At 69.4% G+C, this 50,096-nt stretch carries 44 protein-coding genes and 4 pseudogenes; 29 read left to right on the forward strand and 19 right to left on the reverse strand.

What is annotated here, in order from left to right; translation table 11 throughout:
• Positions 1-157: 157 nt before the first annotated feature.
• The 3 genes from AC07CM_RS00005 to AC07CM_RS00015 are packed head-to-tail and all read right to left on the reverse strand — an operon-like array spanning position 158 to position 5,969.
• Positions 158-3,082, reverse strand: a complete 2,925-nt coding sequence (locus AC07CM_RS00005) for a hypothetical protein (protein ID WP_478874005.1) — start codon at positions 3,080-3,082, stop codon at positions 158-160.
• 2 nt (positions 3,083-3,084) lie between these two features.
• A complete protein-coding gene (locus AC07CM_RS00010) occupies positions 3,085-4,932 on the reverse strand; it encodes an HSP90 family protein (protein WP_478874006.1) in 1,848 nt (615 codons plus the stop codon).
• A 50-nt stretch (positions 4,933-4,982) separates the two neighbouring features.
• A complete protein-coding gene (locus AC07CM_RS00015; protein WP_478874007.1) occupies positions 4,983-5,969 on the reverse strand; it encodes a hypothetical protein in 987 nt (328 codons plus the stop codon).
• A 340-nt stretch (positions 5,970-6,309) separates the two neighbouring features.
• On the opposite strand from AC07CM_RS00015, the gene AC07CM_RS00020 reads away from it, so the two are divergent.
• The 16 genes and pseudogenes from AC07CM_RS00020 (at position 6,310) to AC07CM_RS00095 (ending at position 18,313) form a co-directional block, all read left to right on the forward strand.
• On the forward strand, positions 6,310-7,518 hold the full coding sequence (locus tag AC07CM_RS00020; RefSeq protein ID WP_478874441.1) for a L,D-transpeptidase: 1,209 nt from the start codon (positions 6,310-6,312) through the stop codon (positions 7,516-7,518).
• A gap of 242 nt (positions 7,519-7,760) precedes the next feature.
• Positions 7,761-8,597, forward strand: a pseudogene (locus tag AC07CM_RS00025) (RNA repair domain-containing protein); the annotation flags it as partial.
• A 523-nt stretch (positions 8,598-9,120) separates the two neighbouring features.
• Positions 9,121-10,698 carry a sensor histidine kinase gene (locus AC07CM_RS00030; RefSeq protein WP_478874008.1) on the forward strand — a complete coding sequence of 526 codons (1,578 nt, stop codon included), beginning with the start codon at positions 9,121-9,123 and terminating at the stop codon, positions 10,696-10,698.
• A gap of 38 nt (positions 10,699-10,736) precedes the next feature.
• A complete protein-coding gene (locus AC07CM_RS00035; protein ID WP_478874009.1) occupies positions 10,737-11,165 on the forward strand; it encodes a roadblock/LC7 domain-containing protein in 429 nt (142 codons plus the stop codon).
• Positions 11,166-11,168: 3 nt separating this feature from the next.
• Positions 11,169-11,555 carry a DUF742 domain-containing protein gene (locus AC07CM_RS00040; RefSeq protein ID WP_478874010.1) on the forward strand — a complete coding sequence of 129 codons (387 nt, stop codon included), beginning with the start codon at positions 11,169-11,171 and terminating at the stop codon, positions 11,553-11,555.
• Entirely contained in the window at positions 11,533-12,156 is a 624-nt protein-coding gene (locus AC07CM_RS00045; protein WP_478874011.1) for a GTP-binding protein, read from the forward strand. The genes AC07CM_RS00040 and AC07CM_RS00045 overlap by 23 nt, the downstream gene beginning before the upstream one ends.
• Positions 12,119-12,733, forward strand: a complete 615-nt coding sequence (locus AC07CM_RS00050; protein WP_478874012.1) for a GAF domain-containing protein — start codon at positions 12,119-12,121, stop codon at positions 12,731-12,733. The genes AC07CM_RS00045 and AC07CM_RS00050 overlap by 38 nt, the downstream gene beginning before the upstream one ends.
• A 499-nt stretch (positions 12,734-13,232) precedes the next feature.
• Positions 13,233-13,442, forward strand: coding sequence for a hypothetical protein (locus AC07CM_RS00055; protein WP_301487753.1), 210 nt, complete (start codon positions 13,233-13,235; stop codon positions 13,440-13,442).
• Positions 13,426-13,941 (forward strand): DUF6879 family protein, encoded by a 516-nt coding sequence (locus AC07CM_RS00060; RefSeq protein WP_478874013.1) that lies wholly within the window; start codon positions 13,426-13,428, stop codon positions 13,939-13,941. Before AC07CM_RS00055 ends, AC07CM_RS00060 begins: the two co-directional genes overlap by 17 nt.
• Positions 13,938-14,772: pseudogene (locus AC07CM_RS00065) on the forward strand (helix-turn-helix domain-containing protein). The gene AC07CM_RS00060 and the pseudogene AC07CM_RS00065 overlap by 4 nt, the downstream one beginning before the upstream one ends.
• 220 nt (positions 14,773-14,992) lie before the next feature.
• Complete coding sequence (locus AC07CM_RS00070) at positions 14,993-15,163, forward strand: hypothetical protein (RefSeq protein WP_478874014.1); 171 nt, start codon at positions 14,993-14,995, stop codon at positions 15,161-15,163.
• Between the two features lie 74 nt (positions 15,164-15,237).
• Positions 15,238-15,375: a hypothetical protein gene (locus tag AC07CM_RS00075; protein WP_411952198.1), complete on the forward strand. Its 138-nt coding sequence runs from the start codon at positions 15,238-15,240 to the stop codon at positions 15,373-15,375.
• Positions 15,376-15,389: 14 nt separating this feature from the next.
• On the forward strand, positions 15,390-16,577 hold the full coding sequence (locus AC07CM_RS00080; protein ID WP_478874015.1) for a cupin domain-containing protein: 1,188 nt from the start codon (positions 15,390-15,392) through the stop codon (positions 16,575-16,577).
• Positions 16,574-17,050 (forward strand): aldo/keto reductase, encoded by a 477-nt coding sequence (locus AC07CM_RS00085; RefSeq protein ID WP_478874016.1) that lies wholly within the window; start codon positions 16,574-16,576, stop codon positions 17,048-17,050. The genes AC07CM_RS00080 and AC07CM_RS00085 overlap by 4 nt, the downstream gene beginning before the upstream one ends.
• A 26-nt stretch (positions 17,051-17,076) precedes the next feature.
• Positions 17,077-17,478 carry an aldo-keto reductase family protein gene (locus AC07CM_RS00090; protein ID WP_478874017.1) on the forward strand — a complete coding sequence of 134 codons (402 nt, stop codon included), beginning with the start codon at positions 17,077-17,079 and terminating at the stop codon, positions 17,476-17,478.
• Positions 17,459-18,313, forward strand: a complete 855-nt coding sequence (locus AC07CM_RS00095) for a hypothetical protein (protein WP_478874018.1) — start codon at positions 17,459-17,461, stop codon at positions 18,311-18,313. Before AC07CM_RS00090 ends, AC07CM_RS00095 begins: the two co-directional genes overlap by 20 nt.
• A gap of 1,687 nt (positions 18,314-20,000) precedes the next feature.
• Here AC07CM_RS00095 and AC07CM_RS00100 read toward each other — a convergent pair.
• Genes AC07CM_RS00100 through AC07CM_RS00120 form a run of 5 tightly spaced genes read right to left on the reverse strand, consistent with a single transcriptional unit; the run spans position 20,001 to position 25,618 of the window.
• Positions 20,001-20,201, reverse strand: a complete 201-nt coding sequence (locus AC07CM_RS00100; RefSeq protein ID WP_478874019.1) for a hypothetical protein — start codon at positions 20,199-20,201, stop codon at positions 20,001-20,003.
• Between the two features lie 42 nt (positions 20,202-20,243).
• The gene (locus AC07CM_RS00105; protein WP_478874020.1) at positions 20,244-20,474 is read right to left on the reverse strand and encodes a hypothetical protein; all 231 of its coding nucleotides are present in this window, start codon (positions 20,472-20,474) and stop codon (positions 20,244-20,246) included.
• Complete coding sequence (locus AC07CM_RS00110) at positions 20,468-20,959, reverse strand: hypothetical protein (RefSeq protein WP_478874021.1); 492 nt, start codon at positions 20,957-20,959, stop codon at positions 20,468-20,470. The genes AC07CM_RS00105 and AC07CM_RS00110 overlap by 7 nt, the downstream gene beginning before the upstream one ends.
• A complete protein-coding gene (locus AC07CM_RS00115) occupies positions 20,956-25,269 on the reverse strand; it encodes a DUF6531 domain-containing protein (RefSeq protein ID WP_478874022.1) in 4,314 nt (1,437 codons plus the stop codon). Before AC07CM_RS00115 ends, AC07CM_RS00110 begins: the two co-directional genes overlap by 4 nt.
• Positions 25,253-25,618: a hypothetical protein gene (locus AC07CM_RS00120; protein WP_400136658.1), complete on the reverse strand. Its 366-nt coding sequence runs from the start codon at positions 25,616-25,618 to the stop codon at positions 25,253-25,255. Before AC07CM_RS00120 ends, AC07CM_RS00115 begins: the two co-directional genes overlap by 17 nt.
• A 95-nt stretch (positions 25,619-25,713) precedes the next feature.
• On the opposite strand from AC07CM_RS00120, the pseudogene AC07CM_RS00125 reads away from it, so the two are divergent.
• The 3 genes and pseudogenes from AC07CM_RS00125 to AC07CM_RS00135 all read left to right on the forward strand — a co-directional run.
• A pseudogene (locus AC07CM_RS00125) lies at positions 25,714-26,324 on the forward strand (IS110 family transposase); the annotation flags it as partial.
• A gap of 91 nt (positions 26,325-26,415) precedes the next feature.
• Entirely contained in the window at positions 26,416-26,634 is a 219-nt protein-coding gene (locus tag AC07CM_RS00130; RefSeq protein ID WP_478874023.1) for a hypothetical protein, read from the forward strand.
• Between the two features lie 425 nt (positions 26,635-27,059).
• Complete coding sequence (locus AC07CM_RS00135; RefSeq protein WP_478874024.1) at positions 27,060-27,683, forward strand: IS5 family transposase; 624 nt, start codon at positions 27,060-27,062, stop codon at positions 27,681-27,683.
• Here the strand turns inward: AC07CM_RS00135 and AC07CM_RS00140 are convergent.
• A complete protein-coding gene (locus AC07CM_RS00140) occupies positions 27,643-28,092 on the reverse strand; it encodes a MarR family winged helix-turn-helix transcriptional regulator (RefSeq protein ID WP_360984929.1) in 450 nt (149 codons plus the stop codon). The two genes, AC07CM_RS00135 and AC07CM_RS00140, sit on opposite strands and share 41 nt — an antisense overlap.
• Before the next feature lie 56 nt (positions 28,093-28,148).
• Here AC07CM_RS00140 and AC07CM_RS00145 point away from each other — a divergent pair, with 56 nt between their 5' ends.
• Together AC07CM_RS00145 and AC07CM_RS00150 are read left to right on the forward strand one after the other, a co-directional pair.
• The gene (locus AC07CM_RS00145) at positions 28,149-28,934 is read left to right on the forward strand and encodes an SDR family NAD(P)-dependent oxidoreductase (RefSeq protein WP_478874025.1); all 786 of its coding nucleotides are present in this window, start codon (positions 28,149-28,151) and stop codon (positions 28,932-28,934) included.
• A 223-nt stretch (positions 28,935-29,157) separates the two neighbouring features.
• Positions 29,158-29,676: a transposase gene (locus tag AC07CM_RS00150; RefSeq protein ID WP_478874026.1), complete on the forward strand. Its 519-nt coding sequence runs from the start codon at positions 29,158-29,160 to the stop codon at positions 29,674-29,676.
• On the opposite strand, the gene AC07CM_RS00155 is transcribed toward AC07CM_RS00150, so the two are convergent.
• Complete coding sequence (locus AC07CM_RS00155; RefSeq protein WP_478874027.1) at positions 29,606-29,848, reverse strand: hypothetical protein; 243 nt, start codon at positions 29,846-29,848, stop codon at positions 29,606-29,608. The two genes, AC07CM_RS00150 and AC07CM_RS00155, sit on opposite strands and share 71 nt — an antisense overlap.
• Positions 29,848-30,456, reverse strand: a complete 609-nt coding sequence (locus tag AC07CM_RS00160) for a hypothetical protein (RefSeq protein WP_360984941.1) — start codon at positions 30,454-30,456, stop codon at positions 29,848-29,850. The genes AC07CM_RS00155 and AC07CM_RS00160 overlap by 1 nt, the downstream gene beginning before the upstream one ends.
• Before the next feature lie 275 nt (positions 30,457-30,731).
• On the opposite strand from AC07CM_RS00160, the pseudogene AC07CM_RS00165 reads away from it, so the two are divergent.
• The 3 genes and pseudogenes from AC07CM_RS00165 to AC07CM_RS00175 form a co-directional block, all read left to right on the forward strand.
• A pseudogene (locus AC07CM_RS00165) lies at positions 30,732-31,034 on the forward strand (transposase); the annotation flags it as partial.
• Positions 31,035-31,053: 19 nt separating this feature from the next.
• Complete coding sequence (locus tag AC07CM_RS00170) at positions 31,054-31,455, forward strand: IS3 family transposase (RefSeq protein WP_478874028.1); 402 nt, start codon at positions 31,054-31,056, stop codon at positions 31,453-31,455.
• A complete protein-coding gene (locus AC07CM_RS00175) occupies positions 31,452-31,799 on the forward strand; it encodes a DDE-type integrase/transposase/recombinase (protein WP_360984947.1) in 348 nt (115 codons plus the stop codon). Before AC07CM_RS00170 ends, AC07CM_RS00175 begins: the two co-directional genes overlap by 4 nt.
• Here AC07CM_RS00175 and AC07CM_RS00180 read toward each other — a convergent pair.
• Entirely contained in the window at positions 31,739-32,419 is a 681-nt protein-coding gene (locus tag AC07CM_RS00180; RefSeq protein ID WP_478874029.1) for a hypothetical protein, read from the reverse strand. The two genes, AC07CM_RS00175 and AC07CM_RS00180, sit on opposite strands and share 61 nt — an antisense overlap.
• Positions 32,420-32,562: 143 nt before the next feature.
• Between AC07CM_RS00180 and AC07CM_RS00185 the strand changes: the two genes are divergently transcribed.
• Both AC07CM_RS00185 and AC07CM_RS00190 read left to right on the forward strand, forming a co-directional pair.
• A complete protein-coding gene (locus AC07CM_RS00185) occupies positions 32,563-32,856 on the forward strand; it encodes a hypothetical protein (protein WP_360984953.1) in 294 nt (97 codons plus the stop codon).
• A gap of 63 nt (positions 32,857-32,919) precedes the next feature.
• The gene (locus AC07CM_RS00190; RefSeq protein ID WP_478874030.1) at positions 32,920-33,570 is read left to right on the forward strand and encodes a hypothetical protein; all 651 of its coding nucleotides are present in this window, start codon (positions 32,920-32,922) and stop codon (positions 33,568-33,570) included.
• Between the two features lie 142 nt (positions 33,571-33,712).
• Here the strand turns inward: AC07CM_RS00190 and AC07CM_RS00195 are convergent, their stop codons facing one another.
• From AC07CM_RS00195 to AC07CM_RS00205, 3 genes are all read right to left on the reverse strand, one after another.
• Positions 33,713-38,104 carry an FtsK/SpoIIIE domain-containing protein gene (locus AC07CM_RS00195; RefSeq protein ID WP_478874031.1) on the reverse strand — a complete coding sequence of 1,464 codons (4,392 nt, stop codon included), beginning with the start codon at positions 38,102-38,104 and terminating at the stop codon, positions 33,713-33,715.
• A 70-nt stretch (positions 38,105-38,174) separates the two neighbouring features.
• The gene (locus AC07CM_RS00200; RefSeq protein ID WP_360984962.1) at positions 38,175-38,468 is read right to left on the reverse strand and encodes a WXG100 family type VII secretion target; all 294 of its coding nucleotides are present in this window, start codon (positions 38,466-38,468) and stop codon (positions 38,175-38,177) included.
• An 81-nt stretch (positions 38,469-38,549) separates the two neighbouring features.
• Positions 38,550-40,394, reverse strand: coding sequence for a putative T7SS-secreted protein (locus tag AC07CM_RS00205; protein WP_478874032.1), 1,845 nt, complete (start codon positions 40,392-40,394; stop codon positions 38,550-38,552).
• A 152-nt stretch (positions 40,395-40,546) separates the two neighbouring features.
• Between AC07CM_RS00205 and AC07CM_RS00210 the strand changes: the two genes are divergently transcribed.
• The gene (locus AC07CM_RS00210; protein ID WP_478874033.1) at positions 40,547-41,974 is read left to right on the forward strand and encodes a hypothetical protein; all 1,428 of its coding nucleotides are present in this window, start codon (positions 40,547-40,549) and stop codon (positions 41,972-41,974) included.
• Here AC07CM_RS00210 and AC07CM_RS00215 read toward each other — a convergent pair.
• The 4 genes from AC07CM_RS00215 to AC07CM_RS00230 form a co-directional block, all read right to left on the reverse strand.
• The gene (locus AC07CM_RS00215) at positions 41,958-42,500 is read right to left on the reverse strand and encodes a sigma-70 family RNA polymerase sigma factor (RefSeq protein WP_478874034.1); all 543 of its coding nucleotides are present in this window, start codon (positions 42,498-42,500) and stop codon (positions 41,958-41,960) included. The genes AC07CM_RS00210 and AC07CM_RS00215 overlap by 17 nt on opposite strands.
• A 106-nt stretch (positions 42,501-42,606) precedes the next feature.
• Positions 42,607-45,528 carry an AfsR/SARP family transcriptional regulator gene (locus tag AC07CM_RS00220; protein ID WP_478874035.1) on the reverse strand — a complete coding sequence of 974 codons (2,922 nt, stop codon included), beginning with the start codon at positions 45,526-45,528 and terminating at the stop codon, positions 42,607-42,609.
• 238 nt (positions 45,529-45,766) lie between these two features.
• Complete coding sequence (locus AC07CM_RS00225) at positions 45,767-46,732, reverse strand: alpha/beta hydrolase (RefSeq protein WP_478874036.1); 966 nt, start codon at positions 46,730-46,732, stop codon at positions 45,767-45,769.
• Positions 46,729-47,598, reverse strand: coding sequence for an NAD(P)-dependent oxidoreductase (locus tag AC07CM_RS00230; RefSeq protein ID WP_478874037.1), 870 nt, complete (start codon positions 47,596-47,598; stop codon positions 46,729-46,731). Before AC07CM_RS00230 ends, AC07CM_RS00225 begins: the two co-directional genes overlap by 4 nt.
• A 646-nt stretch (positions 47,599-48,244) precedes the next feature.
• On the opposite strand from AC07CM_RS00230, the gene AC07CM_RS00235 reads away from it, so the two are divergent.
• Both AC07CM_RS00235 and AC07CM_RS00240 read left to right on the forward strand, forming a co-directional pair.
• The gene (locus tag AC07CM_RS00235; RefSeq protein WP_478874038.1) at positions 48,245-48,841 is read left to right on the forward strand and encodes a TetR/AcrR family transcriptional regulator; all 597 of its coding nucleotides are present in this window, start codon (positions 48,245-48,247) and stop codon (positions 48,839-48,841) included.
• Between the two features lie 61 nt (positions 48,842-48,902).
• Positions 48,903-49,955, forward strand: a complete 1,053-nt coding sequence (locus tag AC07CM_RS00240) for an SDR family oxidoreductase (protein WP_478874039.1) — start codon at positions 48,903-48,905, stop codon at positions 49,953-49,955.
• The last annotated feature ends 141 nt before the right edge of the window (positions 49,956-50,096 follow it).

A 50,096-nucleotide genomic window follows, 5' to 3' on the forward strand; every position in this document is an offset into this window, starting at 1 on the left:
GCGGTAGTACAGCTCCCGGCCGTCCTTGCGCGCCTCGCGGGCGGCTTCCTCCCAGTCGGCGAGGAGTTCACCGAGTTCCTTGCGCACGGCGTCGGGGGGGGGGGGGGGGGGGGGGGGGGGGGCACCCCCCCCCCCCCCCCCCCCCCCCCCCGCCGCATCACCCCTCCTCGCGCAGCCGTGCCGCCAGGGCGGTCAGCGACTCGGTCGCCTCGGTGTGACCCAGGGCGGTGAGGCGGGAGACCGCGGCGTCGAGGCGGGCGAGGGCCGGGGCGGGGCGTTCCAGGTAGATGCCCTCCACGGCACCCGCGAGACGGACGCACTCGGCCCACTCGCCGGCGTCGTCCTCGTCGGGCCCGGGTTCGCCGAGCAGGGTGAGTGCCTCGTCCAGGGCGGCCAGGGCGGTCTCGTGCTCGCCGGCGTAGGCGTTGACCCGCCCGTGTTCGTAGGCCAGGGCGCTGTCCAGAGAGCGGCCGCGGGCCTCGTACCCCGCGGCGCGGGCCTCGTCGGCGATCCTGCCCGCGTCGGCGAGGAAGGCGAGGGCGTCGGCCAGGCCCTCGGATCCCTGCTGCTGCGCCTGGAGGCGGGCGAGTTCGCGCAGGCAGCTGCTGAGCTGCTCGTAGCGCGGTGCCCGGGCGTGGGCGGCGAGGGCCTGGTCCGCGGCCTCGCGGGCCTGGCCGAACTCGCCGGACTCGCCGAGGAGCACGGCGGTCTCCGCGGCGATCATGGCGTGGCTCCCGGGATCGTCGTCCCAGCCGGCCGACTCGGCCGCGAGGGCGACGAACTCCGCCGTGGCGACCTTGAGGTCCTCCCCCGCGTGCAGCGCGCGGCCGCGGGTCAGGCGCAGCTGGGCGACGAGCCGGTCGTCCAGCTCTCCGGCGGCGACGTCCGGTTCCGCCAGCAGGGAGTCGAGCAGCGCGATGCAGTCCTCGACGCGGCCCAGGTCGAGGCTGAGCTGGGCCGCGTTGCTGTAGGTGCAGAACGCGTCCGTCCGGCTGCCGCGACGCAGTTCGAGCTCCGCGGAGCGCGTCAGGTGCCGCAGTGCCTCGTCGGGGCGGCCCAGGTGCATGCAGGCCTGGGCCAGATCACCGTGAAGGCGGGCGGTGTCGACCGCGTCGGACGGCCAGTCGGCGGCCAGTCGCAGGCTCTCGGTCAGGTCCGTGTGCGCGGCCTGCGCGTCCTGGAGGCCGAGCTGGAGCCGGCCGCGCAGTCCGAGCGTGCGGGGCAGGTGCCAGGCGGGGCCGTGTGCCTTCAGCCGGTCGAGAAGGGCGTCGATCCCGCTGATCGCCGCGGGCAGGTCGCCGGAGACGGCGTACGTGCTGCTCCGCAGCAGCAGGGCGCCGGAGACCTGTCCGGCGATGTCGTGCCGGGTGGCGAAGTCGAGCAGCAGGTCCACCTCGGCGAAGACCGGCGCGACGTGCTCCTCGTTCCTCGACGTCTGCAGCCGCAGGCCGAGCGCGGTCGCCCGCAGCCGCAGCAGACGGGCCTCCTGGTACGGGGCGAGGCCGGGCGTCTCCTCGTGCAGCCGGACGAGGGCCGCGTGCGCGGCGGTCAGCGCGGCGGCCTTCGCCTCGGGTCCGTCGGCACGCTCCGCGGGGATCTCGGCCGCGGGGAGCACGGCGCAGGCGCGGGCGAGCGCCGCGTGACCCGGCGCTCCGGCCTCGTCGTACAGGTGTGCGGCCTCCTCGTGGAGGGCGGCGGCCCGGTCGAACTCGTCCTTCTCGCCCGCCCGGCTCGCCTCGTCGGCCAGCAGGTCCGCGCGCAGCCGTACGAGCGGTCCCACGGCGGGGTCGTCGGGGTGGACGTGGTCGGGGGCGGCGACGAGCGTGCGCAGCCGAGCCCAGCAGGCCGCCGCGTCCGGGTGCCCCTGCTCGTCCAGCGTCCGGGCCCGGACGACGAGTTCGGGCAGCGGCTCGGGGACGGCGGCGGCCGTGCGGGCGGCCGGCGCGACGACCGGGGCCACATCGTCGAGGCCGCGGGTGCGCAGGGTCAGTTCCAGCGCGTCCAGGAGGGGAGCACGGTCGAGGCGGGCCCTGCGGCGGTCGCTGTGGGCCGTGGTTCCGTTGCGGGCGTCGAAGCGGGCGGCGAGGTCGTCGGCGCGGCCACGCACCTCGGCGCGCAGGCCGGCCACCGTCCAAGTGCGGCCCGCGTATCCGGCGGCGGGCAGTTCGCCGTGGCCGAGGAGCTCGACGCGCTGCAGGAGGACCTCCACGCCGGTGAGGAAGCCGAGCAGGTCCAGCGGCGAGTCGACCTCCTCGAACAGGCTCCGGTTCTCGGCGAGCAGTTCCAGGCCGCGTGCCTCGTTGCCGGTCAGCGCGCAGAACTCCAGGTGCCGGCCGACCTCCGGGGACATCGAGGGGTTGCGGCGGCAGGCGCGGTGGCCGGAGAGGTGCAGTGCGCGGGCCCGGTCGGTGCGGCCGGTGCGCAGCAGGGGAAGCAGCGCGTAGGAGACGGAGCGGGCGGGCTCCTCCTGGCAGGATTCCTTCCCGTCCAGGACGGGCTCCCAGGTGCGCAGCGCCCGCTCGTCGTCGCCGGCCGCGAGGTGGTACAGGGCGCGCTCGCAGATCTCGCAGGCCTCGCAGTCGCTGAGCCTGGTGCGGGTACGGCCCGCCCACAGCTCGTAGGCGAGGGAGGTGTCCTCGCCGACGTGGGCGGCGAGCTGGTACGCCTGCCCGTAGTAGGGCTGGAGGCCGAGGTCGGCCTTCTCGTACCGGTCGCGCATCTCCGTCAGCCACTGGCGCAGGCTGGCCAGCGGAATCTCGGGCAGCGCGCGCAGGGCGTTGGCCACCCACTTGAACCGCCAGAACAGCGTGTGGCGCAGGCGCTCGTCGAAGACGTCGGGCTGCTCGTCGAAGAGGGTGAGCAGGCGGGCGAAGACGACGGGCGACTTGCGGGGTTCGGAGCCGTACGTGTACGCCTCCTGCAGTTCCAGTAGGGCGCGGACGAGCGGAACGGCCTCCGCGAACTGCTCGGCGGCGTCGACCAGTTCCTCGGCCGTGACGGTGCGGATTCGGCCGTAGGGGCGCCGGTCGTTCTCCTGGAGCGCCCGGTACAGCTCGTCGGTGGTCTGGGGTGCGGTCGGCATCGTCAGCTGTCCTTGCGCAGGGCGTGGGCGAGAAGGTCGAGGAAGGAGCGGTTGATGAGGCTCGATTCGGCGGGCCTGAGCGGGCGCCGAGACAGCATCGCGGCCTGCCCGTAGAGGGCTTCGGCGCTGGTGCGGGCCAGTTCGGGCTCGTCGATGCCGACCGCGGTACGGACCAGCGGATTGAGCTGGTTGAGGATCAGCTGGGCCCGCGGAGCCTCCTGGCGCAGGTGGCCGAGGATGTCGCCCCACACGCCGCCCTGCTGTTCGCGGGCGAGCTGGGAGCGGGTGCGCTCGTGCCGGGCCTCTCGGCTGTCGAGGAGGAGGGCGGGGGCGGAGGCGGGCTGGAAGGTGCGCAGCGCGACGTCGCAGTCGAAGACGGCGAGGGCGTCGCGGGCCAGGGCGAGGTAGGCCGCGGCGGCCAGTTCCGTCTCCCGGTCGACGGGGTCGAGGTGGGCGGTGAGCGTTGCCGGGTCGAGGTCGGCGACGCTGACCTCCGGCCTGATCTCCGGCAACCGGTGGACCAGTTCACGGTCGTAGGTGTAGCCGCCGTTGACGACGCCGAGCCCGGCGGCCGAGGCGATCGCCGCGACCTGCCGGAACTCCTCCACGCTGGATGTCACGAGCACGGTGCGGTGGGTGCGCGCGAACTCGTCCAGCGTGGCGTGTCCGTCGGTGGTCTCGAACGGCAGCCACGGCAGCAGCATCCGCAGGATCTCGTCGTCGTGCACCGCCAGCGACTTCACGGCCAGGTGGTGGACCTGGAGGAAGCGGGCGAGCAGGTCCGGGTCGCCGGCGGCGGTCCGGGCGATCCACGCGCGCAGCCGCTCGGCGAGGGCGTCACGGACCGCGGCTAGGGTGTCGTCCTCGTACAGGGACTCGCGGGACGCCGTCGGGCGCAGGCTCTCGGCGTCGACGACGCAGCGGACGAAGAACGCCCACTCGGGCAGGATCTCCTCGGCCTGCTCGGACAGCAGCATGCCCTTGACGTGCACGCGGTGACCGTGGCGACGCCCGGCCGGCACCGCCTCGGGGAGCACGCACGCGATGCCCTTGAGGCCGACGGCCGGAAGGTCCAGCTCGACGGTGTCCAGCGGCGTGAACCCGAAGACCTCCTCGCCGTACGCGGCCAGCGCGCGGGAGCGTGCGCCCGGCGTGGGGTACGTACGCGCCCAGGGTGCGGGCTCGGGATTGACGAACACGCCCGGGCCGCCCGTGCCGTCGTCGAAGGTCACCGGGTGGCGCAGCAGGGAGCCGAAGTGCCGGGCCAGCGCGTGCACCTGGGTGGGCCGGGTCCATTCGCCCGCGTCGGCGCGCGGCGTCAGCGTGACGGTGGTTCCGGGCCGGGGGCGGGCGGCGGCGGGCAGGGTGCGGACGGTGTAGCTGCCGTCGCCGCGTCCCCGCCACTCCACGGCGGCGGCGTCGGGGGTGCGAGCGGAACGGCTCACGACGTGGATCTCGTCCGCGACCAGGAAGCAGGAGAGCAGGCCGATGCCGAACTGGCCGATGAAGTCGGCGCGTTGCTCGGCGATCTGCTGGGCACGCTTGCTGCTGCGGCCGATCGTGGCGAGGAAGGTGTGCACGTCGTCCTCGGTGAGACCGACACCGTCGTCCTCGACGCGTACCACCGAGCCGTCGGCGTACAGGCGGACACCGAACGCGTCGGCGGGGGCGCCCGGTTCGAGACCGTGCCGCGCGGTCAGCGCGTCCACCGCGTTCTGGAGGAGTTCGCGCAGGTAGACGCGGGGGCTGGAGTAGAGGTGGTGGGAGAGGAGATCGACGAGGCCGCGCAGATCCACCTGGAAGGTGCGGTCGGCGCCGGCCGGGCTCGAAGGAGTGTCGGGCAGAGTCATCGGGCAGTCCGGGGTGAGGTGAGCGACGAGTGGCTGGTGGGGCGGCGGGTTCAGGCGTTGCGCCGGGCGCGGGCGTACATCGTTTCCGGCTGCGCCATGTAGCTCCATGGCGACGGGGTGTAGGCACCCTGGAGCTCACGGAAGACGCGCGGCATCGCGATGCGCTCGGAGGCCAGCGACAAGGCCATGGCGAAGATGTTGAAGTCCTCCTGCCAGCCCGGGCGACGCACGTGGGCGGGGTGGAGGATGCTGCGCTCGGCCGCCTCCAGCAACTCGTCCTGGATCTCGGGGGCTCTCAGGCAGTTCATTCGGTCGGACTCGACCCAGTCCTCGATGTGCGCCGTGGCGATCACGCAGCCGAGGCGATGCCCGTCGGGCGCCCCGGCGAACGCCTCACGTGCGAACGCCAGGGCCTCGCCCTGCTCGCCGCCCCAACGGGGCTGCAGCTGCGACACCCACTCGATGTGGGTCTCCAGGTCCAGCGGGTCACGACGCAGGGCGGCGTCGAGCCGGGTCTCGTTGACGGTGGGGCCCAGCGACATGCCGCGGCCGGAGGTGAGCAGGCGGCGCCAGGGCGTGACCCATTCCGGCCGCAACTCGGCGGCCTCCAGCAGCTGCTCCTCGGCGATGTGGAGCCGTTCATGGAAGACCCGCCACTGTTCCTGCGTGACATGCACGGCATCCGCGCGGGTGCGCGCCTCCCAGCCCCAGGTGACGTGCCGCGCCCCGGATATCAGCAGGGCCGTCGCCCGGTGCTCCTTGTCCTCCTCGACGGCCCGGCCGATCCAGTCCTGCACACCGTCCAGGTCGGCCAGCTCACCGAGGACCTGATGGTCGCGGCCGAGGTCGAAGGGGGCCAGCGCAGCCTTGACCGCCTCCCAGTCACCGGCGCCGGCCGCCTCCACCAGCGCGAGTACCCGCGCGTCACCGAGCGCGCGCAGCGTGTACATCCCGTTCTTCTGCCGGCGCGGGACGGGAAGGGCGTACGGATCCGCCGCCGGTCTCCCCGCACCCCTGCCGAACAGCCTGTCGAACATGCCGCGCCCTCCCCAGGTTCCGCGTGATCTTCGGTGCAGCATAGGCGGCCCCACCGACAGCGCTTCCACAGGGTTTCCACCAGCGCTTCACGGGTTCGGAGCCGCCCCCGCACCCCCTACGGGCCCAGCCGACCATGCGCCGTCCGGCCGTCGAGCGGAGCCTCGGCGCCGCTCTCACCGCGCGTGGAATTCGCCACAATGTGTCCCTTAAAGAGGACGAATGCGTAAAAGTAGTTCTTTGCAGCCGGTTGCGCTCCCCCGACGACCGGCTCCGGGGATTCAACGACCAGCGGCATGGGAGAAGCGTTTGATCACGGCACGTAAGCGACGCACCGGGCTGATGACCACGGCCGGCGTACTCGGCGGCGTACTCGCACTCACGGCCCTCGGCGGCACCAGCAACGCCGCGACCGGCGGCAACGACACCGCGAACCAGCCGAAACCGCAGGCGCAGGGAGATCAGGCGGGCGCCCAGGACGCCTCCGACGCCCGAATAGGGATCACTCCCGGGCCGGGTGCCTACAGCGTCGGGGTCAACGACCCCGTCAAGGTCACCGTCGGCAACGGCAAGCTCACCAAGGTGACCATGACCGCCGTCGCGACCGGTACCGAGGTTCCGGGCAGCCTGTCCGCGGACGGCACGTCCTGGACGGCGACCGGCCGGCTGGAGCGGGCCACCAAGTACCTGGTCGCCGCGGAGGCCGAGGACGCCAAGGGCCGCTCCGTCACCTCGAACGCCACGATCACCACGGTCTCACCGGCCAACGACTTCCTCGGGCACCTCTCCCCCGAGGACGGCTCGACCGTCGGCGTGGGCATGCCGGTGACGGTCAACTTCTACAAGGCGATCAGCAACAAGGCCGCCGTGGAGTCGGCGATCCAGGTCAGCTCCAGCAGCGGCCAGCGGGTCGTCGGTCACTGGTTCAACGACCACCGCCTGGACTTCCGCCCCGAGAACTACTGGAAGCCCGGCTCCACCGTCACCGTCACGCTCAGCCGCTACGGCGTCCAGAAGACGGTCACGTTCAAGATCGGCCGGAGCCAGATCAGCACCGTCGACGCCAGGACGAAGCAGCTGACCGTCGTGCGGGACGGCAAGACGATCAAGACCATCCCGATCTCGTCCGGCAGCCCCGAGCACCCGACGTACAACGGCCGGATGGTGATCTCCGAGAAGTTCCGGCAGGTCCACATGAACGGTGCGAGCGTCGGCCTCACGGAGAAGGACGGCAAGCCCTCGTACGACATCAAGGCCGTACCGCACGCCATGCGCCTGACCGACTCGGGCACGTTCATCCACGGCAACTACTGGGGTGCCGACTCGGTCTTCGGCAAGGTCAACACCAGCCACGGCTGCGTGGGCCTGAAGGACGTCAGGGGCGGCGGCGACAGCAGCCGGCCCGCCGCGTGGTTCTTCGACCACTCGATGATCGGTGACGTCGTGATCGTCAAGAACTCCGAGGACAAGACCGCGTTGGCCCCTGGCAACGGCCTCAGCGACTGGAACATGCCGTGGAGCGAGTGGGTCGCGGGCAGCGCGACCGGCTGACGCCACACCTCCGACGCACACGAACCTGAATCCCTTCCGCAGGCGGCGGCCGACACCATGTCGGCCGCCGCCTGCGGCGTCGGAGCGCAAGAGCCCCTGCGAGGCCCTCGACGAGCTCCCCGGGACACACCAACTTCCTCACGCATCGCGCCCCATACCTAACAGTGAGTGAGGAAGAGCCGTCGAGGACAGGGCGGGCGGCACCCTGGAGGAGGAGGTGTGACGGCAGGAGAGGAGGCGTGATGCGAACCAGCGACGAGATCTATCACCAGGTCCGCTGGGACCCGCGGTTCGACCCGGCCCGGTTCGTGCTGGGGATCAGCGAGCGCGGGGGTGCCTTCCAGCGCATCCCCCTGACGTCGTTCGTGCCCGGCGGCGACATCCCGTGGCACCGGGTGGTGTTCATCGAGGCGGACGGCTGGGTGGTCTGGGACCGGGCCACGGGCGTGGACCGCATCGACGCCTCGGGCGCCGGCCGGGTGCGGGACCCACAAGCGGAACCGAGTTCCGACACGCGCTTCGGCGGGGGCGACCCCGTCGGCGTCCTCGGCGTCTCCCCGACGGCCCGCACGGCGGTGGCCTGGATCCCGCCGGCGGAGCTGTGGCCGCCGATCCAGGACATCCGCCAGGACTACGATCCGCAGATCCACCGCTGGCCGCCGCACGTCAATGTGCTCTTCGGCTTCGTGCCGGAGTCCGCATTCGAGCGGGCCGCCCCGCTGCTCGCCGCGGCGACGGGCGAGACGCCGGTCTTCACCGCCCGGCTGGAGGGGGTGCGCACCTTCCGGCACAGGGCGTACTCCACCGTGTGGCTCGACCCGACAGCAGCCGGAGAGGGCCCGTGGGCCGAACTGCACCGCGTCCTGCAGGAGCGGTTCCCCCGCTGTCGTGGGCCCAACGAGGACTTCACCCCGCATCTGTCCCTGGGCCGGACCCGGGATCCGCGGCGAGTCAGCGCCGACTGCGCCGCCCGGCTCGACGCCATGACGGCGACAGTCTGGGAGCTCGTCCTGCTCTCACGCAGGGGCGAGGGGCCGATGCGGCCACGGGCCACGGTCGCCCTGCGCACGGGCGAGGTCCGCCGGCTGCCCGCACCCGGCCTCGAAGCGCCTGGCCCGGAGGACACGGCATGGCTCTCCGAGATCACCGACAGGTGAGGCCGTGGTCAGGTCGGGCAAAGCGCCGCCGGGGATTCAGGTCGCACGGGCGCGGTGTTCGAGCCGCCACCGACGAGCATGCGGTGCTCGCGGATCCACCTCACCAGTGCGGGCTCGCCGCGCAGTTGGCCTGTCCCTGAGCAGCGGAGCGCCGGGCGCGCACCGCCTCAACACGGACGGGACCGGCTCCGGTCGGTTCGCCGCTCGACGGAATTCCTGGTCGAGGCATGGCGATTGCGCACCAGCCCGCTGGTGACGGCCGCGGGCGCGATGCCGTCCCCCGTGCTGGTGGCCCTGTCCCCACTCGCGGGACCGGGACGGGCGCTTCGGAATGAATGCAAAGGACAACGGTTCGATCTCTGTACGCGCCAGGGGCTGACACCGGGGTCCTGGTGCGCGATAACGTGCGCGCTCGGCCCGATCATCGCACCGTCCAGGGACTGTCATGCCTGATCCTTCCATGCCGCCGGACGACCGGCCGGCGTCGTCCGTGACCTCCCGTGTGACGGCCGAGTCGCGTGCCGGGTCCTTGAGGCGGCGTCTGGTGCTGTCGTCCGTGCTGCCGCCGGGCGTGGTCGCCGTGGCCGGTGCGGTGGCCGCCGCGCTGGTCCGCGACGGCCATCTGGACCGGGCGGACCAGGGCGCGGTGTTCGGCGGAGTGGCGCTCATCAGCACCGTGGCGGCCGGGATCGCGGGCATACGGGCTTCGGCGGAGGCACGAGCAGTCACCAAGCACTGGGCGGAGCTGTCCCGCTCAGCCGACCGAAACCGTGCCGAGCTGGCCGAGCTGACCCGTGCCACAGCCGAGGGCAGGGCGGAACTGGAGTCGCTGTGCCGTCGGTTGCGGGCCGGGGAGCGGCCTGTGCGGCGCCGGCCGGAACTGCCGCCGCAGACCGGCCCGGACGAACTCTCCCGCCTCGGCTTCGAGATCGCTGTGGCCCGGCACGAGGCGGAGGCAGCCCTGCTGGAGACCGCCGCTTCCGCGGTCGGTGCGGAACACAACTCCCGGCTGGAGCAGTTCGAGGTGTTCGCCAATCTGGCGCGCCGCCTGGAGTCCCTGGTGCACCGCGAGATCGGCCTGCTGGACGACCTGGAGAACGAGGTCGAGGACCCCGACCTGCTCAAGGGGCTGTTCCGGGTGGACCATCTGTCCACCCGGATCCGCCGGTACGCCGAGAACCTGGCCGTGCTCGGCGGCGCGAACACCCACCGCCAGTGGACCCGCCCCGTCGGCCTGACCGACGTGCTGCGTTCCGCAGTCGCCGAGATCGACCAGTACGCCCGGGTCAAGCTGGTCCCGCCCGTCGACGGAACGGTCAGCGGCCACGCCGTGGTCGACGTCGTCCATCTGCTGGCCGAGCTGCTGGAGAACGCGACGGTCTTCTCACCGCCCCAGACCACCGTGCACGTGCGGGTGGAGCCCGTCGCCGCGGGGGTGGCGATCGAGGTCGAGGACCGGGGCCTGGGCATGTCCCCGGCCGAGCGCAGCCAGATGAACACCGTTTTGAGCGCACCCGGCAAGGTCGCCCTCGGCGAACTGCTGCAGGACGGCCGGATCGGCCTGTACGTGGTCTCCGTCCTGGCTCAGCGGCACGACATCGCCGTGCAGTTGCTGAGCAACGTCTACGGCGGCACTCAGGCCGTCATGGTGCTGCCCGAGGCACTGCTCGGCCCGCAGCCGACAGCTCCCGCGCCGGCGCACCACACCGTCCCGACCCCCGACGCGGAGCCGCAGGACCCGGTGGAGCCCGAGGCGGCGGACCCCCGGGCGACGGAGACGACCGCCGTTGCGGATCCGCACGTGTCCGATTCCGGACCCGAGCCCGCCCCTGTCCCCTCCGACGGCGAGGACGACCGTCCGCGGCTGCCTCAGCGCCGCCGCCAGGACCACGCCGCCGAAACCGCCGAACTGCCGCACCCGGTCCGCGGCACCGGTGCTTCGGAGGACATCGCACACGACCCGGGCCTGATGGCCGCGTTCCAGACCGGACTACGCAGGGCCGAGGAAGCGGAGACGCCCTGATGGCCGATGCCGCCCTGAAGGCCCGGGGTCCGTGCAGCATGCCGTTTCCTTCTGTCGAAGAGGAGTACACGATCGTGGCGAGCGAAGACCTTTCCTGGCTGTTGACGGGTCTGGTGAACCGGGTGCCGCACACCCGAAGCGCCTTGTTGCTGTCCTCGGACGGGCTGGTGAAGGCGGCGGAGGGGCTCGACAAGGACGCCGCGGACCAGTTGGCCGCGCTCGCCAGTGGGCTGTACTCGTTGGCGCGCAGCGCGGGCCGGCACTTCGACGACGGCGGTGACGTGCGACAGATCGTGACGGAGCTCAGCACCTCGCTGCTGTTCGTCTCGTCCGCCGGGCACGGCGCGGTACTGGCGGTGCTGGCCGGACGCGACGCGGACGCGGCGGTACTGGGCTACGAGATGGGGATGATGGTGAAGAGCGTGCGCCCGCACCTGGCCACACCGCCCCGGCACCCGGTGGGGTGACCGATGACGCCGGTCCTCCCAGACGGACCGCAGCTCGACGAGGCGGCCGGGCGGCTGGTCCGTCCCTACACCGTGAGCGACGGCCGGACCAGGGCCACGTCGCACTTCACGCTGGTGACCACGGTGCGGGCCACTGGCGCCCAGACGCAGGGCGCTTTCGGCCTGGAACACGCGCAGGTGCTGGCGCTGTGCGAACAGCCGGTGAGCGTTGCCGAGGTCGCGGCCCGGATGCAGGTGCCCGCCGCCGTGGTCAAGGTACTGCTGTCCGATCTGGCCGAGGGAGGCGCGGTGGTCGCAGGTGATGCACCCCCGGCGCCCACGGGCCACTCCGCACGACCTGATCGAGACCTCCTGGAAGCGGTACGCGATGGCCTCCTCAAACGACTGTGACCCGCTGCCCGCCGAAGTCCTGCCGGTGGGAGTCAAGGTGCTGATCGCCGGCGGGTTCGGCGTGGGAAAGACCACCTTCGTCAACGCGCTCAGCGAGATCGAGCCGCTGAGCACCGAGGAGATGCTGACCGCCGTCAGCGCGGCCACGGACCGGCTGGACGGAGTGGAGAACAAGGCCACCACCACGGTGGCCCTGGACTTCGGCCGGATCACGCTCAGTCCGTCACATGTCCTGTACCTGTTCGGCACGCCCGGGCAGGAGCGCTTCTGGTTCATGTGGGACGAACTCTCCGAGGGAGCGCTCGGGGCGGTGGTTCTCGCCGACACCCGCAGGCTGGAGCACTCCTTCGCGGCGGTGGACTTCTTCGAGCGGCGCGGCATCCCCTTCGTCGTCGCCGTCAACGAGTTCGACGGGGCTCACCGCTACCGCGGGGAGGAGGTGCGGACCGCGCTCGACCTCAGGCAGGAGGTGCCGGTGGTGCTGTGCGACGCCCGCGTCCAGAACTCGGGCATACGCGTGCTGCTCGATCTGATTCAGCATCTGATCACGACAAGGAGTTCCCATGGCAGCGACACCGACCAACCCACCGTCCGGGCCTGAGTCCGGGATCGCCCTGCGCCATCTGCTCCTCCCGCCGGAGGATCCACAGGTGCGGGCCCGGTCCGAGCGGCTGCGCGAGCTGGGTATCCGTGCTCGCCCGGATGCCGAACTCGACGCCTTCGCGCGAGAGCTGGCCCAACGTACCGGCGGCTGCTACGCCGGGGTCAACTTCTTCCTCGACGCCGACCGCCAGTACTTCGCGGGGTTGTACAGCGCCGCGCAGGACACCACGGCCCACGTGGGGCCGCCGTTGCTGGAGGACCCGGTGCCCGGCCGCGTCATGCCCCGCGACATCGACATGGGCATCTGCCCGCACGTGGTCAAGCGCCGCCGGGCGCTGGTGCTTGAGGACATCCGGGACTTCCCGCGGTTCGCCGGCAACCCGGTCGTCGACGCGATCGGCGTCCACTCCTACCTGGGCGCACCGCTGATAGACAGCACCGGCGTGGTGCTGGGCACGATCTGCGTGGTCGACCAGGACCCACAGCCGTGGGGGCGCCAGGGGCTGGAGACCATCAAGGCCATGGCTGCCGAACTGGTCGAGCGGCTGGAGGAGTCGGCGCACCGCCGCACCTGACCGGCACCGCCGGACCCGGGCGCGGCCGTCCTGCACCCGGCAGCGGCTTGGCCACTCATGCAAAAAGCCTGGTCAGAGCACTGACCAGGCTTTGTGAAGAAGTGTCCGAGGGGGGACTTGAACTCTCCTCTCGGGCACCAGCCCACAACTGCTCTGACCTGGGGAAACGCCCGTCGATAGGCTCCATGTCGGCGGGCGTTTCTCCTGTTCTTTCCTGCTGTTTCAGGCCCTCTCAGGCCCCTGTTGGTCATGCGTTGGTCACGTGACCAACCCTCCTCGGAGGCTTCCGCCCCTGGTCAAGCTTCCCGGACGTCCCCACGGGGCTACGACGCCCAGTCTGCACGGCGTATGTGACCACGTACCGGGGGTGGGCTGGGACGGTCGGGACCTGTTTATGCAAGGACACGCATAGTCGCTTTCACGCATAGACGCGTAGCGTCACCCCCTCTACCGTCGTTGGACGGGCGGCCCAAACGGGGCCAGAGCAAGGGGGTTTGACATGTCCGAACGTTCGGCACTCACCCGGCTCACGGGCAACGGCAACGGCGAGTGCGGAGAGAAGGACTGCCCGAACGTGTACCGCACGGCGACCGGATCGTTCGTGGTGCAGGGCGACGTGTCCGACGCCTTCACCCCGCCCGCTGGTGAAGGGCTTGTGGAAATCCCGGAGGCGGTTCTCAGGGAGGCAATCCGTGCACTTGGATGGTGACGCGTGGAATGACTGCTTCGATTCCATGGAGCGTGAGGCGTGGCGGCTGGAAACACTTCCCGTCTACACCATGCCCCAGGAAGCGGAGAAGCTGAAGCGCTTCCTCGCCGGGGAGAATTCTCCGGACGATTACACGTCGGCCTGGATGGATGAGGTCCGGCAGTGGGCCTCGGAAGGAAAGGGCGTCGGCAGGGTACACATCGTGACCCGCCCGCTCTCCGACTACCTTCGGTTCGAGTTCGAGTACTACTACCGGCACCACGTGAAGGCGGGCGAGGACATCCGCATTCTCGACCTCACCGACCGGGAGAACCCCGGACTGCCGGACCAGGATTTCTGGATGTTCGATGAGTCCAAAGTGGTCCTGATGAACTACCGGGGAGACGGGACGCAGATAAACCGGGAACTGTACGAGGGCGACCCGGAGCCGTACCGGCAATGGAAACGGATTGCCGTTGCCGAATCCGTGCCGTTCCTGGAGTACGTGAGCAGCGGGTGACGTTCGATCCTGAACAGCTTGGGCAGCCGAAACAGGAACTTGCTGCCCTGCTGAAAGAACTACGCAAGCGAGCCGGCCTCACTGGGGACCGGCTCGCTCGGCGTTGCAACATGTCCCAATCGAAGATCAGTCGGATCGAGAATGGGAAAGCTCAGCCGAGTCTGCTGGATCTGGAAAGATTCCTCCGGGCCGTCGTGGCTCCGCCCGAGGTCATCGAGGAGGTCATCGCCCTTGCGAGGCTGGCCAACACCGAATGGCAAGACCTGCGTTCGCTGAGGCGTAGGGGCCTGGAGAAAAAGCAGACTGAACTTGCAGCCCTTGAATCCTCGTCTTCGGAGTTCCGCTTCTTCCTGCTCTCGATGATTACAGGGCTGCTGTCTACCCCTGAGTACATCCGGGCCAGCCTTGCCCATTCCCCGGCCGATGTCGCTAAGACGATCGCGAGGAAGCTGGAGAGGCAGGAGGTTCTTTACGACACGAAGAAGCGATTTACCTTCATCCTGACTGAGCAGGCTATTAGATGGCCGCTCCTGCCTCCGGCCGCGATGGCGATGCAGATTGACCGGCTGGCCTCACTGACCCACCTTACGAACGTGAAGTTCGGCGTCATCCCAATTGCGGGATACAAGCCCATAGCCCCGATGGACACCTTTACCGTTTATGACAACACGCTGGCCACTGTGGAGAACACGACCGGTGTCGTGATCCTGAGAGATCCACGCGACATCGAAATGCATTTGGAACTGTTCTCCACACTGGAGGGTTATGCGTTGTTCGGGAGGCGAAGCGCGAGCCTTGTTGGCGGAGTGGTCTGCCGCTTGCCGTTCATGATCTTTAGTCCATGACGGGAAAGAACTACACAGTCGCCGCTTTTCGGGTCAATGATTTCCCCCATGGCGGCGACCGAACGGCACGAAACGAGAAACCGCGCAAGCGGGCGCATGACCCTGCGGGTGTCGTACGACGGCGGTAGGGCATACGGCCCGGTGCGCACGGTGAAGGTGAACCCGCGTAACGCAGTGATCTTGGGTTCGCCGACCAAGTACCCGCCATGCGGGTGCCCTCGGTGCGCGGGGTGCCTGTCACCCCCAAGGTCGGCGTGAAGTCCGGCTTACGGCGGTGGGCGCTGCGCCCCATCAGCCGGTACGCAGGGCCGCTCTACCTGGCCGTGCTCCTCGGCGGCCTGGTCCTGGCCGTCGCCGGAGCCCCGGCGATCCGGTAGCCGCCGCGCTCGCCGCTGTCCCTTTGCTTCCTGCCGGATTCCCGGTGGGAGTTCCCGAGAAGAGAGGTAGTCCGATGGCGGAAGAGAACACCACTTCGGTGGCCCCCGAGGGGGGTGGCCTGCTCGTCGCGAAGCGGAAGATCGTGGCCGCGCGCACCCGCGCCGAGCAGGAGTCGGACGTCAGTAGCGGCCGTTCCGACGGCAACGACTGACGGGAGCGCCCACGGTGCTTGAAGCAGCCTCGTGGGCGGGGCGTCTGGGCGGGGACAGGTTCCTCGCCCAGACGTACCACCGCTCCTACGCGCACTTCCCCGGCGCCGCCGACACGGCGGGCCTGTTCTCCTGGGACGATCTGAATCGGATCATCGCCACGCAGCGGCTGGAGCCGCCCCGGCTGCGCCTGTCGGTGGACGGGGAGATGGTCCCGCTTCACCGCTACGCCATCCCGACCACGAACCGCCGCGCGGTCACCTGGTCCCGCATACAACCGTCCGACTTCCACGCCCAGCTCAAGGACGGGGCGTCGCTGGTCCTGGATGCGGTCGAGAAGATCCACCCGGCCATAGGGGCGGCTGCCGAGGGGCTGGAGCGCTTCCTCGGAACTTCCGTGCAGGCCAACGTGTACGCCTCGTGGACCGAGAGGGAGGGCTTCGGCCGGCACTGGGACGACCATGATGTCGTGGTGGTCCAACTGCACGGATCGAAACGGTGGCGACTGTGGGGGATGACCCGTGAGGCGCCCACCTTCAGGGACGTGGAGTCGCCGGAGGAGCCGGAGGGCGACCCGGTGGCGGACCTCGTTCTCTCCCCGGGGGATGTGCTCTACCTCCCGCGCGGCTGGTGGCACGCGGTCACCGCTGACCAGGGGACGGAATCCCTTCATCTCACGTTCGGCACGGTCCCGCACACGGGCGCCGACCTGATGCTGTGGGTTGTCGATCAGCTCCGGGCGTCCCTCGCGTTGCGCAGAGACATTCCGCGCTTCGGCTCGCTGGCGGAACAGTCGGACTTCATCGACACCGTGCGCCGTGAGGTGGCCGACATGATGGCGGACCCGCGCCTCGTGGAGCGATGGGCGGAGTCGATCGACACGACGGACCTGGGCCACGCGATTCCGTCCCTGCCGTACGTTGACGGGCTCCCCGCACGGGGGGAGATCACGGTCAAGCTCACCGCCCCGAGGGGTCGCCTGACGGCGAACCGCGAACACGGCACGGTCACCTTCTCGGCGGCCGGTACTGCGTGGGACTTTGCCGAGTCCGCCGCGCCTGCACTGGGCACGCTGCTGACCAACCAGCCGACCACGCTGGGCGAGATGGCCGACTCCGCCGGGCTGGAGGTCAAGGAGGTAGCGGAACTGGCCTCCGTCCTCATCGACGGCCATGCCGTCGCAGTGGTGGGGACGGCGCTGTGACCGCCGCGCTCTCCCTGGGGACATACCGTGTGCGTGCCGTCAGCCAGGCGGCACGCACCGCCCTGGCTGCCGGTAGCCCTTGGGTGGACACGGCCCCCAACTACGCCCATGGTCGGGCGCATGAGGAACTGCGCCCGGTTCTCGGGGAGTACCCGACCGTTCGGGTAGCCACGAAGACGGGGTTCTTCACGGAGGAACAAGGGAGCACCGCCCTGGCTGAGGGCGCGCTCACCCAAGGCGAGGCGGCTGGTAGGCACAGCCTTGAACGGGGCTTCGTCCGCTGGCAGACGAAGCGCTCGTTGGCCGCACTCGGGCGCGTGGACCTGGTGTTCGTGCACAACCCTGAGCACCACGGGCACGGCCTTGACCATGCTGCTCTGCACGCGCGTGTGCGGGAAGCCTTCACAGTGCTGGAAGAGTTCACCCATGCGGGCAGGACGGCGGGTACGGCGTCGCCACCTGGTCGGGCCTGACCTCCGGAGCGTTCAGCATCCCCGAGTTGCTCGCGCTCGCCCGGCAGGCGGCAGGTTCCGCCGAGCATCACTTCACGGGCTTACAGATGCCCGTGAGCCTGATCCTGGACGACGTGATCAGACAGGCCCTCAACGGCGGCGGACCGCTGGTGCAGGCGAAGGACGCGGGGCTGATCACGTTCGGCTCCGCTCCCCTGCACGGGGGCGAACTCCTGGATGCCATGACATCCGAACTGGTGAACCTCATCCGCCCCGGCTTGTCGGCCGCAGCCGCTGCCCTGCTGGCCGCTGGCTCGTGCCCTGGCCTCGATGTCGTCCTGGCTTCCGCGAGCACCCGCGAGCACTGGGACGATGTGGCCAAGGCTCTGGCTGCGCCGCTGACAGCCCAGGAACTCAGGAGGGTGACAGATGAACTCGCCTCTGAATAAGGAGGTACAGGCGCTGATGGAGGCCGCCCACGGCCGGGCGGCCAAGGCACTGGGCCTCACTTGCACAGGTCCGCTGGCATGGGGCTTCCTCGGTGTCACCCTCGGGCGCCGAGCGGGCGACCGGTGGCTACGGCTGAGCCGGACGGCGAAGAAGAACGCGGGCAGGAAGCAGGGGGAGGGCATCGTCGGCGCTTCTGAGCTGGTACCTGATGGCGTCCCCCGCCCCCGCCTGTACGCGGTGCATGACTGGACTGATGGCGAGTGGGCCTTCGGGGCGGAAGTCCTCGACTACCTCACTCAGCCCGTGGTGTCCCCGGACCGAGCCGACATCGACAACGACCCGGGGTTGCCGGATGAGTGGTGGGCGGACCTTCGCCAGGCCCTTACCCTGCTCTGTGAAGCGGAGGGAGTGAAGACCACCGTTCGAGACAGGTGGATCGAACGGGCCTTCCCCCAGTTCCTCGGTATCCCGGCCCCCGCCAAGGTGGAGCGTGTGACCGGTCACGGTGACCTGCACTGGGGCAACCTCACCGCCGCACCCCTGTGCCTGCTGGACTGGGAGCGGTGGGGTCTGGTGCCCTTCGGCTACGACGCGGGACTCCTCCACGCCAACAGCCTCCTCATTCCCGACGTAGCCGCCCGCATCCGCAAGGAGTTCGCGCCGACCCTCGACACCCCGGCCGGCCGAATCGGGGAACTCGCGGCCCTGGCCGAGATGCTGCAAGCCGTAGCCCGTGGCTGGTACCCCGACCTTGCACCCCGGCTTGTCGCCCGCGCGGAAGCCCTCACCGGTGTACGTCCACCCGTCCCGTTGCATTCGGAGGTCAGTGCCTGAGCACACCCCTGTGCGCCTATCTCAGGCGCTCTCGCCGTTGTGCCGGTACAAGGTGGCGCGGGAGAGCCCCAGGGCCTTGGCATGGCAAAGCGCGGTAACGGTCTGGGGACTCCGGTGGAGATTCCGCGTACGAGCGGGGGAGCGTAGAAGCAGGCCGCTTCCAGTGCCAGCCGTCTCGGCCTGTCATCCATGGTCTGACTAGGAAGTTCGCTCGGCTGTTGGTCACGTGGTTGGTCACGCCCAGCCGGAGAAACAGAAAAACCCCAGATCAACTGGGCCTTTGCTGGTTGCTGGTAGAAGAAGAAGTAGAAGTGGGACGTTCACGAGATCCCTTGACCAGGCGTAACAGGGCCAATTGATGTTGAGGTTCCCGCAGGCCGCATGATCACTCCCCGAGTGTATGCGCATTCAACTATTGCTGGGATGTACTTACGCCCCGTGGTGGCGACGGGGTCGGACAAGGACGGGCTTATGCGCATCGTGGATGTTCTGGAGTGCAAGGGTCTTGCCGTACGCAAGGCAGCTGCGGGTGACCGACGGGTGCGGGCAGTGGAGATCACACCTAAGGGCTGGAGCTCTTCGATACCGCCCACGTGGCGGCGGAGCCGCCGGCTGAGCGTATGGTTGCCGAACTGGGGCACGGCGAGCCCGATTGCGAGGGGTAGGCGCGCCCTCGCGCCCGTTGCCGGCCGCGTCGACGCGCGTGGCTTCATACGACTCCGCGGCGAAACGGAGACCATGTCGACGCCTTCTCCGGAGTCCAGGTGGACCTCTGCCGTCACCTGGCCGCCAGAGGCTTAATCCCGGCTGCAGCTTTCAGGCACCGCGGAGCCGATAACTGACGTAGGCGATGCGCCGAGAATCAGGTACCAGCACGGGTCGTTGATGGTCCCCTGCCCCCCCCGGAAGCGTGACCAGGTCATGTGGGGAACCCTCCGGAAGGTCGATCAGGCGCAAGACGACGCCAGGTTGGCGGGGTGCTCGACCGTTCCCGGCGGATAGCTGAGGTAGACCAGTCTGACTCTGCGACGGCTTTCCTGATCCTTCCGGGTCCTTCCGTCCCCTGCGTGTCCCCTGGCGGTCTCCCGAGAGCCCTCCCGTGGAGGTCGCCTGGGACGCCCGTCTGGATCGCCGCAGGTTGAGCGGTGGGGGAAGTCGAGGTCTCGAACTCGCCCGCAGCGTAGTGCCTTGAGTTCAGCACGGCGGAGGCGAGCTCCGGAGGCGTCGTCCGAGCGACGACGGCGTTCTTGCCGGCGACCACAGACCGTTCTTGGTTCGTCGAACGACAAGGCCGAACGAGGTGTCGGCACCGGTGAAGGTGAGCACGCGCGTGTTGCCCCGGAGAAGGTCGCCCAGGATGTCCCAGCAGCTGGACGACCGAAAGATAGATCATTACGCCCTGATCGGGGACGTGTCCGGCCGAGTCGGCCGTGCCGAGGTCCCCGGTGAAGGTCATGTCGCCCAGATCGAATCCGTGGGCGTCGCCCTGGCCAGGCCTACGGTGAACTGCACAGTGATCACGGTGTGCAGCCCTTTCCCGAGGTCTGGATTCGGAGTGCCGGATCGTACGCGCAGGACCGCGCCCCCGGGAGCAGACTGTCACGCCACTGTGGCAGCTCGTCGAGACAGGCGCCCGCAATCCAGACGGAAGCCGTGCAGCTCGGGAGCCCAGCCGCTTTGACGAACATCACGGCCGCCACCGGATCAGGGCAGGCATGGCAGCGTGGTCGGTGCCTTCCATCGTCACGATGACTTCCCGGCCCGTCGCTGTTCCCAGCCAGGTGACGAAGGCGCGAACGGGTGCGAAGGTCGTTTTGTCGACCACGTCGGAAGGATCGAAGGTGAACTCGATCTCTTCGATGTCGAAGAAGTAGCAGGTGAACCACACACCGCCGACGTCGATGGCCAGGCTCGCCGATTCCTCCGGATCCTACTCGAGCCGGGACCATACGGCAGAGGCGTCCAAGGCACCGCTCTCCGTCGTGCCGGAGAGCGTCCAGGTAAGCACATGGTGTCCCGGGACCGAGCGCAGCCCGTCGAACATGCGCCGCCAGTCGTCGATCGTGGTGTCGAGGACGCAGACGTCCCGCAGTGCTCCATCTGCGACGAAGTCTTCCGGCCGATACCTCCACAAACCTCGGACCGTCTGCCCGTTCACCATTGCGCAAAGGGTGCCCGTGCCGCGATGTCCGGGCAGGCCCGGTCAAGTGCGCGCCGGAAGTCATGGGCCAGTGCCGCCAGCATGCCCTCGACGTCCGAAAGGGAAGCTGTTTCCGTCGCCGGGTCGGGAATCCAGTCGGTCTGCGTCGTGCAGGTCATGGTGATCTGTTCGCCGGCGGGATCGAACGTGATGACACGTTCGACCCCCTGTCCGTAGAAGTCGATCTGTGCTCGGTCCCTCCGACGGAGGGCCGTCCGTGCCTGCGGGAGTTGCTCGATGACCGACGACAGGTCGTAGGAGACGTCCACCGGCCACGGACTCTGGCCGAACCCTGCCACATCGAAGCGGCAGTCCGTGTCGGCCAGGAGCTCACAGGCATCCATGACCAGCGATTCGTAGTCCTCGGCGAGGTCGACGTCATGTGTCACCGGAGTGCTGGACGTGGGCGGAGAGACGGTCATGCGGAATTGCACGGAGCTGCTCACTTCTTCACGATCGGGAAAGCTGTTTTGTAGGAACCATCGGGTTTGGGGACCAGTCGCGCGTAGTTGGCCTCAACTATTTCGCCGTCCGGCATGATGACCTGCCCCATCCCCGGTGGCAGTTCCACTTCGCGCACCCCGCCGTTGGGGTCGTGATGTGTCTTCAGGAACTCCAGGGCCTTGTCGTTGTCCAGCCATTGTCCCTGCTGATTGCCCGTGCTGCGTGCGCGGTCGGTAAGGCTCTTGGTGTTTTTCGCGCCCGCTCCGTGCTCGCTGAAGGTGTGGCCGAAGGTCGGTCGGCTGCGCGTGTTCCAGTTGAGCTCGTCGGTCGGGATCTTCTTGCACGCGAGCCCGAGAGGGTCGAGCCAGGTGAAGGGGTTCGGGCCGTATGCGTAGGGGTTCGGGTACGGATCGAGACCAAGTGGGTCGGCCGAGACGAAGCTTCCGGTCTCCGGGTCGAAGTACCGGAAGACGTTGTAGTGGAGGCCGGTTTCGGGGTCCGCGTACTGGCCCGGAAAACGCAGCGGGCAATCCACGGAAGACTCGTCGTCCGGCGGCGCGGGAAACGGCGCACCCCACACCGTGGTCCGGCGCTGCCACGCCAGGTGACCGTCCGGGGTGACCAGTTCGGTGGGCGTCCCCACGACGTCGGTAACGACGGCGTGGAACCGCGTCCGGCGCCCGGGCGTGGTCTCTTCGGCCAGCCGGGCGAGAAACGACCGTTCCCCCTCGTGCGCTGTCGGTTCGTGGTCGGTCTGGGCCACAGGGCGATCGGTGTCCGGAGCGAACTCCCAGGTAGAGACCATGCCGGTGGGACCGGTCTGCTCCGCCAGCCGGGTGTCGTCCCAGGAGAAGTCGGTCCGGTCGCACGCGGATCCGTCCTCGGCGACACGGTGCTTGGAAACCCGGCGTCCGAACGGGTCATAGGCGTAGCACCACCGGTCGCCCTCGGGGGTGACCGCCTCGGTCAGCCGGTCCTCCGAGTTCCATGTATAGGACCAGATGCGCTGCTGGCCGTTGAGCAGCCTTCGCTTCTTGCGGACGAGGCGGCCCTGGGCGTCGTGCTCGTAGACGGTGTTACCAGCACGACGGATCAGGGTGCCGTCGAACTCACGCTCACCCGAGGTACCGAGCCCCGGTGAATCCGCCCGGACCGGATTGCCCGCCGCGTCGTACGCGTAGGTTTCCGTCCAGCCATGTGCACGCACGCCCGTGACCCGGCCAATGGCGTCGAGATCGAAGCGACGGGTGCCCGACGTCAACTCGCGGATCTCGGTGATGTGGCCGTCGGCCCGGTATGCGTAGTCACGATGCTGGAGCAGGCGGTTCGCCCCGGCGGCGCCGGAGAGCACGGTCAGAGACTGCTCGGTCAGTCGGCCGGCGGCGCTCCACCGCTGAAGGAGGGCGACGTCGTCGCCGAGTCGGCGCTCGGTCTCGCGGCCCGCCGTGTCGTACGAGAAGGTCAGGGTGTGGTCCGCCGTGCGCAGCGCGGTGCCTCGTCCCGTCGCGTCGTACGTCCACTCCGAGACCAGCCCGGAAGGGGTTGTACGCCGGACCCGACGTCCGAGGGCGTCGTACTCATAGCTGATCGTCCGGCCTTTGACGGTTTCCGTCACGATCCGGCCCAGCGGGTCCCGCTTCAGCGACACGTCGGCGCTCGGGTTGGAAGCGTGCGCCAACTTGCGGTCGGGGCCATAGCTGTATGTGGTGATGTCACCGCTGGCTCCCTCGCGCTGCTCCACCACGCGGCCCGCCGTGTCCCGCGTGAAACGAAGGCTCTCCCCGGCTCCGTTGGTACGGGTGACCAGCCGTCCTGCCGCGTCGTGGGTGTACGTGAGCGTGCGGCCGTTGAAGTCCGACTCGGCCGTCAGGCGGCCGGCTTCGTCATAGGTGTAGGTCCATGTGCGGCCCTGCGGGTTGGTGACTCCCGTCAGTCGCAGTTCCGTGTCGTATGTGAACGCGTAGCGTGCGCCGTCCGCATCGGTTCGCGTGGCGGGTACGTCGAAGTGTGTCACCGTGTGGTGGGTGAGGTGGCCGACCGGGTCGGTGTGGCTGAGCAGGTTGCCCTCGGCGTCCCAGATCCACGACTCCCGTGTGCCGTCAGCCAGTTCGCGCCAGGCGGGCTTGCCCTCAGTCGTCCAGCCCAGGCGGGTTCGATGCTCGAGCGGGTCAGTCACCTCGATCACCCGGCCGAAGGAGTCCCGGCGGATGGCCGTCGTGTGGCCCAGTTCGTCAGTGAGAGCGATGGGCAGGCCGGCGTCGTCGTACATCGCCGTGCGGGTGTGTCCGAGAGCGTCGGTGATCGCTGTGGGCCGGCCTGCCGTATCGTACGTGAACTGCGTTTCCGCGCCGACCGGGTCGACCGTCGTCAGCAGGTTGCCCCGCTCGTCGTATGTGTGCCGCCATACCGCGCCGCCCGGCTCGACCACCTCCGTCGGCAGGCCGAGCACGTTGTATGCGGCCTGTGCCACCGCGCCGTCCGGCAGGGTGAGTGCGATCAGATTGCCGACGTCGTCGTAGGCGCACCGGGTGGTGTGACCGAGGGCGTCGGTGACCGTCGTCGGCTTGTCGCCGTACTCGTCCCACTCGGTGCGGGTGATATGCCCGAGCGGATCCGTCTCTTCCACCACCAGCCCTTCGGCGTTGTACCGGTGCACCGAGACATGGCCCTGCGAGTCCGTGTACGTCGTCGTGCGGGCGGTGTCGTTGTACGTCAGCGTCCCGGACAGGATGCCGTCGACGCCCTCGGTGCGGAGCACGCGGCCGCGCTCGTCGTAGACGTAGGAGAACCAGGTGCCGTTGCGGTCCGTCCAGCGGGTGACGCGGCCTTCGCCGTCATAGGCGAAACGTAGTGGCTCACCGCTGGAGTTGATGACCTCGGTGAGGTTGCCGGCATGGTCGTAGTCGTAGCGCATGACGACGGTGCCCTCGCCCTGCGTGCCCTGCGGGCCGTAGCGGGAGGGTGGCTCGTCGAGCAGCCGCAGGGCGGTGATACGCGGGCCCTGGGTGTCGACGGCGACGTAGTAGCCGCCGGAGTGGCGGAGGCCGAAGGGGACGCCGTCGTCGTCGCGTTCGACGTCGATGCGCATGCCGTTGCGGTCGCTCCAGGACTCCAGCGCCAGGTGGAAGACGCCGAAGGTCGGGGACGGGACCGGGGCGGCGAAGGTGCGGGTCACGCCGGTTGCCGGGTCCGTGACCGTCATCGCGCTGTCCGGCTTGCCGTCCCACTCCAGGGGCCACCGGGCGCCCTTCACCGGCATGGTCGCAACACCCGGTTCCGGCACCGGATACACCAGGCGCATGCCGTCCGCCGCAGCGAACACGACGCCCTCACCGTCGATCTGGAGGCACTCGTCCAGGGTGGATATCCAGGTCGGGCCGAAACAGACCCCACCCCGGTACGAGGACAGGTGGGTGCGCGTGAACTCCAGCGGCAGACTTCCCGGCAGTGTCAGGTCCGTCTGCGTCATCAGCATCGCGCCGGTCGCCACGTCGATCGGCTCGCCCACACATGGGGTGCGTTCGGCGTTGCGGGCTGCAGGGCCCAGCTCGACCAGGTCGGGGCGGAGTGACGGCGGGCGCAGCAGCAGCGGGGTGGTGTCGCTGAGTCCGCCTTCCATGCTCGCCTTCAGCAGGCCGCCGCCCGCTCCCAGCGCGCCGCCGAAGATCATGCCGTCCTTGGCGGACTGGTTGACCTCGTCCAGGCTGAAGCCGTGCTGCAGGCCGGTCGCCATCTTCAGCGGCTGGGCGATGGCGAGGTCGACGGCGACCGACTCGACGCCACCGAAGGCGGCGGCGACGAGGGTGCCCGCGGCGATCTCGGCCACCGTCGTGGTGACCGCGACGCCCATCGTGGCGCCGAACTCGATGACCGCGTCCGCCGCCGCGACGGCCGCCCCGGAGGCGAGGCCCGCAGTGAAGAAGGCGAGCGTCACGCCGCCCGCGATGACGGCCGCGTCGATACCGATCTGCGTCCAGAGCTTGTTGATGGCGTCGTCGATGGCGTCGGCGAACTTGTCGAGTGCCTTGGCCATCTCCCGCGAGGACTTCGCGAGGTCACTGAGCCAGCCGCCGTCCTGGCCCGTGGCATAGCGGCCCCAGAACTTGTCGAACGCCTCGATCGACTCACCAGTGTTGTGGTGGATGATCGACGACGCGTTGCGGTGCACGGGGGAGCGGACGTCGTCGACGGCCCCAGCGAAGGTGCGCCAGGCCTTCGCAGCCTCCCGAAGCTGGCCGGAGTCGGCCTCGGGCCACCACATGCCCAGCTTGAGAAGGATGTGGCGGGCTTTGTCCTCAACGCTCACCGGCACCGTCGCTCTGCTTGTCGGTCTTCACTTCCGTGAACATGCCGGCGATGAGCTGGTCGTTGTCCACGGTTCCGTCGGACAGGTCGACCATGGCCTCGTGAATGCTCGTCAGCCCGAGCACCAGGATGCCCGCGGCGCTCTCGATCTTCTTCTGCTGCGGCTTGTAGGCCTTGCCGAACTCGTTGCCCTGCTCGTCGTGGCCCCAGGGCTCCCCGAGGCCGTCCAGGGTCTGGATGAGGGTGGTCAGCGCCTTGCTCAGATCGATGGCCCCTTGGTGGAAGGCAGGTGCCGCCGCCTTGATGTCCGCGGTCTTGATGTCCAGGACCTTGCCGGGGACCTTGCCGTCGCCCATCGATGAACCCCCGTTCGCAGGTGCGGTCTCCGACTCTATGGCGGCGGGTTCAAGGAGAGATCATGTCTGGGTAATGCAAAGGCAATGCCGGTTCCTTCGCGAAGTTGCAGGCCAAGCACGGCACCGTGCCCGTCGCGGCCGAGCAGCCGGCCTCCGTCGGAGCCCTGCCCATTGCGGTCGCCCGCATCATGGGCTGTCCAGTCGCCTATCTGATTGACGACGCGGCGGATCGCTGCCCTCTGCCTTCGGAGAGGCCAAGACCGACCTGAGGAACACATTCATCGCCGCTGATGCCGCCCGGTCGATGCCCCACACACTCCGCTCCATTGAGCTCGAAGACGAGACCATCGCCGAGCTGGAGATGATCGCGGCTTCGACGACGACCTGGCCGGCAAGACTACGGGCATCAGCAACCGGCTCCGCGGCCTGCTCTCCCCGATCCATGCACACCTCGAACGCATCCCGAGCCCGCGCATCTAACACCCGGCCGTGCTCAAACTGCTCGACCAGTTCGGCTCTCTCCAGCCCAGATCCGCAGGTCCAGCCGCCGCAGGCCAATTAGCCTGATACGCCCGATGGCTCCAGGATGGGCGAACGCCTAGTCAACGACATCTTCACCGCACTCGACGAGCAGACCGTCGTCGTGCCAACCACGGACGCCGCAGCACTGATCGTTCCAAGCCTCCATCCGGCGCGAACAACCCTCCCGACGAGGAAACAAGCAGCTCAAGCGGGCTTTCTTCCCCTCGGCGTTAGTCGCCCTGTCGGAATGCAGCTGCGAGTTCTACTGCCCGCTGATGCCCACCCCGCTCATCACCGCGGGCGCCACATACATCGACAGCCGCACGGACGAGGACCGCGCCCACGCACTCAACCTGATCCAGTCCCGGAAGGACTACCAGACCAAGATCAAGGAGTACGGGCCCGCAGGGGACCAGCGTCGACAATGCCCCGCCCTCGGGTCCCACGCCACGGTCACCTGCTACCGCCGGCCCCAGCCACGCCCGTCCACCTGAGAGGCGCAGTACCTGGACCGCCACCGCCCCACCCCCTCACCGAGCCGATCACAAGGCTCGAAGGCCCCAGAAACGACGAAATACCGGTGAGTCACATGACTCGACCGGTAATTCGTGAACCCTTCGGGACGATCTCGTGAACGTCCCAACAAGTGGGTCGTTCACGAGTTTTGCTGACCAGCGACGATGCCGCCAGTTCAGTGTGCACTTCCCGGCGACACCAAGATCGCTTCCCGGACAGTTGCGGATTCACACAAATGCGATGGATGCACGCCGGGCAAACGTGACTCGCCACCCCAGGCGCCGGCGAGGAAACGATGCTGCGCTGGGCACTCTTTCTCAGACGGGTCGAGCCCCGTCGCTCAAGGGGAGGGCCAAGCGGAAAGCGCGTCGCCGAGCTGGGCAATGACTCCTGCGACGGGCCGATGGAAGCCGGGCAGACGGAGGACGTGCTCGTCGACCCGCACGGCTGGACGGCGCCGGAGCCGGCCGAGACGGACTACAGCGGGATCGACATCGCCGCGTGGGCCCTGCCGGTGGGCCCCAAGACAGGACGAAGCCCCGTTGACCGGGGCAGGACGGGCAGCAAGCACCACCTGATTACGGACGCCACCGGTATCCCGCTCGCTGCCACCCTGACCGGAGGCAACCGCAACGACGTCACCCAACTGATCCCGCTCCTCCAAGCCGTGCCGCCCGTGCGCGGCAAACGCGGCCGACCCCGACGCCGCCCGGACGTGGTGGTGGCTGACCGCGGCTATGACCACGACAAGTACCGCCGGCTGGTCTGGGACCTCGGTGTGAAGCCGCTGATCGCCCGGCGCGGCACCGAGCACGGCTCCGGTCTGGGCACCCAACGCTGGGTCGTAGAGCGCGCGTTCGCCCATCTGCATTGGTTCCGGCGCCTGCGGATCCGCTGGGAGATACGCGACGACATCCATCAAGCCTTCCTTACCCTTGAATGCGCGCTCGTCTGTTGGGGGCGCCTGAAGTCCCGGCGACGGGTGCCTACGGTGCCACCTCAGGAGTTGAGGAGATCTCCTGGATGACATTCCAAAAGTCATCGGAGCCCGGCGCGAGGGTGTGCTCGAACAGAGCGAGACGGACTGCCCGTGCGTGAGCCGGGCGGGCGGTAGCGAGGGCGGTCTGACCTTCGTCCGTTGCGGTGATGAGCACGCGCCTGCCGTGTCCGTCTTCGCGCCGCAGGAGTCCGCGTTCGGCCATCCGGGAGAGCTGACGCGACAGGCGGGCGCGTTTCCAGCCCAGCATGGCGCCGAGGTCCTGCTGGGGCATGCGGCCATCGCCGTTCTCGATCACGCGCGAGAGGACGGCAAAGTCGGCTGCGGACAGCCCGGCCGCACTGTGGATCTCTCGTGCGACCGTGGCGAGTACCGCCTCATTCGCTCGCTTCCAGGCGGTCCACCGCGCCATCTCGGCGTCGTTGAGGGGCTGCGTCATGGAGCCATCCTACCCTTGAGTTGCCATGTAAACATAAAGGGTCCATGATGGTTTACATGGCAACTCAAGAGAAGCGTGCAGTGCTCATCACTGGCGGCGGCTCCGGCATCGGGCTCGGCCTGGCCGAACGGCATCTCGCCGCCGGACACCGCGTCATGATCACCGGCCGCAGCTCCGACCGGCTCAACGCGGTGGCCGACCGCTTGCCCGGCATCGAGACCCTCACCAACGACATCGCCACCCCTGAAGGACGGCAGCACCTGGCCGATCGCGTCCGGCAGACCATGCCGGAGCTGGACGTGCTGATCAACAACGCTGGCATCCAGCGACGGGTGGGCATTGCCTCGGACCGATCTCCCTGGGCCGAAGCGCAGAACGAGATCGACATCCTGTTCGCCGCGCCGGTCCACCTCGGGCAGTTGCTCGTCCCGCACATGCTGGCCCACGGCCGTCCCAGCGTGCTGGTCAACGTCACGTCCGGCGGGGCCTTCTTCCCGCAACCGTTCGCCCCGCTCTACAGCGCGGCCAAAGCCGCGCTGCACAGCTACACCGTGAACCTTCGCCACGCCCTGAAAGCCACCCCGGTCCGTGTGGTGGAACTCATGCCCCCGGCGGTGGCCACCGAGCTCGCCGGCCCTGGCCAGGTACACGGTGCTGACCTGGACGAATTTTGCGACACCGTCTTCCCCCTACTGGGCGGCTCTGACACGGAAGTCGGCTTCGGTCCGACTGCTACACCCGACTTCACCGAGCAGCGCGCCACCGAACAGCGCACCTTTGAGACCATGTCCGACCGCTTCGGCGTGCCGGTTTACCGGCCCGACGGTCGCGTAGAGGACTGACACTCCACCCCACAGTCCGCGACCAACTTCCCGCGGCTTCGGCTGCGCCACTCACACACCCGGAACCTCTGCCCTCCAACTCCCTCGTACACCATTTCGTTAGGCGAGCGGGGCGGCAACGGCACGCTGCGACCGCCGACAGGTCACCTACCCCCAGGGCCAGATCAGCCAGGGCTGGCACGGCCCCTACCCGACGTCCTCGCCCACCGCCGCCCCGCTGATCGTGGCCCGGTTCACCAAGAGCCAGTGCCGCCCCTACCCGGTCCGCACCGGGTGCACCACCACCGCCGAAAGCGCCCGGACCGTGGGCTTTCCCCCACGAGAACTCCGCGACCGGCAACTCCGCGTCCGCGCCGAGCAGCAGACCCCCGACTGGAAGACCCGCTACGCCGTCCGCTCCGGAGTCGAGGGCACCATCAACGAGTTCGCCCACGGATACGGCATGCGCTACTGCCGCTATCGAGGACAGCCGAAAACCCATCTGCAGCATGTACTCACGGCCATCGCCGTGAACATCGAACGCCTCAGCAGCCTGCCACCGACTGAGAAACCCCCCTCACCACGGCCACCGACCGCCTTCCAGACCTCCCTGGACCAGCACGGCATCCCCGATCGAAGTCCTGGCGAACGCTGGGCAGTTGACCTCGACTGCTCTAAGATCGCCGACAGAGTCAAGCTAGTCCGATGGTCAGCCCGGCGAAGAACACCCATCCCTTGGTCGTGGTCGTCATCAGCATCGTGATCGCGAGGGCCACGGTCAGCACACCGAGGATCAGCGCCGCCGGATACCAGTCCGGGCTGGTGCCGAGCACGCCGATGCCCAACGTCAGCAGGGGGACTAGCGCGGCGGTGCGGGCGAGCCGCCGCACCACATGCAGGGGCCAGGCCACGTTCTTCCGGGACCCGGGCGCCATCAGCGGCCCTCGAACCGGCGCAGCCCGACCCGCCGGGACAGCCAGACCAGCAGCTCGAAGAGCACCAGTACCACCGGCAGGGCCCACGCGGCGATGTCGATCCCGCTGTAGTCCGTCTCGGCCGGCTCCGGCGCCGTCCAGCCGTGCGGGTCGACGAGCACGTCCTCCGTCTGTCCGACTTCCATCGGCCCGTCGCAGGAGTCGTTGCCCAGCTCGGCGTGCTTGAGCGGCTTGCCGTCCACCCGCCCCAGAAGGCAGGTGTACTCCGGCCCGTGCTTGCCCTGGTACGTCTTCACCGAGGTGACCCGCACCTGCACCCGCTGCCCTTGGTGCGCCATCACCTCCGCCTGCAGCACCGGCCCCGGCCCGGACAGCGCGGCGATCCCCACGATCACCCCGCCGACGATCAACCACCCGTTCGACGCTGCGATGGTCATCAGCGAGAGAGTCCCGATCAGCGCGAAGGTCCCGAGCACCAGCCCGAGCCCGCTCCAGTCCGGATTGGCGGCCAGCAACGACAGCCCGACGACCACCGGCGGACCGAAAAACGCCATCGTGGTGAGGCGGCGGACCTGCCGGGACGAGGTGGCGGTGGCTATTCGAGGCACGGCGTCAGTGTGACGAACGGAGTCGTCAGGCTGAAGAGCGGGGTCCGTTACTACAGTCGCGCTCTCGATGAGCACCTGTGATCCGAGCGATGTGGCATGCCTGGTGCACCGGGCACCGGTCCTGGCATGAGGAGATGTTCTTGCCCGGCGTGCGTGCGATGGCCTACTTCTGCTCCTGCGGTGAGCAGTTCTGGCCGGTCCCTCCCCTCGTACCGTGGAGTCCCTGAATGCAGGGCAAGTTGAGGTTCATGGGGTCCAAGTAACGGACGTATGAACCTGAGTTCCGTGAGTGTGCAGTACGCATTGTGGTCGAGACGGGCAGGCCGATCCCGGAGGTCGCTGAGGAGCTCGGTGTCCACCCCGGGACGCTGCACAGCTGGGTGTCGCGGTGGCGGCGCAACGGCTCTGCCTCCTCCGACCGGCCCGCGGCCGCTGCCTCGGACGGCCGGCTGCGGGACACCGAGCGCGCCGAGCTGGAGCGGCTGCGGCGGGAGATGAGCGAGAAGAACAAGCGGATACGGGAGCTGGAGATGGAACGTGATGTCTTCAAACGCTGCATGGCCTTGTGGGTGAAGTAGCTGGGCGGACCCGGCCCAGGTGGCCGGGGTGATCAGCGACTGCAAGGCCGAGCAGGGCATTCCGCACACCCTGACGGGCCGTGCGCTGGGTGTAAGCGAGTCCTGGTTCTACAAGTGGCGCAACCAGCCCGTCACCGCTCGCGAGGTGCGGCGCGGGAAGCTGGCCGACGCGATTCGGCAGATCTTCGATGAGTCGGGTGGCACGTATGGTTCCCCGAAGGTCTGGATCACGCTCGTGCGCCAGGGCTGGAGGGTGTCGGTGAACACCGGCGCCAAGCTCATGGCCGAGCTCGGCCTGGCCGGACGCAGGATCCGAAGGCGCCGGGGTCTGACCGGGCCGGGTAAGCGGCCCGCATTTGCGGACTTCGTGCGCCGCGCCTTCAGCGCCACCCTCCTGACCGGGTGTGGGCTGGGGATATGACGGAGATCGTCACCAGCGAGGAGCTGTACCTGGCCACCGTGATCGATCTGTTCTCGCGCCGCCTGCTCGGCTACGCGATGGGCGAGCGCCACGACGCGGAGCTGGTCGTCGCCTCCCTGCATATGGCCGCGGCCACCCGCGGCGGCGACGTCAGGGGAGTGATCTTCGACTCGGACCGCGGCAGCGAATACCAGTCTGACCATGCGGCGGCAGTGGTGCAGCCTGGAATTCTGCGACAATCAGGATCAAGGCAGAAGCGGACAGTGCTTGCGGAAAGCCGTCCCTACTGTGTTGCCTTCTCTCCGGTCGGCCCCGCTGCAAACCACTTGCCATTGATCCCCTGACCGTTCAGGTCACCCGGCTTGCTGTCGCCCGAGAAGCGGTAGAGGGGCCAGCCTCCAACTGTGATCTGGACCTGTCCGTCCTGGCGGCGGATGGCGCCGACCTCCTTCGGATTCACACCCGCCAGGTAGACGTTGCCGCCCTCCTGGATGGTCACGGGGGGCCACTTCGTAGCGCATGCGCCATTGCAGGCCGACTGCGACGGGTCGGCAGTGTCGTCGTCGAAGCGGTACAGCGACGCCTGATTGATGTTGATGAGGTGCGGGGCGGACAGCGGCGCCGAGGTCACCGCGGACAACTGCACCCACTTGGGCGGCGCTTCCTGCACCACTGCACCGACTACGGTCCCGCCGTTGCCACTGAGGCCGGCGTCCCTCGCAGTGGAGTCGACCACCTGCAGCGCCGAGTTGCCTGTGCCCTGACCGGGTGTCGTAGTCGAGTGAGATGGCGAGGCGGCCGACGATACAGGGGACGACGCGGCCGGGTCCGGGGTGTCACCGATAGATACCGACTTGCCGCAAGCCGACAGGCTCGCCGCACCGCACAGGGCGAGAACGGATGCGACAAGGGCGCGGCGTGAGGCGCCCCCGGGGAACAGCGAGCGGGTGAAGAGCGAGGTCATGCCTGATACACGAGACACGCGTCGGTAAGGGTTCAATGCCGCGCGGGGGCGGTCGAACAGACCGGGGCGGTGAACGTTCTGGCCCTGCAACCTCGTGTTCTATGCAGATATGAATCCTTACCACATAGGAACGGGGGCCCACGGTGGCGTCGGACGTCAACGTCCCTGGGAGTGAACTCAGAGAAGCCCAGGACATGTTGGGCTTCGTGCACGACTTCATCGACATCGGGCACCATACATTCGACTTCGATGCTGCGTTCGGGCGCGAGCTCTCCCACGGATCGGCCCAAAACTTCGAAAAAAAGTGGGAAGACGGCAAGCACCAGTTGCAGAAGCAGGTGGTGGGCGTCCGGGACGCCATCGGCAGCATTCTGGACTCCTTCGAGAAGACCGATCAGGACGCGGTGTCGAACCTCGATGACGGAAGCAGTACATGATCCCCCTGCCATCTCCCCGACTTACCCGATAGATCCCCCGACGGACAAGGTGGCGGCTGACCGATGAGTACTGCACGGCGTTTTCTGCTGGACATCCCGGACCAGTGGCAGCAGGTCGACCTGAGCGGCGAGGAACTGGCCAGGACTCGCGCACAGTTCCTTGCCTCGACCGACGACCCGCGCGAGAAGGCGCGGATCAACGACATGTTCCGGCAAGGCCGAGAGGTGACCCGGGCGGCCCGCCGCCACGGGGCACTGCTGGCCGCGGGCGCGGCGACGATGTACACCGAGGGCCTGTTCATGGCATACGGCATGGTCTTCGCCGTCAGCACGCCCGAGGGCGAGGAGCTCACGCTGCCCGTGCTGTCCGCGCGGCTCGGCGTCTCCTCGGCGACCGGCACGGCGCCCAAGGACCGGGTCATCACGTCGGCGAACGTGCCCCACGTAGGCAGGGTCGCACGCGTCACCGGCACCGAGGTGACCCGGCTGACCGGCGACATCGACGTCAAGATACTGACGATGCACACGATGATGCCGGTGCCCGGCAGCACCGAGGACTTCCTCGTGGTAACCCTCGCCAGCCCCAACCTGCCGCTGAAGAACGAGGTGTACGACCTCTTCGATGCCATCACCAGCACATTCCGCTTCGTGACCGACGACAGCGTCCAGGTCTCCACGAAAGGCGACGGCACAGGCGCCGACGTCGCCGCCTGATCCACCGCGCACGCACATGCCGAAGGTCGGCGGGGCCACAGCCCCGCCGACCTTCGGTGCACCGAATGGCCAGCCGCTCATCCCGTCCTGCGGGCGAGGATGGAGGTGCGCCCCCGGGGGAAGCGGGGGCGCACCTTCGGCATCACTGTTCTGCTTCGAGGAGCGGCACCTGGACCGTCCGCAGGGTTCCGTCGCCCAGGTGCAGCAGACCTCGGCCCGGCTGCGGGGCCTGTCCGACCACGCCCCGGGACAGCTTCACGCCGATGACCTCGCCGTCGCTCAGCCCCTGCGGAGAGAGCAACATGCCGGTGCGGTTACGCTTCACCTGGCCCATCCAGCCAGCCAGGCTCAGCGACAGCGACTCGGCGTTGCCGGCCGCGAGGACGCCCCAGCCGGTTCCGGCACCGCCGCGGGCGAGCAGCGCGAGGTCGGAGTCGATCTCGGCGCCCATGAACAGTTCGGCGTCGTCCACGACGATCACGCCGTGCTCCTCGGGCACGTTCGCCAGCGCCTGCCGGAACTCGTCCGCCGTCACCTCCGCGTCGGTGATGACGACGGCCACACCGGGCCGTCCCCGCAGCTCCCGCAGCGGGGAACGCCGCGGCGCCAGCACGATGAGGCCGGTCCCGGCGGCCAGCAGCGACTCCGCCGCACCGAGCAGGGCGGTGCTGCGGCCGGTGCGCGGCGGCCCGGCGACCACAAAGGTCGGCACGTCCGCCAGGTCGGGGCCGAGCGAGGTGAGGGCGTCACCGCCGACGGCCACCAAAGGCCGCATCGGTCCGCTGTGGGTGTGCAGGGCAAGGGCGTCGGCGTACGCGATCCGGTCGGGGAGCACGTCGAGCCGGATCGGGCGGCGCGCGGCGGGGACCGAGGCCTCGCGTTCGGTCAGATCCCGGCCCAGGGCGGCCAGGACTTCGGCCTGCCCGGTGCCGGACAGGTCCTCGCCGAGCACCGCGATCTGCGCCTCGCTGAGGTCCTGGGTGCGGATGCCCCGACCCGGTGCGGGGTCGGACGGCGCCGACTTGGAGGGGATACCGACGCTGGAGTAGTCCTGGCGGTCGTTGAGCCTGAGGACGATCTTGTCCTCGGTGGTGCCGGAAAACCGGCTGCTGCCGAGCACCCGGTCGCCGGCGAGCACGACGTGGATGCCGACGCCTGCTCCGTCACGCAGCAGACGGATCATGCGTTCCATGTAGCTGCCGTTGTCGTACGAGGTGAACTCGCGCTCGAAGACCTCAAACCGGTCGACCATCAGCACGATGTGGGCAAGCCGCTTCTCGGGGGGCTGAGCCCTGCGCAGTTCGGTCAGGTCGGCCGTGCCCCGCGCGCCCAGGATGCTCTGGCGGGCGGTGAGTTCCGTGCCCAGCCGGTCCAGCAGCCGTCCCAGGCGCTCGATCTGATTGCGGTCGATGACCGCGCCACAGTGCGGCAGCGTGGTCAGGGCGTTGAGCGCGCCGTTGCCGCAGTCGATGCCGTACAGATGGACGTCGTCGGCGCCGTGGGCCTGACCGAGTGCCGCGGCCAGGATGCGCAGGGTCTGGGAGCGTCCGCTGCGGGGCGAGCCGACGATGTGCAGGTGACCGGCCCGGTCAAGGTCGAAGACCAGGGGGGCGCGGATCTGCTGTGCAGGCAGGTCGACCATGCCGTACTCCACGGCCGGCAGGGCCACTTCCCGCTCGGCGGTGGGCTTGGGCGCGGACGGCGCCGACCACGGGAGCAGTTCCGGCAGCGGCGGCAGCCAGGGGCTCGGCTGGCGTGGTACATCGGCGAGCCGGGCCGCCTGTGCGACGGCGACCGCGAGGACCGCCAGGTCGGTGACGGCCTCGGTCTGTGCCGCTCCCGAGCCGCCCCGGGAGCGGGCGCTCGGCAGGGGACCGCCGAGGTTCTGCCAGGTCACCGGTTCCGCGCGGACGGTGATCTCGGTCCCTGCGGTGGCCTGGCCACCGGGACGACGGCCGCCGACGCGGCCCGACTGGAACGGCAGCAGTGCCGACGGCCCGAGCCGAGCGTAGGCGCGGCCGGGGTTGGCCGGCGAGATGTCCCCGGAGTCGGGGGCGTCGATGATGTCGCGGCTCTCGCTGGTGTCGGTGGTGCGCAGCGCGATGCGCAGGTTGGTGTTGGCGCGGATGTCCGGGGTGACCGCGCCGCCGGGACGCTGGGTGGCAAGCACCAGGTGGATGCCGAGCGAGCGCCCGCGCTGCGCGATGTTTACCAATCCCGAAATGAACTCGGGCAGTTCCCGCGCCATGGAGGCGAACTCGTCGATGACCAGCAGCAGTCGGGGCAGTGGCGGCAGCACGTTGCCGCCGCGGGCGCGCTTGTCGAGGTAGTCCTCGATGTCCTTGGCACCCGTCTGAGCCAACTGAGTCTCGCGGCGGCGCAGTTCGGCGCCGAGGGAGACCAGCGCCCGCTCCACCAGCTGGGTGTCGAGGTCGGTGACCAGGCCGACGGTGTGCGGCAGATCGGCGCACTCGGCGAAGGCGCTCCCGCCCTTGTAGTCGACCAGCACAAAGGTCATCTCGTCCGGCCGGTTGACCACGGCGAGGGTGGCGACGAGGGTCTGCAGGAGCTCGGACTTGCCGGAACCTGTGGTGCCGGCGATCAGGGCGTGCGGGCCGTCACGCACCAGGTCAACGGCGAACTCACCGTCGTAACCGACACCGAGCAGCGCCCTGGTGCTGCGGCCGCCCAGCGACCAGCCGGCCACCACGGCCTGAGCGGTGGGCGGCTCGATCTGCAGTAGATCCAGCAGGCGTACTGAGCCGGGCAGCGCGCTCTCGTCGCTGTCGCCGACGCCGCGCAGCGGGGCCAGCGCGCGGGCGAAGTGCTCGTACCAGTCTGGCTCCGGCGAGTCACCACGTACGTTTTCCAGTGCGGTAGCGGAGCCGGTGCGCACCCTTGCCGTGGTGCCGTCCGCCTCCGTGACGACGACGGCGCCGCACTCCTCGGGCAGTAGCCGCTCCTCGCGATCGATGCAGATGGTGTGGACGCCCACGGACGGGCCGTCCCGCAGCAGCGCGATCACGCCAGGTAGCGAGCGGGCGCGGCGTGCCTGCTCCAGGACGACCAGGATGTCGGGGTAGCCGTTGGCTCCGCCGCGTGTGACGTCGGGGTCGGCAGCCAGACGGGAGGCGACGACTTGGCCGAGTTCGCCGATGCGCCGGGCCAGGGATTCGGCGGTGCTGCCGATCAGGGCGTAGGCGTCCTCGCCCTGTGCCTGGGTGTGGGGAAGCCAGCGGGACCAGGACCAGTCGTGTTCGCCGTCCGGTCCGGCGAGGACGACGATGCGCAGGTCCGTGGGACTGTGCAGGGCGGCGGCCTGGGCTGCCAACCAGCCCGCGAGCCGGGTCGCTCCCGGTCCGGCCACGCCCGCGACTCCAGCGCGGCGCAGTGGCACGGCGACGGGCACGTGGTTCAGCCATGGCACGGTGCTGCGCCGATGCTCGTCCTGCTCGGGGTCGTCGACGCTGATCGACGAGGGCAGATCGGTGGTGCCGACGCGTATGGAGAGGAAGTCGGGGTCCTGCCACCGGCGTTCCCACAGCCGCTCTGAGGGCTGGACCACCATCTGGAGCAGTGTGGCCGGATCGGGCAGGGACAGGCGCAGGTTGTGCTGCTCGTCCAGCACGGCCGCGTCGATGTCCGCGCGCAGCCGGGCCAGCGTCTGCTCATACTCTTGCTTCTTCTCCAGGTACTTAAGCATCGCCTGCTTGCGTCCGCCGAATTGGGTGACCAGGGCGGCGATCGGCGACAGCAGGGCGATGAAGACGAAGGACCAGCGGTGGGTGACGAAGATGGCGATCGCAGCACTGCCCGCGGGCAGCAGCAGGATCGGCAGCAGCGGGATGGGCCGCTTGTCGGGCTTGACCGGCGGGGTCGGCAACCGGAACTTCGCTCCCGCAGCGGGCGGCAGGAACCTCGGCGGCCGGTTGAACTCCAGGCCAAGACCGTCCTGGGCCGGAGCCAGCGGGGCGCGGGCTGTCGGTCGTGCGGTCAGCTCCAGCAGGATGTCGCCGACGGCGAGCTGGCTGCCCTCCCGCCATGGGGCGGGGTTCTGCGCGGGCTTGCCGTCGAGCAACGCCATGTCGGTCATGAGGAGTTGGGTGCTGCCGTCGAGCCGGACCCGCACTCGGGCCGCGAGCATCGGCGCACCCTCGGCGAGGCGGATCCGGCAGACCGCGGCGCTGCCGATGTCGTAGTCACCCGGGACCAGGCGGAAGACCGTTCCCGCGCCCGGGCCGGAGACGACGCGAACCTCGGTGCGGCCCTCGGGTTCGGGCTCCCGCGGAAGGGGAGCACCGAGCCCGAGGTCCATGCCGTCGCGCACACCGGCTTCCTGGAGGGTGGTGTGCGGGGCGACGGGGGTCGAGCCGATGTAGAGGGACGGCTCCCCCGAGGCCGTCCCGGCAGATCCGACGGCGCGTGCCAGCTCGGCCGCGAACCTGCCCGTCTGCGCGGACGGTTCGGTTTCCACGGCCACGGTGGTGGACACCCCCTCGACCTGCGGGTCACGTGCGCTGACGGTCAATCGCACTGCTCATCGTCCTTCTCGTGTGGAGGTGGGTGCGGCACCGCCCGCCGTGGCGGCGAGCCGGGCCGTTGGATCAGGAGAGGTTGGAGCCGAGCTGGTTGTCGGTCTGGTCGAAGGCCTCGCCGACGGACTTCACGTACTGGCCGATCCCCTGCAGGCCCTGGTTGACCTGCTCGAAGCCCTTGGCGAATTCGTCAAAGAACGGCGAGAACTTCTGCTGGGCGGCCGGCGTGCTGTAGCCGTCGGCGAGCAGGTTGGTGATCTTGCCCTTGACCTCGTTGAGCTTGTCCTGGAGCTGGGAGAAGTCGTTGAGGAGGGCCTGCGACGTGGACGACGTCGTGTCCGAGTTGACACTGTAATTGGGCATGGGAGCACTCCTTGCTGGTTGTTAAAGCGATCCATCCCTGTCGGGGACGGAGGACTGGGTGTGCGGGCGTCCGGCGGTCGGCTAGCCGTTGCCGGTGTCCGGGCCGTCCGCGGGGCTTGTCGGTGCCGTGACGAACCCGTCGCTGGACGGGGACGGTGACGGTGACGGCGACTCGTTGCCGCCGTTCGACTGCGCGTCGGACGTGCTGATCGGCGGAACCGTGGGCCGTCCCGGCGAGTTGCCGCCGTCCGGGGTGGTGGGCGAGGGCGGTAGCGGCACGTCGGCGGCGTTGGGTGTGGACGGCCGTGGAGTGGTCGGGGACGGCGGAATCGGCACCTTCGCCGGATCCACCGGAGCCGGAGTCGACGGGCGAGAACCGGTCGGGGACGGCGGAATCGGCACGTTCGCCGGATCCACCGGAGTTGGGTGAGCGGCGGCCGGTGTGTTCGCAGGGTTCGGCGCCGGCGGCTGAGGGGCGGGAGTGTGCGCCGGGCCGGTCGGCCTCAGGCTGCCCTTGACCGGGATCTTGTCGGTGAGGCCGTCGATCGACCGGCCGAGGCCGGCCTTGCCGACCGGTCCCGCGCCCAGCTTCGGCGCGGAGTTGGCGATCTCCCCGGCCGCCACCTCGTTGGGGTTTCCGCCCTGAGCGACGCCCACACCGATCTTGGTGCCGAGGGTGGCGCCCTCCTCGACGGCGCCCCCGAGCTGGTCGGCGGCCCGCTTGCCCACCGTGTCCCCGGCCTCGGGCGCCGTCGTATCACCGAACCGGCCGCCCTTGCCCTCTTCCACCGGCGGGTTCCCGCGGCTCTTGCCGATCTTGCCGATGCCTCCCTTGAAGGCCGCTCCCGCCACCGCCCCGGCCGCGGCCCCGGCGAACACGCCCGCGGCCGTGATCTGGTCGTGGTTGGCCGCCTTGGCCCCCGCCTCCAGCGCCGAGTTGGTGAGGAACTTGCCGGCGACCTCCGCGCCCACCTTGCCGACGGGATTGGCGAGGACTCCGCTGACGATCTTGCTGTTGGTGGTGGACTCACCGATCTTCGTGATCGACGCGGTGCTCTTGGTGATGAAGCCGGAGTTCTTCACGGCGGCCACGGCGGCCGGAGCGATTGCCTCGACGGCCCGCCCGCCCAGCTTCAGCAGGGAGCCACCGGGGACGATCCCGAGCAGCCCTACGACGAAGTCGCCTGCTTTGATACCGCCGGTCTGACTGGCTATCACTTGGTTGAAGACGAACAACGCCCCGCCGAGCAGCGCGCCGACCACCGGGAAGAACACCGCCACGACGGCGACGAGTGCGGCCAGCAGGATCTGCACGAACGGGAAGTCCTTGAAGAAGTCGGCGATCTTCTGGAAGATGTTCCGCTCCGGAATCGCCTCCCCCGCCGCCCGGTCCAGCACGTCGGCACATTGCCGCTGCGCGCTCTCCCGCATGGACTTCGCCTGTTCGGCGAGGCTCTTGGCGGCGTTCAGTTCGGACTTTCCGGCGTCGATGGCGTCCTGCGTCTTGCGCGCCTCGGACCTGTCGGCGTCCGTCGGGTTCGCGCCGAGCTCCTTGGGCGCCTGGTTCGCCTGCGGTGCCGCAGTGCGCGCCTGGTCCACCGCCCGGTCGAACGTGCCCTGGGCTTCGCGCAGCCGCGGCATGTAGTCGCTGTAGGCCTGGGCCGCGTCGTGGTACGAGGTCATGGTCTTGGTCAGCTTGTCCGGGAGATCGTCGCCGATCTTCTGCTTGAGCTGGTCCATGGCCGAACCTCGGCCCTGTGAGATCGTGCCGTCCTTCTTCAGGACGTTCAGCGCCTTCTCCGCGGCGTCCCCGATGTCCCGGTACCGCTGCATCACGCCCTGGATCAGGTCCGGGTCGCCGGGAGTCGGGTCCGAGTCCATTCCGACGAGCTGGAAGTCCTCGGGACTCGAGTGCCGACGTGCCATGGGGTCCCCCGGTGCCGTGCCTGTGAGTGGTGGTCTCCAGGTACACGGCGTCGGCGTCACGGAGGGTTCAAACCAAGTTCGCTTCGAACGATTTCGCCGGGTGACTCCGTGTAGTCGGTGCAACGGAATCCCGGAGGGCATGGGTGGACACGATGAGCAACGGCGCGGACCTCGGGTCCGAGCACAGGCCGGCAACCGACACGGCACGGACGCTCCTGCACGCCCTGGCGGCGCTGCTGGCGGCGTGCCTCGTGACGCTGGGCGCGAGCGCTACGGCGCACGCGGCACCGGACGACGATCTGATCAAGGTGTTCGTGGTCCCGGACCCCGCGCAGACGGGCGGGCAGCTCGCCAATCTCCAGTCGATCGCCACCGCCACCCTTGGCGACGCGTCGCGATCCGGCGAGATCTTCGACCTCAACCGCGGTCTGGCGCAGAAGGACGGCGGGGCGCTCAACAGCCCGGCCGACCCACTGCGCCCCGGCTGGATCCTGCGCCTGCCGCAGGACGCCTCCGGCCCCCAGGTCCAACTGGCCCGGGACACCGGCGATCAGAGCGCCGCCACCGCTCCCCCGAGCCACGGGCAGCAGACGTCGCCGCCGAGCACCAACCGGTCCACGATGTTCAGCATTCCGCTGGCGGCGGCCGTCGCGGTACTCGGCACGATCGTGCTCGCCCTGATCACCGCGGGCATCGTCGGCAGGCGGAAAGTGCGCACCGCGTACGCCGCCGTACGGCGCGCCGTCCACCGGCTCGGTGAGCCGATGCGGCGCAGGCGCCGACTGATGCAGCGCCGGGCGACGGGCCGCCGGTTCGCGACCGACGCTGATTCGGTACGACAGGCGTACGGCATCCTGGGCGAGTTCGCGCGCACCCGGCAGCAGCCCGAGAGGCCGGTGCACGCGCTGCGCGTCGACGGCGCGGGCGTGACGGTGTGGCTGACGGCCTCGGACACCGCCGACGCCCCGTGGACGAACATCGACAGGACCCGGTGGCGCCGCCCCGCTGCCGCCACCGGTTTCCTCACGCGCGGCGAGGACACCGGCACGACCTCACAGACCTCGGTCAACGCCGCCTGCCTGGTGCGAGCGGGCACGGACGCCGACGGCGAGCCCATGTTCGTGGACCTCAGCCGGCTCGACGGAGTCCTCAGCGTGAGCGGTGATCAGAACGTGGCTCGGGACGTCGTACAGCACCTGCTGGCGGAGATCGCGCGCACCCGGCCGAGCACTCCGGTGACCGTGCTGCGCGGGGCGGACGGTGTGCTGCCGCTCGTGGTGCCGACGAGTCTGCGGCAGGTGCCGCGGGTGGACGCGCCTGCTCCGACGGCACCCGCGGCGGGGCGCGGAACGGTGCGTGCGGGAGCGTCGCGCAGGCCGGTGCGGGGACTGGTCGTGGTGGCCGGGACGCCGAGCGAGCGGGAGGCCGCCGAGCTGGCCGCCCTGTGCGGGCCGGGTGGCGCGGGCTGGACCGGGCTGGTCTGCGGCGAGGCGAGCGTCGCGCACTGGCGCTGGCATACCGACGCCGACGGCCATGTCGACATCCCGGTGATGGATGTGCGACTCACCGTTCCGGCCTGAGCCGGCCCTGATCCGCCTTGGCGCGAAGGATGTTGAGGGCGTAGTGCCTACGGGACTTGACGGTGCCGACGGGTATCCCGAGGATGCGCGCCGTCTCCTGCGCCGTGCTGCCGTACATGCAGGTGTGCAGCAGGACCTCCCGGTGCTCCGGGGACAGCTGCCGCAGCAGGTCGGTCGCCTCGACCGAGGTCAGCACGGCGCCGGAGTGGTCAGGCAGACACACATCCCGGACCTCGGCGCCGACGGTCTCGTGGCGGGCGGCGGCGCTGCGCATCCGGTCGACGACGAGGTTGCGGATCACCTTGAGGAGCCAGCCCCGCACCGATCCCTCGGTGCTGTAGAGCCGTTCCGCATGCGGCCAGGCGCGGATGAGGGCCTCCTGGACGATGTCCTCCGCCGTGTGACGGTCGTTCAGCAGTTTCTCGGCGTAGGCGAGCAGGGCCTTCGCGTGGTCCGACATCATGGTGTGCAGCAGCTGGCCGCGGTCCGCGGCCGACGCGGTGCCCGCGTGCGAAGTCGTAGTCATGTCCGAGTTTCTGAAGGGGAATGCCGTACGCTCCTCCAGCTCCGGGTGGAGCAGAGCGCGGGGAGCGTAGGCAGGACCAGCTTCCGGAACTCTGACGGTTTACTGACTAGGGGGCGGGTACGGCGAGGTCCTTCAGCCGGTCGCGGACGTGCGCGGCCTCCGGGTGGTCGATCTCCTCCAGGGTGTCGAGAGCCTCGCGCCAGGCGAGCGCGGCGCGGGTGTCGTGACGGGCCGCACGGTGGGTGTCGCCGATGTGCACCAGGGTGTCGGCCTCCAGGTAGCGCTCGTGGCCCTCCCGGTACAGCCACAGAGCATGCTCGTAGCACTCGAGCGCCCGCTCGTGTTCGTGCAGGTGGTGATAGGCGTAGCCGAGGCTGTCCCAGGCGGAGGCCGCGCCGTTGCGGTCGCCGGTCTCCTGGTGGACCGAGAGCGCCCGGCCGCACTCTTTCAGGGCGTCTTCGTACTCGCCCATCAGGATGTACGTCCATCCCACCTCGTTGGCGACGTACGCCTCGCTGCTGTGCCATCCGGCCGCTCGGTAGAGGGTGCTCGCCTCGACGTAGTGGTCGAGGGCCTCGTCGTGCCGTCCGCGCTGGTTGGCCTGGTAGGCGAAATGGCGATGGACCCGGCCCTGGCCGACTGCGTCGCCCGTCTCGCCGAACAGTTCGAGGGCACGCACGAGGTGTGCGTCCGCCTCGTCCCATCGATCCAGGCGACCGCTCGCGAAGCCGAGCGCCTTGTGACCGTGCGCCTGGCCGCGGATGTCGCCCAGACGTTGGGCTGCCCCCAAGGCCGTTGTCTGCGCAGTGAGTTGCTCCTGCCAGCGGCCGACGCGGTCCAGGTGGAGGTACAGGGTCGCGGCCAACTGCCAGCAGTGCTCGCCGCTGCCGTGTCGCGCGTCCTGCTCGATCGCCGCGAGCACGACGGACCGGTTCGTCTCCAGCCAGTCGTTCGCGGCCGCCTGGTCGGGCAGGCGCGGGACAGTCACCCCGGCCGCGTGGGGTCGCAGTTGGAGGCGCTCCCTGGTGGGCGCGATGACACTGTCGGCCGCGTGCACGCTGTGCAGGTAGTGGTCGAGCATGCGGCGACTGGCCAGGTTCAGGTCCTGTGCGCCGTCCTGGGCCAGGCCCAGTTCGGTGGCGTAGGCGCGTAGCAGTTCATGGCAGCCGTAGCGACCCGGCACAGGCTCAGAAATCAGATGGACTCGAACCAGCTCGGCGAGCAGCGGGCGGACTTGACCGACCCGCAACCCGGCCAGGCTTGCGGCGGCCTCGAGCGAGCAGTCGGGGCCGGGGTGCAGGGCGAGCAGGCGGAAGACACGGGCGGCTGCGGGGGTGAGGAGGTGGTACGACCAGGAGAACGCGCTGCGTGCGTCCGCGGCGGGGGTCTCCCCGGAGAATGCGTCGAGGTTGCCCTCGCTCGCGCGTAGTTCGTCGGCGATGGAAGCGAGTGGGAAGCTCGGGTTCACGACCGCACGGGCGCTGACGACGGCGAGCGCCAGAGGGAGGCGTCCGCACAGGTCGACGATCTCCTCGACGGCGCCGGGTTCGCGCTCGGTGCGGTCGGCTCCCAGTCGACGGGACAGGAACTCCCGGGCCTCCGCCGGCCTGAGCACGTCCAGCGTCAGCGAGTGTGCGCCCTCGCCGGCCACCAGCCCGTAGAGCTGGTTACGGCTGGTGACGACGACAAGGCAGCCGGGCGCGCCGGGCAGCAGGGGGCGGACGTGCTCGGTGTCACGGGCGTTGTCGAGAACGATCAGGACGCACCGGTCGGCGAGAAGGCTGCGATACAGCGCGGCCTGCGCGTCCAGCCCTGCAGGGATGCGCTGTGCGGGGACGCCGAACGCGTCGAGGAAGGACCGTATCGCCTCGGCCGCACTCATGATCGAGCCTGTGGGATGGAAGCCGCGCAGGTTGACGTAGAGCTGCCCGTCGGGGAAACGGTCCGCGACACTGTGCGCCCAGTGCACCGCCAGTGACGTCTTCCCGACACCGGCCATCCCGCCGATCGCACTGATCACCACGGTCGACGCCTGTTCGCCTGGCGCGGGCAACAGCTGTTGCACATGGGCGAGTTCGCGACGTCGGCCGGTGAAGGCGGGCAGGTCCACGGGGAGTTGGGCAGGAGGCACGATGACGGCCGGCTGCGCCTCCGTGGCATCGGCCGCCTCTGCCCCACCCTCGGCGCGGTCTGTCGACTCCACGCTTTCGACCGGCTTCGTGGCGCGCAGGGCGTGGGTGCGGCCAAGGACACGTTGTTGAGCGGCCTGCAGTTCGGAGCCCGGCTGCACGCCCAGTTCGTCCGCGAGCCTGGTGCGAATGCTCTGGTGGACGTCCAAGGCCTCGGCCTGGTGCCCGGTGGCCGCGAGCATCAGGATCAGCCTGGCCTGCAGCCCTTCGTCCAGCGGGTGCTGCGCGGCAGCCTGTCTGAGCGTCACCAGCACCCGCGCGCCCAGGTCCGGTCCGGCCTCCAGGGCCAGCTCGGCTGCCTCCTTGACGGCGGCCAGATGCTCGGCGTCAAGGGCAGTGAAGGCCGGGTGGGACCTCACCTCTGGGGCGATCCCGGACGCCACCGGCCCACGCCACAGGGCCAACGCCTCGATCAACAGCTCGGTGGCACCGGCTGATTCCCCGTCCTGCGCCGCACGCTCCGCCTGCCGTCGCAGGGTCCGGAAGCGGAGCAGGTCGAGGGAGTCGGGGTCCAGGTCGAGGCGGTAGCCGCCCGAGCCGCGCACCAGCCACTGCGACTCGCCCCTGGCCTGGAGATCAGGTTCGAGCAGGCGGCGCAATGCTCCGATATGCCGCTGGATCACGTTGACGGCGGTGTCCGGCGGATCCTGCCCCCACAGGACGTCGACGATCTCGTGGACAGCAACCGGATGCCCCACCTGAGCCAGCAGCAACGCAAGGAGTGCACGCTGCTTGGGCGGTCCCGGCGCCAGTTCCGTGTCGCCCCGCCACACTCTTACTGGGCCGAGTACAGCGAAACGCGTACGCACAGAGTCTCCCCGTGCCGACTGCGATGACATGTGCAACCGACGCGTCCGTCCTCAGGAGGGCCCTCGGTGCGGATGCCGGCAAGGTGGGCGACCTCCTCACGGCGGAGGCCCGGCACCCGGCGACGCCTGCCCGGCTCGAGGCCCACGTCGTCGGGCCGCAGTTGCCCGCGCAGGGCCCTGAGGTGACTACCCAAGGCACTCGTCAGCTCCACAGGCTCCTCCCTGGTGTTATGAGCTGGCTCATCGGCCTGTCGCGATAGCGCTTGGGTCAGACGGCCGGGGCGGGTTCCTCGTGGGTGAGAGGGGCGAGGAACTGGCGCACGCGCTCGCGGTAGGCGTCGGGGTCCGTGAAGTAGGACATGCCGTGGTCGGCCCCGGGCACGATCCACAAGGACGTACGTGGATTGGCCTCGTGGAGTTCATGGGCCATGGGGGTGGGGTTGTAGGAGTCGGCGCCGCCGTGGATGAGGAGGACGGGGATGGGGGTGCGGGCGACGGCATCGTGGGGACTGGCCTGGGTGAGCCGGTAACCGGCCAGAGCCCGGGTGAGCAGGTCGACCAGCGGCATGACGGCTCTGGCCGGCAGGTGCCGGGTGCGCAGTTGATGGGCGAGTTCGTCGTAGGCGGAACTGAAGGCGCAGTCGCTGACGACCGCGCGGACCTGTCCGGGCAGGTCGGGTGAGCCGCCCAGCATCAGAGCGGTCGCCCCGCCCATGGAGAGACCGTGCAGCACGATATCTGCGCTGGGTCCGACCTCGGTGATCAGCCGGTCCAGCCAGCGCAGATGGTCGAGGTGGTCGAGCCAGCTCAAGCCGACGTAGCGTCCGCCGCTCTTGCCGTGGGCACGGTGGTCGGCCAGGAACACATTGAATCCGCGGGCCCGGTAGTCGCGGGCGAACGGGCCCATCAGGGTGGCGTCCGCGCGGTGCCCGTGCAGGAGGACGACCGTTTTGTGCGTGGCCGCCTGGGCGGGAACGTAGTAGCCGGCGAGCCGGGTGCCGCGGTGGCCGATGATCTCCCAGCGCTGATGTGCGGTGGTCCTCAACCAGTCGCGGCCGTCACGGCGGGCTCCGGCCATGGTGGCGGCGATCAGGTCGCCTTCTTCGGTGACCTCGTTGCTCAGCGGCGGTTTGCGGGAGATGGCCATGTTGAACGCGGTTGCGGCGATCCCCGCGCCGGCCAGCATCACGCCGGCTGCGGTGGCACCGAGGATGCGGGTGAAGTTCATGGTCATATGCCTTCCGTGGTGCGGTGACGGGCCAAGGTGGCGACCGTGTCCCTCAAGTGGTGGGCGGCGAAGGTGCCACGTTCGTGCAGGTGCGCGGGGTCCAAGTCCTGGGCGCGCACCGTGTCGGCGAAGTGCTCGATGTCCTTGGCGTACAGGCTCTGCAGATGGGCGGCGAGATCCAGATCGGTGGTGGCCGCAAGATTCATCAGGCTGGTGCTGGCTCCGCTGGAGGCGCAGATGACGCTGATGACCTGCTCCACGTCGAGGCCGAGGCCGTCGGCGATGGTGACCATGTCGATGGCATTGGCCAGGTTGGACATGGTCATGGAGTTGTTGAGGAGCTTGGTCAGCTGGCCTGCGCCGACCTGTCCCATGTGGGCGACGGTCGCGGAATAGACGTCGAAGACAGGCCGGCAGGCGTCGAAGGCATCCGCATCACCGCCCACCATGGTGGTCAGCGAGTGCGAGCGGGCGGCGGGGCTCCCGCCGCTGACCGGCGCGTCGAGGTAGTGCACCCCCGCCTCGGCCAACTCGGCGGAGATCCTGCGGTTCTCGTCCGGGTCGCCGGTGCCGTGGTTGACGACGATCTGCCCCATCCGGAACACAGCCTGTGCCTGATCGGACATGACCAGGGAGCGCACCCCGTCGTCGTCGGTCACACACAGTGCCAGCACTTCCACCGCCTTGATCAGCGCCGCAGGATCCGGATGCGCGGTATGCCGGTGGCCCTCCAGCGCGGCCAGGCTCCTGGAGCTGCGGGCCCAGACGTGCAGCTCGAAGTCGCTGCTGGCGAGCGCCTGGGCCATGGGCGCCCCCTGGTCGCCCAAGCCGATGAATCCGACAGCCCTGACGGGAGAAGCGGATGTGGACATGAAGAACTCCCAACACAGAACGGTCGGTTGACGGTTGGTCGGCGGTATGGGGCAAGGAGCCCGAGGTCGAGCAAGCTCTGTCCGCTGGCGGCGACGGCGTCCTCGGTGGCTCGCGGCTGCCAGCCCAGCACCGCGCGCCCGGCTGGCATCGACGTGACGCACAGCGCCAAGGTTGCCGCTCATTTCGCGCTTCGCCGGGGCCACGAGGCCGCCGAGACGTACGACAAGGCTTGACAGGCGTCGCTTGGGTACCGGCTCGCGCCCTCCCCCAGGCGTTCGCGCAGCGTGACGGCGATGAGTGAAGGAGCGCGGCGTCGCCAGCCGCGGCGATGAACCGCTGCCCGGCGGCCGGTCACCGACTCGCGCTTCGCGACACTGCACAAGGTGGTGCGCACCTGGTATCCGCGGCCCAAGAGTCGGGCGATGCAGTGCGCGGCGAGAAATCCACTCCCACCGGTCACCAGAACAGTCTGTTCACTCACGGTGATGCCTGTCTGCTCGGGGCGGCATGTGTGCCGCCGTGGTCGCGTTCGGCCCACGAGTTGAAAACTCGTTTTCGAAAACGTACTATCGAAAGCGCGTTTTCGCTACTTCCATCCTCTGGGTGGCACAGCACACAACCGGCAGACAGTGACAGGGATCAGTGATGGACAAGCAGGCACCGGCTTCATCGCGGCGCAAGCGGCTGACGGTCGAGCGGGAACGAGAGATCCTCGATGCCACGTTCGACCTGGTCGCCGAGGTCGGCTACGAGCAGGCGACCGTCGACGAGGTAGCGCGCCGTACCAAGGCGAGCACGGCCACGCTGTACCGGCAGTGGGAGAACAAGCCCCGGCTGGTGATCACGGCGATGAAGGCCCGCAAGTACGCTCCGCTGCCGCGTATCGACACAGGCGATCTGCGCGGCGACCTGGTGGAGCTGGTCCGCCAAATGCCCAAGCCTCACCCGTCCGGCGCTCCGACGTTGGGGATCTGGCAGGCGGTCATGACCGACCCTCAGCTCGCACAGGCACTGCGGGACGTCCTGTTCGCCCCGTACCTCGATGCACTGCGCAACATCCTCGCGCGGCACGTCGAGCGCGGCACGATCCGCCGCGACAACCCGGCACTGGCACATGCGGAGATGTTCCTGCTCGGCAGCTTCTTCGTCGAAAAGCTCTTCACTGGCCAAGAGGCCAATGCCGACCAGCTGATGGCCGTGACCGACGCCGTGTTGCTCCCGGCCCTGACCTCCGCCCGCTGACTCCGCCTGCCCGACCGGCTCTTCTGGCACGCATTCGCTTCGAAAGGCAAGGAACCCTCTCATGAGCAGCACTGCAGCTGACATCGTCCTGGTCACCGGAGGATCCGGTTTCCTCGGCGGCCGCGTGATCGCCCAGGCCCTGACCGAGGGCTATCAGGTCCGCACCACTGTGCGCTCCCTTGACAAGGAGGCCCAGGTCCGTGGGGACCTGGAAGCCATGGGCGTGGACGCGGGCGAGAAGCTCACCTTTGTGGAGGCCGACCTCACCCGCGACGACGGCTGGGCCCGCGCAGTCGCCGGATGCCGCTACGTCCTGCACACCGCCTCCCCCTTCCCGGGCCGAGAACCCGACCACGAGGACGACCTGATCATCCCGGCACGCGAGGGCACCCTGCGGGTACTGCGGGCGGCCCGGGACGCCGGCGTCGCACGCACCGTGGTCACCTCCTCGTTCGCCGCCGTCGGCTACGGCCGCCCCGCCACCGAACGGGCCTTCACCGAGGACGACTGGACCGACACCGACAGCGACATCCCCGCCTACATCAAGTCCAAGACACTGGCGGAGCGAGCCGCTTGGGACTTCGTCGAGCAGGAGGGCAACGCCATGGAACTGGCGGTCGTCAACCCGGTGGGTATCTTCGGCCCGGTCATCGGCGCCGATCACTCCTCCTCCATCAACATGATCACTGGCCTGTTCAGTGGCGGCCTGCCCGGCACCCCACGGCTGTATTTCGCAGTGGTCGACGTACGGGACGCCGCTGAGCTGCACCTGAAGGCCATGACCGCGCCCGAGGCCGCCGGGGAGCGTTTCATCGCCGCCGCCGGCGATGCGGTGTCGTTGCACCAGATCGCGCTCGCCGTACGCGAGCGGCTCGGCGACGCCGCCAGTCAGGTGCCGGCCGTCGAGCTGCCGGATGAGGTGATCCGCCAGGCCGCCGAGGCCAACCCCGCGCTCAAGGGCATGCTGCCGAACCTCGGCAAGATCCGGCACGTCAGCAACGACAAGGCCCGCACCCTGCTGGGCTGGAGCCCGCGCAGCAGCGACGACTCCGTCGCCACCACCGCCGAGAGCCTTCTCAGGCTCGGCCTTCTTCCCACCGCGAACAACCAGTAGCCCTCAGCGGCGCGCACGCACCGTTTGCGGGGTCGGGGGGGGGCGCGGAGGCGGCCCCACCCCCCCCCCCCCTTTTTTCTGGCCCCCCCCCCGCCCCCCCACCCCCAAGAACAACCCTACCGACACTCCCCCCCACAGGGC

It is taken from the genome of Streptomyces sp. NPDC044061 (genome assembly GCF_056434305.1).

Coding starts and splice junctions, on each gene's coding strand:
- AC07CM_RS00140 (WP_360984929.1), bottom strand. CDS start 28,092: ATGACGCAGCCCCTCAACGACGCCGAGATGGCGCGGTGGACCGCCTGG.
- AC07CM_RS00070 (WP_478874014.1), top strand. CDS start 14,993: ATGCGGGTGCCCTCGGTGCGCGGGGTGCCTGTCACCCCCAAGGTCGGC.
- AC07CM_RS00135 (WP_478874024.1), top strand. CDS start 27,060: ATGGAAGCCGGGCAGACGGAGGACGTGCTCGTCGACCCGCACGGCTGG.
- AC07CM_RS00035 (WP_478874009.1), top strand. CDS start 10,737: ATGCCGTTTCCTTCTGTCGAAGAGGAGTACACGATCGTGGCGAGCGAA.
- AC07CM_RS00240 (WP_478874039.1), top strand. CDS start 48,903: ATGAGCAGCACTGCAGCTGACATCGTCCTGGTCACCGGAGGATCCGGT.
- AC07CM_RS00235 (WP_478874038.1), top strand. CDS start 48,245: ATGGACAAGCAGGCACCGGCTTCATCGCGGCGCAAGCGGCTGACGGTC.
- AC07CM_RS00095 (WP_478874018.1), top strand. CDS start 17,459: ATGAACTCGCCTCTGAATAAGGAGGTACAGGCGCTGATGGAGGCCGCC.
- AC07CM_RS00020 (WP_478874441.1), top strand. CDS start 6,310: ATGACCACGGCCGGCGTACTCGGCGGCGTACTCGCACTCACGGCCCTC.
- AC07CM_RS00190 (WP_478874030.1), top strand. CDS start 32,920: ATGAGTACTGCACGGCGTTTTCTGCTGGACATCCCGGACCAGTGGCAG.
- AC07CM_RS00230 (WP_478874037.1), bottom strand. CDS start 47,598: ATGTCCACATCCGCTTCTCCCGTCAGGGCTGTCGGATTCATCGGCTTG.
- AC07CM_RS00200 (WP_360984962.1), bottom strand. CDS start 38,468: ATGCCCAATTACAGTGTCAACTCGGACACGACGTCGTCCACGTCGCAG.
- AC07CM_RS00050 (WP_478874012.1), top strand. CDS start 12,119: ATGGCAGCGACACCGACCAACCCACCGTCCGGGCCTGAGTCCGGGATC.
- AC07CM_RS00010 (WP_478874006.1), bottom strand. CDS start 4,932: ATGACTCTGCCCGACACTCCTTCGAGCCCGGCCGGCGCCGACCGCACC.
- AC07CM_RS00005 (WP_478874005.1), bottom strand. CDS start 3,082: ATGCCGACCGCACCCCAGACCACCGACGAGCTGTACCGGGCGCTCCAG.
- AC07CM_RS00175 (WP_360984947.1), top strand. CDS start 31,452: ATGACGGAGATCGTCACCAGCGAGGAGCTGTACCTGGCCACCGTGATC.
- AC07CM_RS00105 (WP_478874020.1), bottom strand. CDS start 20,474: ATGGTGAACGGGCAGACGGTCCGAGGTTTGTGGAGGTATCGGCCGGAA.
- AC07CM_RS00210 (WP_478874033.1), top strand. CDS start 40,547: ATGAGCAACGGCGCGGACCTCGGGTCCGAGCACAGGCCGGCAACCGAC.
- AC07CM_RS00225 (WP_478874036.1), bottom strand. CDS start 46,732: ATGACCATGAACTTCACCCGCATCCTCGGTGCCACCGCAGCCGGCGTG.
- AC07CM_RS00180 (WP_478874029.1), bottom strand. CDS start 32,419: ATGACCTCGCTCTTCACCCGCTCGCTGTTCCCCGGGGGCGCCTCACGC.
- AC07CM_RS00220 (WP_478874035.1), bottom strand. CDS start 45,528: ATGTCATCGCAGTCGGCACGGGGAGACTCTGTGCGTACGCGTTTCGCT.
- AC07CM_RS00055 (WP_301487753.1), top strand. CDS start 13,233: ATGTCCGAACGTTCGGCACTCACCCGGCTCACGGGCAACGGCAACGGC.
- AC07CM_RS00120 (WP_400136658.1), bottom strand. CDS start 25,618: ATGGGCGACGGCAAGGTCCCCGGCAAGGTCCTGGACATCAAGACCGCG.
- AC07CM_RS00130 (WP_478874023.1), top strand. CDS start 26,416: ATGCCCACCCCGCTCATCACCGCGGGCGCCACATACATCGACAGCCGC.
- AC07CM_RS00030 (WP_478874008.1), top strand. CDS start 9,121: ATGCCTGATCCTTCCATGCCGCCGGACGACCGGCCGGCGTCGTCCGTG.
- AC07CM_RS00045 (WP_478874011.1), top strand. CDS start 11,533: ATGGCCTCCTCAAACGACTGTGACCCGCTGCCCGCCGAAGTCCTGCCG.
- AC07CM_RS00145 (WP_478874025.1), top strand. CDS start 28,149: ATGGCAACTCAAGAGAAGCGTGCAGTGCTCATCACTGGCGGCGGCTCC.
- AC07CM_RS00075 (WP_411952198.1), top strand. CDS start 15,238: ATGGCGGAAGAGAACACCACTTCGGTGGCCCCCGAGGGGGGTGGCCTG.
- AC07CM_RS00040 (WP_478874010.1), top strand. CDS start 11,169: ATGACGCCGGTCCTCCCAGACGGACCGCAGCTCGACGAGGCGGCCGGG.
- AC07CM_RS00015 (WP_478874007.1), bottom strand. CDS start 5,969: ATGTTCGACAGGCTGTTCGGCAGGGGTGCGGGGAGACCGGCGGCGGAT.
- AC07CM_RS00215 (WP_478874034.1), bottom strand. CDS start 42,500: ATGACTACGACTTCGCACGCGGGCACCGCGTCGGCCGCGGACCGCGGC.
- AC07CM_RS00205 (WP_478874032.1), bottom strand. CDS start 40,394: ATGGCACGTCGGCACTCGAGTCCCGAGGACTTCCAGCTCGTCGGAATG.
- AC07CM_RS00155 (WP_478874027.1), bottom strand. CDS start 29,848: ATGGCGCCCGGGTCCCGGAAGAACGTGGCCTGGCCCCTGCATGTGGTG.